The sequence below is a fragment of the Sphingomonas pruni NBRC 15498 genome (assembly GCF_001598455.1).
Classification (GTDB): domain Bacteria; phylum Pseudomonadota; class Alphaproteobacteria; order Sphingomonadales; family Sphingomonadaceae; genus Sphingomonas; species Sphingomonas pruni.
Window position 1 is genome coordinate 1 of record NZ_BCYZ01000026.1, and the last position, 54648, is coordinate 54648.

Genomic DNA, 54648 nt, shown 5'->3' on the forward strand with positions numbered 1-54648 from the left:
CGCAGTCGGCGGGCTTGGCGCGCATGTCCTGACGCTTGCCAGCGACACCGGGCTGATCGATGCGGGCCTCAAGCTCCGCACCATGCGCCTGCCCGACCTCTTCCAGGATCAGGACAAGCCCGAAGCCCAATATGCCCAGGCCGGGCTAGATGCCGACGCCATCGTCGATACCGCGCTCAAGGCCCTGCGCTATAACGATGCAAATGTGGCGGATGGGGCAAGAGCCTGACACGAAAATAGATTTCGGCAAGCTCAACGCTGCCGAACGCACGGCATTGAGTCTGCTCGCCCAAGGACATACGGCCAAGAGCATCGCCAACCTGACAGATCGCAGCGTCGCCGCGGTCAATGAACGCCTGCGCGAGGCACGGCGCAAGACCGGCGTAGGCAGCAGCCGCGAACTCGCTAGATTGTTTGTCGCACAAGAAAATCGTGACGAACTTATCGAGGTGGCGCCGGCGCGTGCCATGGATCCAGACTCCCTTCCACCGGCCGCTTTTGGCCGACGCTGGAAAGGATTTGCCCTGATGTCCGTCTCTCTCGCCGCTGCGATCGCCGCCATCGTCTTGATCGCGCAATCTCCGCCGCAGACTGCGCCAGCCATCAATGACGGCGATCCCGATTCCGCGGCGATGTCCAACGCGCCCACCCCACGTCAGCTTCACGACCGCGTCATGGCTGAGAAGCGTGATGAATCCGGGGCACCTGGCGTCGAGGCTGCGTTGGACAAATGGTTTGTCGAGACGCCCGATGTTACTGGCGTTGCGCGGGTCAGCCGCATTCGCTGCGGCGACACGACCTGCGAGATCGTCGGAACGCTCCCGCGCACGTCGAGCGAAAAACAAATCAACGGTGCGATGCAGCGCATGCAGGGCAAATCGTTTACCGACGCCGTCGCCGCATTGGGACTGAAATCGGAAAGCGCTGCTTTCGGCGCGAGCAGAAGCGGCGAGGGCAGCTTTGCGATGTTCGTCGCGCGTAAATGATTGGAGCTAGGCAGCAACCGAGCTCCGGCGCGACGATCACTTGTGCAGATAATATTCCTGCGCAGCGTCGGTCGCGTTGATCGCCAGGATCGACTTGGCCTCGCCGGGGCGCAAGGGATGGCCTGACCGATCGGCCGACGCAGCGATCACGCGATCAAGCAGGCGGCGCCCTTCTTCCCACCAGCCGATTCCGCTGGCGGCGTTGAGATGTCCTTGCGCTCCGGCATCGACGAAATGGCTGCCCCAGAATGAGGCCATGCCGCGCGCGCGTCCGATATCGATCCACGGATCGTCGGTCGATGCCACCAGGATCGAGGGGAAAGGAAGCGCCTTGCGCGGTGTCGGCGCGAAACCCTTGAGTTCCTGCGCGGTGTCGGGCCGGTCGGGATCAGCTGGGGCGACGAGCAGCGCGCCGGCAACCGGCCAGCCATAAGGTTGCGGACTCATCTCCGCCCACCAGGCAATCGCGAGACAGCCCAGCGAATGCGCGGCGAAGATCACCGGCGCCTTTGCCGCGCGCACCGCCTGGTCGATCTTGGTCACCCAGGCATTGCGATGCGGCTGATCCCACATGCCGAGTTCGATGCGATGCGTGTCGGGGCGCGATGTCTCCCACAGGCTCTGCCAATGCGAGGGCCCTGAGCCGCCCAGCCCGGGAACGGTTAGGATGGTCGGAAGCGTGCCGTCGGGATGCGTAAACAGTCCCATCATTTCTCTCCCACAACGGGTGGGAAGAAGGCGGCGTGGGCGCTCTAGGGGGACGACCGCGCAGCTTGTCTCGCCTTCTTCCCAACGGCCAATCTAATTCCTAGTTTCTTGATGGGAATATATCCTGCGTTCAATTGCCGCCGGATTGCGACAGACAGAAATCGCGGTCATGGGAGGACCATGGCAAAGCTTCGCGCCGACCAGCTCATCACCGACCGCGGCCTCGCGGAGAGCCGAACGCGCGCGCAAGCGCTGATCATGGCGGGACTGGCGTTCGCCGGCGACAAGCGAATCGACAAGCCGGGGCAGATGCTTGCCGAGGATGCCGCGATCGAGGTGAAGGGGCGCGACCACCCTTGGGTGTCACGCGGCGGGATCAAGCTGGCGCATGCGCTCGACCATGCCGGTTGGGACGTCACCGGGGCGGTCGCGATCGACGTCGGCTCGTCGACCGGCGGGTTCACCGACGTGCTGCTGTCGAAGGGCGCAGCGCGGGTCTATGCGGTCGATAGCGGGACCAACCAGCTCGCCTGGAAACTCCGGCAGGACGAGCGCGTCGTCGTCCACGAACAGACCAGCGCACGCATCCTGACCGACGCGCACATTCCCGAGCCGGTCGACCTGATCGTCTGCGATGCAAGCTTCATCGGCCTGGCCAAGGTGCTCGAAGTGCCGCTACGCTTCGCGAAACCGCGCGCGCGGCTGGCGGCGCTGATCAAGCCGCAGTTCGAGGCGGGGCGAGGAGAAGTCGGCAAGGGCGGGGTGGTGCGGGATCCGGCAGTCCATCAACGGGTATGCGACGAGGTCGCGGCATGGCTGACTGCGAGCGGGTGGGTCGTCGAGGATATTGTCCAGAGTCCGATCACCGGGCCCGAGGGGAATATAGAATTCGTGATTCTGGCGCACTCCCCCAAGTTGTAACAGACCCTCACCGTTCCCACCGCCTGGGGCGGCGGGCCCCTTCCCTCTCCCGCATGCGGGAGAGGGAGGGAGGCGCGAAGCGCCGGAAGGGTAAGGGTCTGTTCGTAGTTCGTGCGACCGTCATTTCTTCCCGACGGCAGCCCGCCGCTTGACTCCGTCCCTTTCGAAGACTGGCCATCTGCTACATCGCCGCTTGTCATCATGCTGCGTCGCGGCAACACTGAGCGAACGCGCATGTCAGGCGCGCAAGAGGATTGCTGATGGAAATCGCGACCAAGGAACAATTGCGCGGGGCGTTCCTGCGTTGGGCGGTAGTGACCGTGCCGCTGATCCTGCTGCTGGGCTTCGCCTCCAGCCGGATCGCACCCGCCGGAGCGGAGAATCGCTGGTATGCGGCGCTGGTCCGCCCCGGAATTACGCCGCCGGATTGGGTGTTTCCGGTCGCGTGGAGCGCGCTCTACATCATGATGGGGTTGGCGCTGGCGATGATCATTCACGCGCGCGGATCGCGCTTGCGAGCTCTCGCGATCGTGTTGTTCGCGCTCCAATTGGTGCTCAACCTCGCCTGGTCGCCGTTGTTCTTCGGGATGCATCAAGTCTGGCCCGCGCTGATCTTGCTGGTCGCGATCTTCGTTGCCGCGCTGGCGACGACACTGGCGTTCGGCCGGATTCGCAGCGCGGCGGCGTGGCTGATGGTGCCGTATCTGGCCTGGCTGTGCTTCGCCGGCTTGCTCAATTGGCAGGTCGGGAAGCTCAATCCCAACGCATCGACGCTTGTACCGTCGTCGGCGAGCGCCCAGATGAGCTTCTGATCAAGTATTACGGGATACCAGACATGCAATCCGAGAACCGGATGTTCGACGACCTCGTCAAGTTCGTGAACGGCGCTGCCGGCACGCTGGCGGGCATGGGCCGCGAGGCCGAAGCCGCGACGCGCGAGCGCGCCAAGCAATGGATCGGCGGGCTCGACTTCGTCAGCCGTGACGAATTCGAGGCGGTGAAGGCGATGGCCGCCGCCGCGCGTGATGAGGCGGATGCGCTGAAGGCGCGTCTCGACGCGCTGGAGGCGAAGGCCGCAAAGCCGAAATCCACAAAGCCCTGAACCGATTTTCCACAGCTTTCTCCACGATCTCCCACGATCCCGTTGCGTGTCCCGGCCGCAACGGGCAGATTCGCATGAGATGACCAGCGAGACCCACGATGCTCGATGAGAGCGATTTCCAGCGCGAGGACGCGGCGCCGATCGATATGATCGAGAGCTATTACGCCGCGCATGGCTGGGACCATCAGCGCCACGACGACGAAGTCGTTGCGACGGTCAAGGGCAGCTGGACCGAATATGAACTGCGCGCGCTGTGGCGGGAGGAGGATTGCGTGCTGCAGTTCCTCGCTTTTCCCGACATCCGCGTGCCCGACGACCGCCGCGTCGCGATCTATGAAGCGATCGGATTGATCAACGAGCAATTGTGGATCGGTCATTTCGAATTGTGGTCGTCGAGCGGGATCGTGCTCTATCGCCATGCCGCGATGATCGACGGCACCGATGGTGGGACGCTGACCCTGGAGGGCGCCGAATTGCTGATCGAATCGGCGATTGACGAGTGCGAACGCTTCTATCCGGTTTTCCAGTTCGTCCTGTGGGGCGGCAAGACACCGAAGGAGGCGCTGGCCGCGTCGCTGACGGAGACGCAGGGCGAGGCGTGAGCGTGGCGGTCGCGGTTCCACGTCGGCTGTGGCTGATCGGTTGCGGCAATATGGGCGGCGCGATGCTGTCGCGCTGGATTGAGAGCGGCGTGGTGCGGGGCGACACGGTCGACGTGGTCAACCGTCACGACCGCGATCTTCCCGCTGGCGTGCGCCAGGCGCGCGCTTTGCCCGACGACCCGCCCCCCGACGCAGTCATGCTGGCTATGAAGCCGCAACAACTCGACGAGATCGTCACTGCTTATGGCGAGCGTATCTCCCAAGCGCCGGTGCTGATCTCGATCCTCGCGGGGGTCGAGGAAGCGACGCTCGCCGAACGCTTTCCCGGCCCCGCGATCATTCGCGCGATGCCGAACCTGCCCGTCGCGCTCGGCAAGGGTGTCGTGGCGCTTTATGCCGATGGCGCGCCGCAATCCGCCAGGGATGCTGTCGCGGCGTTGATGGCGCCGCTCGGGCTCGTCGAATGGACCCGGGATGAGGCGATGTTCGGCGCGGTCGGCACGCTCGAAGGCTGCGGGCCGGCGTTCCTGTTCCGCTTCATCGATGCGCTGGCGAAGGCGGGCGAAGCGCTCAATATGCCTGCCGATCAGGCCGCGCGGCTGGCGCTGGCGACGGTCGACGGAGCGGCATCGATGGCAGCCGCCTCGGATGCGACTCCCGCGATCCTAGCCGACCGCGTCGCCAGTCCGGGCGGTTCGACGCGTCAGGGATTGAACGTCCTCGACCGTGACGACGGGTTGATCAAGCTGATGACCGAGACGCTGGAAGCCGCTGAACGCCGCGGTCGAGAGATGGCCGCCGCCGCCAAGCGCTGATTCGGCGCCGGCCTGGTTAGCGGCGTTGCCCCGGCGGCACCGAATTCTCGCGCCAGACATGCACCCGCTCCCGCTCCGCCGGCGGGATCAGCCCTTCGAGTACTGCCCAAAAGCCGGTCACCGCTTGCTGGCCCGCGGCGCTATAGGCGCGCGCGATGATGTCGCGGGCATGGTTGAACAACTCGCTGTCGAGATCGTAGCCCGAGTCGGTCAGCCGCAGCAGCCGCTGCCGCCGGTCGCGATCGCCCACTCGCGTTTCGACTAACTGGCGTTGCTCGAGTTCGGTCAGCACGCGTCCGAGCGATTGCTTTGTGACGCCCAGGATCGACAGCAATTCGCTGACCGAAATGTCGGGATGACGGCCGATGAAATAGAGCGCGCGATGATGCGCGCGGCCCATTCCGCGCTCGCCCAGATTCTGGTCAACCGCCTTGGTCAGCCGGCTATAGGCGAAAAAGAGCATTTCAGATCCTCGGCGAATTTCGGATTCGCGGAGGAATTGGGCCGAAGCGGCTGGTGTTGGGGCAGTCATGTTGACCGGTTTTGCCACCACGATTAAACCACGGCAAGCCTTGGACGCGCACGATTTGTCGCGCTATGGCCAATCGTCATGAATATCGCCGCGCATTTTCCGCTCAACGCCACCGCGTCACCCACCCCGCATGAGGTCCGCGCCGAAAAGCTCGTCAATCCGGGTTTTGGCCGCGTGTTCACCGATCATATGGCGATCGCGCATTATAGCGACGAAAAGGGCTGGCACGATCTCGCCATCGCGCCGCGCCAGCCGCTGACGGTCGATCCCGCCTGCGCCGTGCTCCACTACGCGCAGGAGATTTTCGAAGGTCTCAAGGCCTATCGTGGCGCGGACGGTAGCATCACCATGTTCCGGCCCGAAGCGAATGCCCGCCGCTTCCGCAAGTCGGCCGAGCGCCTGGCGATGCCGTTATTGCCCGAGGAATTGTTCGTCGAATCGTGCCGCGCTTTGGTCAGTGCGGAGCGCGACTGGATCCCGACCAGTGAGGGCGGATCGCTCTATCTGCGCCCGTTCATGATCGCCAGCGAGACCTTCCTGGGGGTCAAGCCGTCGTCCGATTATATCTATATGGTGATCGCCTCGTCGGTCGGCGCCTATTTCAAGGGCGGCGCGCCCGCGGTGTCGATCTGGGCGTCGGAGAATTACACGCGCGCGGCTCCCGGCGGTACCGGCGCGGCCAAGTGCGGCGGCAATTACGCCGCCAGCCTGATCGCGCAGGCCGAGGCGATCAAGCTGGGCTGCGACCAGGTCGTTTTCCTCGACGCGGTCGAGCGCCGCTATGTCGAAGAACTGGGCGGCATGAACGTGTTCTTCGTGTTCGACGACGGATCGCTCGCGACCCCGCCGCTCAGCGACACGATCCTGGCAGGCATCACGCGGGATTCGCTGATCACCCTGGCGCGAGACCGCGGCATCACCGTTCGCGAAGAGAAATATGCGCTCGATCAGTGGCGCGCGGATGCGGCGAGCGGCCGGCTGGTCGAGGCCTTCGCCTGCGGCACCGCGGCGGTGGTCACGCCGATCGGACAGGTCAAGGCAAGCTCGGGCGACTTCACGATGGGCTCGGGCGGCCCGGGCCAGCTGACCATGTCGTTGCGCGAGTCCCTGGTCGCGATCCAGACCAGCGCGGCGCCCGATCCTTACGGCTGGCTGGACCGGATCGCATAAGGGCTTTTTCAGGGCTTTGCAGGATCGCGCGCGCCGCTATAAGCGCGCGCTCCCGCCGGGCCATATCGGTCGGGAGTGTTGGGGCGTCGCCAAGTGGTAAGGCAGCGGCTTTTGGTGCCGCCATTCGCAGGTTCGAATCCTGCCGCCCCAGCCAACCGAATCCTCATGATTCGTTTTGTGCCCACGACTTACGCCCGATTTCGCAAAATTTGAGTTAGACCCAGTTGGACCCAGATCGACCGGGTTTGACGCCTATTCTGCCACGATTTCTGACGGATTATCGCGAGCGCAGGACCGGCCGGAGTCGGACATGGCACGCAAGATTGCGCTCACACCTGCATCGGTTGACGCTCTGCAAAAGGGTTTGCTCGCGGATCTGCTCACACCAGGCCTCACCATCGAAGTGCTCGGATCCAGGTCGCTTGCGGCTAAAGGCAACGGCGCGTGTCTCAAGTAATGGCGTTCGGCGAGAAGCGCGCTTTGATGGTCTGGCAACGCATCATCCTGCCCGACGGCCGTCCCCTGCAAATGGACGATGTACCGGCTACAGACCCGTCGGGCTGTGCAACCGTGCCGATTGCGCGGGCCGACCCGATGGGGACGAATTGATCGCGCGTCCTGCGGTGCGCAGAGGCCCGATCAAGGCGTCGTACTCCGCCCCGCAATATAGCGGCAATGGCCGCGTATGGCATCCAGGTCAGGCCCCTCAGATTGTTCAGATTAAAAAGTATTACTAAAATACTATTAATCCTTGGCAGAGCGCTTAGGATGTCGCTTGGATTCGACGTGTCGGATGGGCGCGTCGCTCGGCTGGAGGGGCGCCGACATACCCGCTGGAATCGACCCTCGATCATTCGTTCAGGAGGCTCGCATTGAACCATAATCTTTCTCGTCGCCAAGTTCTCGCTGGAGGCACGATGGCAGCTGGGTCGGCGCTGATCACTCCATCGGCAGCCCGTGTTGCAACAGCATACGATCCGGTCGCCCCGTTCCGTACGCCTTACAAGCTCAATCGCCTGGTGTTGGGCGGATCTAAAGTGCCTGGCAGCTTCGACGAAAAGGCCGTCGACTGCCCGTTCGTGTTCTTCCATTCCGGTCGCTTCTACCTCACGTATGTCGGCTTTGACGGGGTTGGATATCAGACCGGTATCGCGGTGTCGGACGACCTCGTGAACTGGGAGCGGCAAGGCATCATCCTCGCTCGCGACGCCAGCGACCCAGTCACTCGATACAACGTCGCGGCTGCCTCCATACTGCGAGAGAATGAATTGTATTCTCCGGGCCGCCTCCTCAAGGTCGATGGCCGATATGTATGTGCGTGGCACGCGTATCCCGGTGCCGGGTATGAGGAGGGGCCGGCCGTGATCGGTCTTGCCTATAGTACCGACCTGAAACGATGGGAGCGCCAAGCGCCCATCTTGAGGCCGGAGGACGGCGCCGAATGGGAGCGCGGCGGGCTCTACAAGCCGTATTTGGTGAAGAACGGCGACACATTCTATTTGTTCTACAACGCCAAAACCACCGGCGAGCATTGGCACGAACAAACCGGGGTGGCGATGTCCAAGGATCTCAGGACATGGCGCCGCTATCCGGGCAGTCCGATCATCCGCAACGGACCCGCCGGAGCACCGGATTCGCGATTTGCCAGCGATCCTTTCGTAGTGACCCATGGCGGCAAATGGGCGCTATTCTATTTTGGCCTGTCCTCGGCAGACAACAAGGCGCGGGACTTGATCGCGATCGGCGACGACCCGTTGCGATATGCCAAGGAAAAGGAAGTGCTCATCGACATCGGCCCAGCGGGATCGATCGACGATGGCTATGCTCACAAGCCGGCGCTCATCTACTCGAAGGGCGCGCTGTATCACTTCTATACCGCGGTCGGGGGGCCGTACCCCAACGACGTGCGCGGCATCTCGGTCGCCCGCTCGGTCCCCTGGAACTGATTGCAAACGACGGGCCGGCGGGATCGCCTCCAGGATTCGCGAATCGCCGGTCGTCCGCGCCTCCAACTTCTTCGGCATTTGGCTGAGTAGGGGCTGGAAAACCCTGCCGCAAATCGAACGCGGATGTTTCGCCAGCGGACCGTGCTTTGGCCACGTGCTTGATAACTCTGGCGAACGGACGCACCGCCGTCGCGCCGTCCGGCGTTTGTTGAAAAACTGCTTGTTCATATACAAACAGTATGACAAATAACCCTCAGCTCTCGCAGAGGGGCACGGAAGGATGTCAGGGAAGATTTCGGCGCTCGTTCGCCGGTTGCGTTCATCAGTAATGGCGATAGCGGTTGTGGCCGGCGGGTCCGCATCGGCGCAGGTCGCTGCGCCTGCGCCAATTTCGTCCTCGCCGGCAGCGGTCAGTTCGCAGCTGTCCCGCATCGATCAAGCCGTTGCGCGAGGACCGTTCAGGTCCAATTGGCGGTCGTTGGCTGCATACCGGGTCCCGGACTGGTATCGCGATGCGAAGTTCGGAATTTTCATCCATTGGGGCGTCTATTCGGTGCCGGCTTTCGGGTCGGAATGGTACTCCCGCAACATGTATGTGCCGGGTGAACCGGCTTTCGAGCACCAGCGTTCAGTCTTCGGGCCGCAATCGACGCACGGTTACAAGGACTTCATCTCCCGTTTCAATGGCAGCAAATTCGATCCCGTCGCCTGGGTTGAACTCTTCAAGCGGTCCGGGGCCCGCTACGTCGTGCCGGTCGCGGAACATTGCGACGGTTTTGCGATGTACGATTCGAGCATCACGCGATGGAACGCTGCAAGGATGGGCCCAAAGCGTGACGTCGTTGGAGACGTGGCAAAGGCCGCGCGTGCCGCGGGGATCCACTTTGGGCTGTCGTCGCACAGGGCCGAGCATTGGTGGTGGTATGGCCAGGCACCTGCGGGAAGTGATGTCTGGAATCCGGCTTATGCAGACTTCTACGGCCCGGCAGCCTCGCGCACCCTTGACGGTGTGGCCGCATCGGTCGAGCCTGATCCGAACCATCTCGAACAATGGCTGCCGCCATCCAAAGCGTTTCTTGACGACTGGCTCGCGCGCACCGGTGAAGCCGTAGAACGATACCGTCCAGAATTCGTCTATCTCGACTGGTGGGTGAACCAACCGGCGTTCGCGCCCTATTTGCAGCGGCTGGCGGCTTATTATTACGATAATTCGTCCCACCACGGTATCGCACCGGTCCTTGCTTACAAGGAGGAAGCGTTTCCGGCCGGCGCTGCCTTGTTCGACGTCGAGCGCGGCAGGCTCGACGCGCTCCGCTTGTTACCGTGGCAGACGGATACGTCGATCAGCATCAAGAGCTGGGGCTATGTAGAGAATGATCGGTATCGCACCGCCGATAGCTTAGTCGCGACGCTCGTCGACGTCGTATCGAAAAATGGAAACCTGCTCCTCAATGTCGGTCCGCGCGCCGACGGAACCATTCCGGAGCCGGAAGTCGCCGTCCTAAAGCAAATTGGCGATTGGTTAGCCGTCAATGGAGAGGCCATCTACGACACCCGACCTTGGGCGATGTTCGGAGAGGGTCCTACGCGCAATGCCACGGGCTCGCTGAAGGAAGGCGACGACCCCCGCTACACGCCCGCTGACATACGCTTTACCACCCGGGGCCGAACGCTCTACGCATTAGGCCTCGCCCGGGCTGCGGACGGCAAGATGCTGATCCGAGTCCTTTACCGCGGCACTCCTTATGCGCCGCCGGTTTCGCGGGTACGGCTGCTCGGCAGCGGCGTTCCGGTCGACTGGAATCAACAGGCCGACGGGTTGCATCTCACATTGCCCAAGGCCGCCGCAAATCCGGCCATGCCGTTCGCAATTCGCATCGAATTCGCTGCCCCGAAGCGGGCAGCCAACTACTCGACAAAGTGACCCGGGCAGCGATCGGGCACAATAGGGAGGAAATGACAATGAGGCTGAAGCACTTCTACCTGATTACCGCCGCGACGACCGTCATGTCGGCAGTCGTGATGGCGACCCCGGTTCGCGCCCAAGACACGCCAGCACCGGCCGCGAGCGATACCCCGGACAAAGAGGCGACCAGCGGACAAAGCGAGATTGTCGTGACCGGTGTGCGCGCCAGCCTGATGAGCGCCCAACAGCGCAAGCGGGATGCTTCGCAAATCGTGGATTCGATCGTTGCCGAGGATATCGGCAAGCTGCCCGACCAAAGCACCACCGACGCCCTGCAGCGCGTGACGGGCGTGCAGATCGAACGCGACTACGGCGAGGGATCGACCGTGTACGTGCGCGGGCTGTCGCAGGTCGAGACTACGCTCAACGGCCGCGAGATATTTACCGCCCAGGGCGCGCGTGGTCTCAACCTTCAGGATATTCCTGCCGAATTGCTGTCGGGAATCGACGTTTACAAGTCGCCGTCGGCCAACCTTATCGAAGGCGGCTTAGGCGGCTTGATCGACCTGCGCACGCGCCGTCCGCTCGATTTCAACAAGCTCACCATTTCGGGGACGGTGAAGGGCACCTATGCCGATCTTGCGAAGGAGCTTACCCCCACCGTCTCCGGGCTTATCGCGGACAAGTGGGAAACCGGGGCAGGGGAAATCGGTGCGCTCTTGAGCGTCTCGTACCAGGAACGCAAATTTCGCTCCGATCTGATCTCGACCGGTACTCCGGGCAGTAGCACCACGATCATTCCCGGTCGGACCGTTATTGCCCCGAACGGCGCCTATGACGTGACGCCGATGGGTGACCGGCGACGGCTAGGCATCGACGGGATGCTGCAGTGGAAACCTTCGGCGAATCTCGAACTCTATGTCGAGGGACATTATGCGAAATTCATCAATCTGAACGACAATTATGGGGCCTCGGTCTCGCTCGGTGGACTTACGGCCGAACCCGGAGCGCAGGTTGCGCCCAATGGTGACGTCGTGAAGGCGACGTATCTGAACGCGCCTGTTTCGGTGCTTTCCTACGCGTACGACACGCGCGATCGGATGATCCAATTTGCCGGCGGAGCGAAATGGACCAGCGGCCCGCTAAGCCTCGCGGCTGATGTCAGCTATACGCATGCCACCGGCACAGTTGTGTTCAATAGCGGCTTTACCGGCGCGACGATACCACGCTTTACCGCCGACACGACGACCTTCGTGCCCAGCGCCAATGCCAATGGTTATGACTTGCTCAGTCAAGCCAACACGTCGATCGACTTCCTCCTCTATCAGGGAACCAGGAACAAGGCGGACCAATTCGCCGCTAAGCTCGACGGTAGCTACGATCTCGGCGGCGGTTTCCTGCATTCGATCGACTTCGGGTTGCGTTATGCCGACCGCACCGCTCAGTCGAACCAATATAGCTTCTTCCTGTTCAGCGGCGCCTCGGCGACTACAGCGCCGTCGATCCTAGCGCCAAATCCTGCCAGCGATTTTTTCGCCCGCTCGTCGCAAGGAACCCCGCTACTCGGCAATTATCTGGTCATTCCGGTGCCGTTGCTCCGTGACCATTTGAGCGAAGTTCAGAGTGCGCTCGGCTTCGCCAGCACGCCGCCGGCCAATGGGCCGCTGGCTTATTATCGCGTTAGCGAGAAGACCACGACGCTCTATGGCATGTTGCGCTTCGGCAGTGCCGACAGCATCGTCGATGGCAATATCGGTCTGCGCTACGTGCACACCCAGGAGAATCTCAACGGCAACCGAACGCTCTCGGGTGGGGGCGTGGGGCCGATTTCGGTCAATTCCAGCTATGACGACTTCCTGCCGTCGGTGAACGTTCGGTTCAATTTCACCGACAAGCTGAAGCTCCGCCTGGCGGCATCGAAGGCAGTGACGCGGCCCAATTTCAGCGATCTATCACCCACACTTACGCTCAATTCGGTACAGTTGAACGGATCGGCGGGGAACCCCGATTTGAAGCCGCTCAAGGCGGATCAGCTCGATGCCTCGCTCGAATATTACTTCTCGAGGACCGGATCGATCTACGTTGCTGCCTTTTACAAGAAGGTGCGCAATTTCATTTCGATCGAGCCGTCGGTGGAGACTTATGACGGCATCACCTATACGATCAGCCGGCCGGCCAACAATCAGGGTGGAACGATAAAGGGGCTCGAAGTTGGTTATCAGCAATTCTTCGATTTCCTTCCAGGACCGCTGAGCGGCCTCGGCGCGCAGGCAAACTTCACGCTGGTCGACAGTTCAACGACCTCGTCGATCATCGGCCAGACTACGCCGCTGCAGGGCCTTTCAAAGTACACTTACAACCTTGTCGGCATTTACGAGAAATATGGCGTTTCGGCGCGTGTGGCCTATAATTGGCGGAGCACCTATTTCGACAGCACCTATTTGTTCAACGGCGTCGGTCAGCCGAGCTACCGTCGTGGTTACGGATGGCTGGCGGCCTCGCTCAGCTATGACGTCACCCCTCACGTCACGATAAGCTTGGAAGGCAACAACCTCACCCGGGTTATCCGCCGGTCCTATTATAACGACCTGGATACGCGCCCGCACGAGACGCAGGTTGACGATCGGCAAATCATGTTCGGAGTCCGCTTCAAGCTCTGAGGATAAGTTCACATTCGATGCCCGATAAAATCGATTCTCCTCCATTACTGTCGGGCTCACACCTGGACCGCCGCTCGCTGCTTTTGGGCAGCACGGCGGTCGCTTTTTGCGCTGCCGTCCCGGCGTCCGGAACGCGGCGAGGCGATCCCGAACCGGTGGGCCAATCTGCCGACCGCCTAGCCGAGAGTTTTGATCGTCCGCCGCCCGAGGCGGGCCTGGGAGCGTATTGGTACTGGCTAGACGGCGCTGTCACGGCAGAAGGGATTACGGCGGATCTCACGGCGATGCGCGACAACGGCATCTCCACGGCAATGGTATTCGCAATCGGGGCATCCAAGCAGCCGCCGCTCGTATCGCCGCCCGCGGATGCGTTGAGTCCGCATTGGTGGTCTCTCATAGATCACGCCGTGGCCGAAGCCGATCGGCTCGGCATGACGATTTCGCTCAACATCTGCGACGGCTGGGCGACGGCCAGTGGTCCCTGGATTACCCCCGATCTCTCAATGCAGGTGCTGACCGTCTCAGAGACGCGTGCCGTTGCCAGCGAGAAGGCCATCACGCTTCCGCAACCGCCGTCGCGTCATGATTATTATCGCGACGTCGCTGTGCTGGCGTATCCATGGTCGGCTGAACTTGACCGATCAAGCGTCAAGGAGAAGCCGCGCCTCAAGACGAACCTGCCGCTCGCGCAAGCCCCGCTCGAAAACCTGATCGATCCCGAAAATGCCGTCGAGGTGTTTTCGACCGTGGCCGAGGGGCATGTCGACTTCGAGTTCGACGCGCCGTTCACTCTGCGCTCGGTCACAGTACGTACGCCGTCGCCCTGGGGGTATTCGCCTGGTGTCTATCGCGCCGCAAATTCTCTCGCCGTCGAGGCAAGCGATGATGGGATCATCTTCCGGCCGGTCGGTTGCCTCGAATATCCGCAACATGGGTGGCAGACCGATCTCACCACGCTGACCCACGCCTTGCCGGAAACCACGGCCAAGATATTTCGCTTCATTCACGTGCCGCAGGCTCCAGGGCCCTATCTGGAGAATTACGATTTTGGACAGGACGTTAGATTGCGACTGTTCAGTCTCGAACTGTCCGCGCGACCCGAAATCCATCAGATTGTCGGCAAGACGGCGGCACAATGGTCGATCAGCCGCCGCACCACGTCGCTCGAAGCACCAAATACGGTTTGCGTCGACCCAGACCAGATCATCGACTTGAGTCAGCACCTGCGCCGCGACGGTTCGCTCGATTGGGAGCCGCCCGCGGGGCGTTGGCGCGTCATACGCCTCGGATATACGACAAACGGACGAGAGAACTCCGCAGCGGGCGGTGCCCAAGGGTTGGAGGTGGATCGCTTCAACCGGGAAGCGGTGAAGCTGCAGTTCGACAAGTGGTTTGGCGCGGCGCTGGAACGGGTAGGGCACGATCGCGCCGGGCGCGTGCTCAATACGATCCACGTCGACAGTTGGGAGGCTAGCGGTCAGAATTGGTCGCCAATGTTCGCGACGCAATTCAGGCAACTCCGCGGATACGATCTGAAGCCGTGGCTCGCCGTACTTGCGGGCATACCTGTCGCGAGTGCCGATGCCAGTGAGTGTTTCCTGCATGATTTCCGGCGTACCATCGCCGAGCTGACGCAAAGCGAATTCTTCGAGACCGTGGCTGCGCTGGCGCACATCCGCGGCTGCCGGTTCAGCGGTGAGCCGGCCAGTCCGACCTATGCGGTGGATGGTTTGCGGTGGGCGGAAGCCACCGATCTGCCGATGGGCGAATTCTGGTTTCGAACGCCGCGAAACGACAAGCCGACCGACGTTGCCGATGCCGTGTCCGGAGGGCGAATCTACGGCAAGCGGATCATCGCGACCGAAAGCTTTACCGAAAACGACATCATGTGGGACGAGCATCCGGCGATGCTCAAACCGCTCGGCGACCGACAATATTGCCGCGGCGTGAATCGGTTCATGCTCCACGTTTATACTGCCCAGCCGTTCCTGGATCGTGCGCCGGGAATGACGTTGAACGGTATCGGCACGGTATTCAGTCGTACTCAGACCTGGTGGCGGCAGGCACGCGGCTGGTTCGATTATATGAGGCGTTGCCAAGCGATCCTGCAGCAGGGCGTCCCCGTCGTCGACGTCGCGGTGTTCATTGGCGAGGAAATACCCAGTCGTGCGCTGCTGCCACACCAACTCGATGCGCAGCTTCCGCCCGGCGTTCGCTACGACAGCATCAACCGCGACGCGATCATACGGCGCGCAAGCGTCGAGGGCGGTGACATCGTCATTGACGGCGGGATGCGTTACCGCCTGCTCGTGCTTCCCGCCGGAGCGCGATATTCAAGCGAGTTTCTTCAGGCAATCGAGCGGTTGGCGCGCGCAGGCGCGACACTCCTGGCGCCACCTCCGCTCGGCCCCATCGGACGCGAGCGTGACCCGGGAGAGTTCGCCGCGCGCAGCCGCAGGCTGTGGGCGACGCGAGGCGATAAAGGCATGACCCGCCTCGGCCGGGGGCTAGTGCTATGGGGCGTGACGCCGTCCGAGGCGCTGCGGCGCCTGGGCGTCTCGGCCGATCTTATAGCGCCCGATGCGGCGGAACTGGATTGGACGCATCGCCGTGTCGGGCGGACCCATGTCTACTTCGTCGCCAACCCCGGCAACGAGACGGTCCGAACGAGGCTGTCGCTTCGTGTGGCGGCGGGATCCGTCGATTTTTGGGATCCGCTCAACGGAGAGCGAGCGCCCGCGCCGCAATGGCACTTCGAAGGCGGACGCACATTCTTGCCGGTGAAGATCGAGGCGGGTGGCAGCGCGGTCGTCGTCGTTGGCGAAGGCGAGGCTGTGCCTCATGTCGCGAACGCGTCGCTCGAAGGCGACCAACGCCTGGTTTGGCATGATCAGGGGCCTGCTATCGTCGGTAGCGTTGCCGGCGCGGCTCGTGTCATGTACTCGAACGGGCGCCGCGCGAACCTGATCATCCCCGCCGCGCCTCGCCCTGTCGTCCTTGACCGAATGTGGCAGCTTCGCTTTTCGGGGTGGCGCGCGCCTCCGGATGTGATCTCGCTGGCGGCGCCGGTCGCTTGGTCCACGCTCGACCCGCCGCGCGTGCGCTACCATTCGGGCGCCGGCCATTACTCGACCAGCATAGCTCTGAGCCGGGATCTGTTCCGGCCCGACCTGCGTCTGCTACTCGACATCGGGCAGGTCCGGGAAATCGCGGAATTGGTGGTCAATGGCCGCCGACTGGGTAGCCGGTGGATCGCGCCTTTCCGTATCGACGTGACAGACGCTCTGTGCCCGGGCGAGAACGAGATCGAGATCATCGTCACAAACGTTTGGCACAACCGCTTGGTCGGTGACCGCGCCCTGCCGGAAAGCGAGCGCGTCGCCTGGGTCTATCCCGCATTACGTGGCGGCAAGGAATGGTTGCCGGCGGCAAATGCGACGCTCATCCCGGCCGGCTTGATGGGCCCGGTGAGGATTCTATCCGAAGCAATCGTGCCGCTGCCTCGATCATGACCGTCGATCGACGTTCAGCAATCGGTGGGATGGGTGCCGCGATGTTGTTACCGTCGCTCGCCTCGTCTCGAGGCAGGGCGCTGGCCGGAGGCGCCGATATAGCGGTTACCGGTTTGACCACAGAATGGCGATCGCACGCACTTGGAATCGATACGCTGCGCCCGCGCTTCGGTTGGCGGCTGACGCCGGTCGAACCCGACGCCCGGTCGCTGCGACAGACCGCTTGGGAAGTCGTCGTCGGCAGCGACCCCCATCAAGTGCGCGCAGGGACGGGCGACATTTGGAAGAGTGGTGCCGTTGCCAGTGACGATCAACGCATTCGCCCGCCGGCGCCGCTCAAGCTTAGCAGCCACCGCCGGTATTGGTGGACCGTCCGCGTGGCGGATCGGACCGGTCGCTGGAGCGAATGGAGTGTGCCTGATTCTTTCGTGACAGGCGTCCTTTCCACCAACGACTGGACCGCGCGATGGATCGCAGCTGAGCCCGATCGAGCATTGCCGCCCCACATCGCGGGACAGGCGGCTCCGGCCATGGTCCCGGCACGTCCGCTACCCGTGATGCGACGGAGCTTCGCGTTGATTAGTCGACCGACTCTCGCCGTCGTCTCCGTGTGTGGACTGGGCCAATATCAGCTCGCGATCAACGGCAGGCCCGTCGGACCGGCGGGCCTCGCGGCGGGATGGACGGACTATCGACGCACCGTCCTTTACGACACCTATGACGTCACCGGCTTGCTTCGCGACGGCGATAACATGCTAGCGCTTTCGCTGGGCAACGGCATGTACAATGTCGAGCATCGAGAAGGCCGCTACACGAAGTTTCTCGACAGCTTCGGCCAGCCAAAGGCGATCTTGCAGCTGTCGCTCCGAGCTGCCGACGGTTCGACGCGGCTGATCACTACGGACAGCGAGTGGAGCTGGGCTGAAGGTCCGATCCAGTTTTCATCTATCTATGGAGGTGAGGATTGGGATGCTCGATCCTGGCCCGACGGCTGGGATCGGGGCGGGGCCGATAGGCGCGCCTGGTTACCTGTTATCCCGGTCAATGGACCGGGCGGCGAATTGCACGCAGCGGGTTCGCCGGCAGTAATTGTCGCGGATGCCATGACTCCCCTTAGCATGTCCGAACCGGCACCGGGCGTGGTTCTGGTTGATTTTGGGATGAATTTCGCAGGGCGGCCGGTCATCGAACTTCGGGCCGAGCGAGGTGCCACATTGGTGGCGCTCCCTGGAGAAACGCTTGACGGCAACGGGCGGGTAACCCAACAGAGTTTCAATGCCGGACCCGGCAACAGAGTGGAATTTCGCTACACCGCGGCAGGCGGCGTCGAACGGTTCGAGCCTCAATTCAGTTATCATGGATTTCGCTATCTGGAGCTCAGCGGGGTTCCCCGCAGCGCGATAGTGTCGGTCCGGGGGCACGTGCTCCATGCCGATATCGAGCGAATAGGGACGTTCGATGCGGCGCCGGTTCTGCTTGGACAAATCCATCGACTGATAGATCGGGCAGTGACCAGCAACATGGTTTCGGTGCTCACGGATTGTCCGCATCGCGAGAAGCTGGGTTGGCTGGAGCAGACCTATCTCAACGCTCCGACCGTCCTCTACAATCGCGACGCAATCCCGCTCTATGAGAAAATGGTCCGCGATATTGCTGACGCGCAGCAGCGTGACGGCATGGTACCGGGCATCGCGCCGGAATATGTCGCCTTTATCGACGCTCAAGGGCAGGATCAGATTTGGCGAAATTCTCCGGAATGGGGAGCCGCCGCGATCCTTGCTCCCTGGGCGGCATATCGCTTCTATGGCGATGCCACGATCCTGCACTCGGCATGGCCGGCTGCGGTGCGCTATTGCGACTACCTGGCCGGGCGCAGTCGAGAATGGGACGGGCTCCTCAACTTCGGAATGGGCGATTGGTACGATGTCGGACCCAATCCGCCGGGTGAGGCGCAGTTGACGAGCCGCGCGCTGACCGGAACAGCAATATACATCCAGACGCTCGAAACGATGGCGCAAATGGCACCTGTCGTCGGGCGAAACGCTGAAGCTCGACGCTACGCCGCAAGGGCTCGTTGGGCGACTGCTCGGTTCAACCGGGCATTTCTTGACCGGGGCACCGGTCGCTATGAACGCGGCAGTCAGACCGCCCAGGCGATGCCTCTAGCGCTCGGTTTGGTGCCCGCTGCGTTTCAATCGAAGGCGCAACGCGAGTTGGTCCGATCCATTCGACGAGAAGGCAATGGCGTTACCGCGGGCGATATTGGCTTTCGGTATGTCATCGACGCGCTATCGGCAGCCAATAGGGACGACATTGTCCTGGACATGCTCAACGTCCGCGATCGGCCGAGCTATGCTTGGCAATTGGCACATGGGGCGACGACGTTGACCGAAGCATGGGATGCCAATCCCACCAAATCGCTCGATCACTTCATGCTCGGGCATGCGGAGGGTTGGTTCTATCGACGGCTCGCGGGCTTGGACGTCGATCATTCCCGACAACGCGGTGATGCGATCAGGATTGCGCCTCGCATCTTGCATGGGATCGACCGCGTGAGTGCCAGCTATAGGATGCGCGAAGGCGTGGTCAGCTGCGCGTGGAAGACCGATGGCGCTCTGCTGGAAGTGGCAATAGAGATTCCAGTCGGTCGGCGGGCGACCATCGTACTGCCGACGTCCCATCCGCAGGCACTGCGCGAAGGTGGTCGCCCATTGGCTTTATCGACGGGCATCCGCGTTCGCCGTGTCCTGCCCACCGAGGTCGAACTGGTGGCGGGATCGGGCCGCTACCGGTTCACCGCAGCCGCGGCCGGAGATCGCGCGTAACGCGATCATGCGCCTGCGCGTCGCCGGCGGGATGCGCCTCCGTTGCAAACGTCAGCGTCTGGCTTCGAAGAGGCTTGGCGATATCGCCGCGGCCATCGTCGCGTATCCGCCATCATTCGGATGGAGATGGTCGCCCGGCTCGAGTCTGGGATCAATCCGCGCGGGATCGGCAGGGTCCGCCGCGACCTTCTCGAAATCGATCACCCCGTCGAACAGGCCGCCGGTTCGGATGAACTGGTTCACCTCAAGACGCATTCGTTCGCCTTCGGGCGTGAAATAGACCGCCCCCTTATAGGGAAGGATCGTCGCACCGACGACTTTCACTCCACGCGCATGCGCCCGCGCCACGATTTGACGATAGGCGTCGATTACCTCTGCAGCGGTGACCTCGCTGTCCGGTTTGTTCCACCAGCCGATGTCGTTGATCCCTTCCAGAAGGACGACATGCGTGACGCCCGTCACAGCCAATACGTCGCGATCGAATCTGGCGAGGGCAGGAGGCCCGAAGCCCTCGTGCAGCAGGCGGTTCCCGCTCATCCCCGCATTGACCACGCTCCATCCCCTGTAGCGAGGATCGGCGGCGAGCCGGCCGGCAAATTGTTGTGGCCAGCTCATATCCTTGCCGGGCGTGGAGGCGGCGCCTTCGGTGATCGAATCGCCGAAGGCGACGATCACCGGAGCCGCCACATCGCGCAATACATCCACTTCCGACACCAGTCCGGGGCCACGTTCCCGATGCGCTGCCTGCATCTCGAGCCTGTCTAATTGGTCGCCGGGCGCGACTATCAAATCCGCGTGGTGCGCCGCGGGAACCACTTTATCGCGATAGAAGATCGAGACGGCGATATGCTGCAGCGCTTTGACCGGCACGTTGATGGGATCGCTCAATCGGGGGGCTCCGGCGGGAAGCCACGTCTCCTTTTCACCGTCGAACGTGACTGTGCGATCGCTTCCGGGCACGATCGCTCCGGCAGGATCCGTCAATGCGACGTGCACGCCGGCCACCTTCAACGGAGCGATGCCGAGTTCGTTGGTCAGCTTGAGCCGTATCGACCGTCCTGCGGCATCGATGCGCAGAATTTGACGTGTAGTCTGGTTGGCGAAGATGGCCGGTGTGGTCGCCGGCTGTACCGCGAACGGCGCGAAAGGCGCGCTGAACCAGCCGGCTGCCCACTTGTCCCTTGCTGCCGGACCCGCACCGATCAGACAGGGTGCGACAACCAGCCAATACCATCCGAACCGACGCTTCATTTGTCTTCCTTCATGTCGGCGCTCACGCGAGAAAGACTCGACGTATCGAGATCCAGGCCCGCTGCTCGAGTGATCGCGGCTGCTGTCCTGCTCAGTGGTTCGAGCAGGCGTTCGAGCGGCGCCTCGCCGTTCGCATCGATGAGCGTCGCGATCGTCAACGCCGCATTGAGGGGAGCGCCAGGGCTGCCGATCAGGACCCCAATGTCCGCGCCGCCAAGAAAGCGTTCGCCGATCGATCGGGCATGCCCCTGAGCCTTGACCTCGCCGATCCGCTTGAGCTTCGCTTTGCGCGCCTTGTCGTCCATCGATTGCCAATCGGGCAGGCGCTCCAACATCGCGGCCCGTTCGGCGGGAGTCAGCGCGGCCAGCAATAGACGCCCCGAATTGGTCCGCAGCGGCAAATGAGAAGATCCGACCTCGACAGAGAGGCGGAAAGGATTGGGGCTTTCCTCCTGGGCGAGAACCAGAACTTGGTCGCTTTGCAGAACGGTGAGGTGGCAGCTTTCACGGACTTCGTCTGCTAGGGCCCGCATGAAAGGGCGCGCGGCTGCGACCAATGCTTCATAGGGGGAATGAATGCGTGCGAGTTGAAAGAGCTTAAGCGTGAGCGAATAGCCTCCGCTCGTTATATCGCGCCTGACATAATCGCGGCCCTCAAGACACGCCAGCATCCGAAACAATTCGCCCGGTTGGCGATTGATGGCTCGCGCGAGCTGGGACTGCGTCATCGGTACCGCCTGATCGGCAAGGTGCTCGAGGATGTCCAAGCCCTTCTCCAGCGCGGGTACCGCGTATTTCCGGCGGCGCTCGTCGGTCGAAAGATTCACTTCGGTCATGGCAGCGCAGCTTTTCCCCCATTTTTCTGCCGGATACCACCCGCACCGACATCGTTATTTTGCTCGCCGCGGGCCATGCACGCGAGGCTTCCGATAACGGTGAGCTGCGCATGCAGAGGCCATTTTTCGGACCCTGTTTCGGCATCCCCGTTTTCGGATTGATCGTTCATATATAGACTGTATGTTAGCCAGCAAACAATAATGTAAGGGCGAGGCAAGTGCATTCGATGCGCGCTGGGGAAGCTGCCGAACGTTTGGGCGCGCGCGATTCTGCGCCGCTTGAAGGTCTCCTCGTCCTCGACATGTCACAATTTCTCGCCGGTCCTTCCGCCGCGCTGCAGTTGGGCGATCTCGGCGCTCGGGTTATCAAGATAGAGCGCCCGGGGTCGGGCGACCTTTGCCGAGACCTCTACCTCACCGACACCGACATCGCGGGCGAGTCTACGCTGTTTCACGCGATCAACCGGAACAAGGAGAGCTTCGCGGTCGATCTCAAAAGCAGCGCCGATCTTGCCGGGCTCCGCGCGTTGATCGCCCGAGCCGATGTCGTCATCCAGAATTTCAGGCCAGGTGTCGTCGAGCGTCTCGGTCTCGGCTATGAAGACGTTCGCGCCATCAATCCGCGCCTCGTCTATGCAAGCGTCTCCGGTTTCGGACCGCAAGGGCCATGGGCAAAACTCCCCGGTCAGGATCTCCTGGCGCAGGCGCGGTCGGGGGTCATGTGGCTCACCGGGACCGCCGAATCCGGCCCGATGCCGATTGGTCTTTCGGTTGCAGACATGCTGGCTGGGCACATTCTCGCCAAAGGCATCCTCGCGTTGCTCGTTCGCCGCGGGCGCACGGGGGCTGGCGGTTTGGTCGAAACGAGTTTGCTCGAAGTATTGGTCGATTTCCAGTTCGAGCTGCTCACGACATTTTTGAACGATGGCTGCCGGCCGCCGACGCGCGCCGCCGGCTATGGGGCCAATGCCTATCTCGCGGCGCCATATGGCGTCTATCGAACCGCTGATGGCTATCTCGCGCTGGCAATGACGCCGCTCAGCCGTCTTGAAGAATTGCTCGATTTGCCCGGTCTTGCCGGATCTGGCGACGGCTTTTCGGATCGCGACATGTTGCTCGACCGCATCGCCGCGCGGTTGGTTGAGCGCACGACCGACCAATGGCTGGCGGTGCTCGAGCCGCAGGATATCTGGGCGGCGGCCGTGCTCGATTGGCCCTCGTTGCTGCAGGCCGAAAGTTTTCGCGCCCTTGGAATGCTGCAATCGATCCAGGCTGGGCCGGGTATGATGCGCACGACGGCCAGCCCAATGCGTATCGATCGCGTGCGGCCGACTTCGGACCGGGGAGCTCCGCGACTCGGCGAACATAGTGACGCGATCCGCGCCGAATTCGACCTCGCCTAGGGGGGTACGATGGGAGGTGTCATTTACGTAATCGGAACCTTCGACACCAAAGCAAGAGAATTGATGCACCTTGCCGCCAGCGTCCGGCGGTTGGGATGGCGAGCAATCACCGTCGATGTGGGCACAAGTTTCGCAAGTGCGACAGCCGATATCAGCGCCGCAAGCGTTGCTGCCTCTCATCCCGGCGGGCTGGACGCGGTGAACACCGGTGATCGGGGCACCGCGGTCGCTGCGATGGGTCTGGCCCTCGAAACTTTCCTTGCGGGTCGTGGCGATATCGCCGGCGCGATCGCTCTGGGCGGTTCCGGCGGGACAGCGCTCGTTGCGCCGGCCCTTCGCCAACTGCCGATCGGCACGCCGAAGGTTATCGTATCCACGGTCGCCTCTGGCAACACCGCACCCTATGTCGATGCGAGCGACTTGATCCTGATGCCGTCGGTTACCGACATCGCTGGGCTGAATCGGATTTCGCGGCGCGTTATCGCCAACGCAGCCGCCGCGATCACGGCCATGGCAACGGCGAATTCGAACCAACACGCTGATCGGTTGGACGGAAAACCGACGGTGGGGCTCACGATGTTCGGTGTGACTACGCCATGCGTGGACCGGATAAGCCGGTCGCTCGAAAGGAAGCACGACTGTCTTGTATTCCACGCCACGGGTACGGGCGGCAGAACGATGGAGAAGCTGGTCGATGCAGGCCTTGTCGATGGGGTGATCGATTGCACGCTGACCGAGATCGCCGACTTCATCGCAGGCGGCGTCATGGCAGCGACCGAAGACAGACTTGGGGCGATTGCACGCACCGCCATCCCCTATATCGGCTCAGTTGGCGCATGCGACATGGTCAATTTCGGCGCGCCCGCCACGATACCCGGGCGGTATGCCGGTCGCCTTTTTTACGAGCACAACCCGCAAGTGACCCTCATGCGGACCACGACGGAAGAAAATCGCGCGATAGGCGCCTTCATCGTCGAAAAGCTCAACGCATGTCCCGGAGAGGTCCGATTCTTCCTCCCCGAAGGCGGGGTGTCCGCGATCGACGCTCCTGGGATGCCGTTCTACGATCCCGAAGCAACCGAGGCGCTCTTCTCCGCAATTGAGACGGCTTGGGTCCCCACCAGCAAGCGCCGGCTGATCCGCATGCCGTGTCACATCAACGACCCTGCCTTTGCCGATGCAATGACGGCTGCGTACGAGGAGACGATCGATGCCACGTTATGACCGTGAGGCGATCCTCGCGCGCCTCCGAGCACTCGTTGCTGCCGGCCGCCCGATCATTGGCGGCGGGGCGGGAACGGGGCTGTCCGCTAAATGCGAGGAAGCGGGCGGTATCGACCTGATCGTGATCTACAATTCGGGCCGATATCGCATGGCGGGGCGCGGCTCGCTTGCCGGTCTTCTGGCCTATGGCAATGCCAACGACATTGTCCTGGACATGGCGCGGGAAGTGCTGCCGATCGTGCGGAATACGCCCGTCCTGGCGGGGGTCAACGGTACCGATCCATTCTGCGTATTCGATGATTTTCTAGACCGGCTCCGAGACCTCGGGTTTGCGGGCGTCCAGAACTTTCCGACCGTCGGACTCATCGACGGGCATTTCCGGATGAATCTGGAAGAAACCGGGATGGGCTTCGCCCTGGAGATCAACCTGATCGCGCGAGCGCATGCCAAGAACCTGCTGACCACACCCTATGTGTTCGATCCGGATCAGGCCGCCAAGATGGCGCGCGCGGGCGCCGACATCATTGTCGCCCATATGGGCCTGACCAGCGGCGGTGCTATTGGCGCGGAAAATGTCGCAAGTCTGGAGGATTGCGTCCATCGTATCGACGCTATCGCCGATGCAGCGCGCTCCGTGCGAAACGACATCCTGATATTGTGCCATGGCGGACCGATCGCCGAACCCGATGATGCTGCTTACGTTCTGGCGCGATGCGATCGTCTGCACGGCTTTTTCGGAGCGTCGAGCATGGAGCGCCTGCCGACCGAACGAGCGATCCGCGAGCAGGTCGGGACATTCAAGGCCCTTGGCCACAAGCACTAGAAACTTGAGGGAGACAGGGAACCATGCGCGTCTATGCCAGCCGGGTCATCGCCGCACCGCTCGACAAGGTCTGGTCGGCCATCCGCGCTTTCGACCGCTTGTGCGACTGGCACGACGCAGTGCTTGACGGCGTCATTGTCGACGGCAAGCCAGCGGATGCCGTGGGGGCGATCAGGGCGTTTCATCTGGCCGATGGGGCACTTGTTGAGGAACGGCTGCTGGCTTTGGACGATGGCGGGCACTGCCTGACGTACGCATTCGTCACGCCAGCCTTTCCGGTCGATAATTACACCGCGACGATCCGTGCCGCCCCGGTAACCGCTACCGGGGCGACATTCGTCGAGTGGCACGCGACGTTCGACGAGCCCCAAGGCCGCTCAGGGCGGCATAGCGAAATCATCGCCGATGCTATCTTCGCGGCGGGGCTCTCGGGCTTGGAACGCTTTGTCACGGGAAATGCAAGGTGAGCGGCTGGCGCCGATTACTGGCAGCATCCGTGTGCCTTGCCGTCAGCGGCCACTCGGTCGCTGCTGCGCCACAGCCGTCACTCCCGGCTATCGAATCCGACGCGAAAGGCCGGCACGCGCTGATCGTCGACGGTGCGCCCTTCCTTATGCTTGGCGCCCAAGCCAATAATTCCTCCAACGACGCGTCGGTGCTGCCGCAAGTGTGGGACACGGTCGAGCGGCTTCACGCGAACACGCTCGAAATGCCGGTGTCCTGGGAACAGGTCGAACCTGTCGAGGGCCGGTTCGATTTTACTTTCCTGGATACCTTGCTGGCCCAGGCCCGAACCCGCAACATTCGCTTGGTTCTATTGTGGTTCGGGACGTGGAAGAATGGAGGCGCGGGTTATGTGCCGGAATGGGTCCGGACAAACCTGAAGCGCTTCCCGCGCAAGCTCGATGACACCGGCCAACCACTGTCCGCGCTGTCCCCCTTTTCTCGCGTCACGCTGGAGGCTGATCGCACCGCATTTACCGCGATGATGCGTCATCTGGCGGCGAGAGACGCCCAAAATACCGTGATTATGGTCCAGGTGGAAAATGAAGCCGGCGCATTCGGCATTCCGCGGGATCGCTCGCCTGCGGCGGATAAGCTATTCGACGCTCCGGTGCCAGCTCAACTGGCTGCGAGGACCAAGCGGTCGGGTAAGACCTGGCGCGATCTCTTCGGACCGCTCGCCGAGCCAGCCTTTATGAGTTGGTATACGGCGCGCTACATCGATGAAATTGCGGCTGCCGGAAAAGCGGTGAAGTCTCTCCCAATGTATTGCAACGCCGCGCTGAGCGACCCGTTCGCCGCGGTATCTAATCCCAAATGGATATCCAGCGGCTCGCCTGACTGGAACATGATCGATATCTGGAAGGCAGCAGCGCCGCATATCGATCTGGTCGCGCCCGATATCTACACGCGCGACTGGCGCCGTGTTGACGCCTACCTTGCTGCATATTCGCGCCCCGATAACGCGCTCTTCGTCCCCGAAATCGGCAATGCAGCCGACTATGCGCGGTTCTTCTGGGCCGCGCTGGGACGCGGTGCGATCGGCTATGCGCCGTTTGGCATGGACGCGACGGGCTACGTGAATTACCCGCTCGGGGCAAAGGCGCTCGATCCCGCCACGATCGACGCATTCTCCTCGAAATATGCCGTTATGGCGCCGATGGCACGCGGATGGGCGAGGCTGGCCGCCACCCATGACGGCTGGGGAGTTGCCAAGGATTTTCCTCCCGCCGACCAGTCGCATGATTTCGGCGATTGGCGAGTTACGGCGCAATTCGATCGCTGGTTCATCGGTGACGAAAGCTGGACGTTCGTCAAGACGGATCCGAGCCCGACCGTCGGCCAGCCGGTAGGCGGCGTCGCGATGCTGCACATCAGCGACAATGAGTTCATCGTCATAGGCAGCGATGTCCGGATAAGATTTGCGCGCACCGCGACCGGCCGCGCCGACCGATGGCAGTATCTTTCCGTCGAGGAGGGAAAGCTGGACGATTCCGGGAAGTGGATCGCGAAGAGAATGTGGCATGGCGATCAAACGGATTATGGCATCAATTTGCCGTCCGTACCCGTGATGCTGCGCGTCAGGTTGGGAAGGCTGAATTGAAAAACGGGAACTAATCGAGAGCATCGAGATGCCGTCCTCGTGACCGGGCCGGTTCAAATACTAGCTTCGTTGGTGTGCCTCAAATTCGCCCCGGTGACCTTGACCACGAGCCGATTGACGGCGGCATGTCGAACGATGCGACTTCGGTCGTGGGGACGCATACCTAGCGGCGCGGCACGCGATGCTTTCTTTGCAGATTTTCTATTTCAGTTCCGTTCCGCATTGTCGGATATAGTACAGCTGAACTGACCATGGCCATCACCCAAATCGGCCACATGTCTAACCAGTGCGCCAGCGGACACGGCGAAACACTAATATTATTAGGAGCATTCGGGGCGCGACCGCAGCGCCAATGACACCCGAGAAAATTGGGTTACGCCACATGGCCGTCTCCTCACGGAGTTCTTAGAAAGGAGCGCGTTAACGACCGCTTTCCACGCGACGGCAGCCTCAGATGCTATTTTTGAACGAACGGCAGGTTTCAGGGAGACGCTGGACCGAGCTTGACGACCGCAAAGGGGCGCCAAGCCGCCGATTTCGGTTTCCTGCGCCGTTGATTATTCTTGCCCCGCCTCATTGTGCGTATTACTCTTCTAGTACACCGTTGCGAGAGGGGCCCCGATGCGCGCTTCGTTCAGTCTTGTTGTCGCCACTATGTGTCTGTCGTCCGCTGCGATGGCCTACCCGCAAGCAGCTGGCCCCGCCGCAACCAGTCAAACTCAGATCGTGCCGGACGCAGCGGCGCCCAAAGGTAAACTCTCCGACACGGCGGTTCCCAAAGCCTACCGCCTGGATTTCACCATCTTACCCGAAGCCGCGACGTTTTCCGGGCATGACGAAATCGACATCACGGTAAAGGCGTCCACCTCGTCATTGTACATCCATGGCCGCGATTTGCGCGTGTCGAAGGTCGTTGCAAGGGCCGGCGCCAAAACGATCGCAGCAAAGTGGACGCAGGTCGACAAGACAGGCACCGCGCGGCTGGATTTTGCCTCGCCGTTGCCGGCGGGCGCCGCCACGCTGATCTTCGATTATTCGGGGAACTTCTCCGACAGCGCGTCGGGGCTGTTTCACGTCAAGGTCGGCGATAAATGGTATAGCTGGACGCAGTTCGAGAGCATCGATGCCCGCGCCGCCTATCCCGGTTTCGATCAGCCCGGTTTCAAAACGCCGTTTACGGTGTCGGTCACCACGCATCCCGGTCTGGTGGTCGTCGGCAACGCGCCCCAGGCATCGGTCACTAAAGCGGCGGGGGGATTGGAGAAACATCAACTCGCGCCTACCCGCCCGTTGCCGACCTATCTCGTCGCCATCGATACCGGGCCGTTCGTTCGCAAGGTCGGGATGATCGCTCCGACCGCCGAACGCGGCCAGCCGATGCCCTATGGCGCCGTCGCGACCGACGCGCAAAAGGACAAGATGGCGTACGTCATGGCGGAGACGCCGCGCATAGTCAGCCTCTTGGAAAACTATTTCGGCAAGCCGTTCCCGTTCCCTAAGCTCGACCAGATTGGTACACCGATCATGCCCGGCGCGATGGAGAATGCCGGCGCCGATACCTATGGCGACGGCATCATCTTTCTCGCCCCTGGAGCGACCACCGGTGACAAGCAGGGCTTCGGCATGGTCGTCGCGCACGAGCTATCGCACCAATGGTTCGGCGATCTGGTCACACCGGCCTGGTGGGACGATATCTGGCTTAACGAGAGTTTCGCCAACTGGATGGGTTATCGCATCGGCAACGAGTGGCGGCCCGAACTGAATATCGGCGTCGGCGCGCTCGACGAGGGATTCAGCGCGATGAACACCGACGCGCTCGAGGTCGGCCGCCCGATCCACCAGCCGATCACCGAAAACAGTCAGATCGATTCCGCGTTCGACGGAATCACCTACGGTAAGGGCGGCCAGGTGGTGGCCATGATTGCGGCCTATCTCGGCGACGACAAGTTCAAGGCCGGCGTACGGCTTCACCTCGAACGTCATGCGTATGGCAACGCAACGTCGGAGCAGTTTTTCGAATCGATTGCTGATTCCGCGAAAGATCCCCGCGTGCTGGCCGCCTTCAAATCGTTCGTCGATCAACAGGGCGTGCCGGTGGTGGATATCGCGCGACGCGACGGCAAGCTGACCATCACCCAATCGCGCTACGCATTCTTCGGATCGACGCCCGCACCGCTCCAGTGGACGATTCCATTCTGTGTGCGCGTGGATGCCGCCAAGAAATGCGCGTTGCTCGACCAGCAGACGACGACACTCGAGGCCCCTGCGACCGGGGTGATCATGCCCAATGTCGGGGGCACCGGCTATTACCGGTTCAACCTTGCCCCGGCGGACTGGCAATCGCTGATCGCATCGTCCGCCACCCTTTCGCCGGGCGAAGCGATCGCAACGACCGACAGCCTGTGGGCGGCGTTCCGTGCAGGGAAGGCGCCCGCGTCATGGCTAGTTGCGGAGGCGCGTGCGATGGCGCAGAATCCCGATGCAACGGCCAGCGTCGATGGCGGCGAGCGCATCGCGGGCCTGCGTCGGCGCGGGATGATCGGCTCGGACTCGCTGCCTGCCTATCGCGCGCTGATGGCGTCGATCTACACGCCGCGACTGACGGCGCTCGGGTTCGATCCTGGGGCCGGCGTTTATGCCAAGGAAGATCCGGGCAAGCAGAAACTGCGTCAGCAACTCGTCGGCCTGGTGGCGGAGGACGCGCGCGATCCCGCCGTCCGGGCAAAATTGAAGGGCGCCGGGGAGAAATATCTGGCCGGCGATGAGGCCGCGCTCGATCCGGCCTTCCTCGGAGATGCGCTGGAGGTAGTCGCGGAGGACGGGGGGCTGACCGCAGTCAAGATGCTGCTCGACAAAGCCTTGTCGAGCGAGGACCCGACCTTTCGTCAGAATGCCCTTGGCGCCGCCGCCTTCAGCGGCCATGCCGATGCCGCAAGCTATTTGCTGGCGCTCGACGACAAACGCATGCGGAGCTTCGATAGGATCGGCTTGATCTTTGGGATCGTCGGCAACCCCGACACGCGCGATCTCGGGACCGATTGGATCTTCGCCAACTATGCAAAGCTTTCCGCTGACGGAAACGGCATTTTCATTACGAGCCGCCTGCCGCAAGCGTTTGGCGGTGCGTGCAGCGCCGATCAGGCGGCCCATATCGACGCCAAGATTGGCGCGGCCATTCGCGCGTCCGGCAATGGCGTCCTCAACTACGAACGCACGCTCGAAAGCATTCGCCATTGCAGCGTGCTCAAGCAAGCCAAGAGCGACGAAATCGCCAAAGCCATCGCGGCGGGGTAGAAGGCACGGCCGCGTGGGCTAACGCCACATGGTCTTATCGTCGCGGTTGGAGCGAGGAGTGGCAGTTGCGGCGCGGGGGAACATTCTGCTGACGAAACGGTATTGAGCGACCATGGGTCTTCTTGCTGCCTGGCCTGCTCTTTCCGACGCCCTCGTTAGCCTCGCAGCATGCCTATAAAACCGGCGCGCCGCTCGATGGTGCTGGAACGCAGACGTGCCCTCAAAATGGCCCGGTCGGTTCATGCCTATGTCCGGGGCAATACCGCTCAATTCTATCAATGGCTGGCAGCCTCTCCTGTCGCCGGCGATATCCCGGAGGGGCCGCCGATCTGGATCTGCGGCGATTGTCATCTCGGCAATCTCGGTCCCTTGGCCGACGCCGAGCGTCGCGTCGAAATTCAGATTCGCGACCTGGACCAGACGGTGATCGGCAACCCCGCGCTGGACCTGATAAGGCTGGGCTTGTCGCTCGCAACCGCGGCGCGCAGCTCCGATCTGCCGGGTATCGTCACCGCGCGGATGGTCGAGGGGATGATCGACGGCTATCTGCATGCGATCTCCCCTGAGGCAAATGACTGCCCGGTCGAGCCCGAGGTGGTGAGTTCGGTGCGCGCTCGCGCCATTGGGCGGCGGTGGAAACACCTTGCGAGGGAGAGGATCGGCGACACCGAGCCCGTCATTCCGCTGGGAAAGCGCTTTTGGGAATTGTCAGGCAAGGAGCGCGGCGGAATCGACGCGCTATTTGACGAGCCCGAGGTTCGCGAGCGCGCTCTGGAACTGGCGGGGCTCGGACGCAAGGGGCGGTTGCGCGTCGTGGATGCCGCTTATTGGCGCAAGGGGTGCAGCTCGCTCGGTCGTCTGCGCTATGCGGTGCTGCTGGGCGTGGCCAAGTCGAAATCTTCCGACGAGTTTCTCGCCCTAGTCGACATCAAGGAAGCGGTGACCTCGGTAGCGCCGGCAACGGCCGGCCGGCCAATGCCGCGCGACGCCGCCGAGCGCGTCGTGGCGGGCGCCCGCGCGCTCGCCCCGAACCTTGGGGAGCGCATGATACCGGCGCGGCTTTTCGGCAAACCGGTCGTTCTGCGTGAGCTCGCTCCACAGGACCTCAAGATCGAGGTCGAGCAATTCTCACGCAAGGAGGCGGTCGCCGCCGCAGCATATCTGGCCTTCGTCGTCGGGGTCGGCCACGCCCGGCAGCTCGACGACGGGCAACGTGATGCTTGGGGTAGTGTCCTCAAGAAGCGCCGCGCCGCAAATCTCGATGCGCCCTCCTGGCTCTGGCGAAGCATCGTCGATCTCGCGGCGACGCACGAGGCCGGGTATCTCGAACATTGTCGACGCTTTGCCGCAGGCTGAGATCGATTTTGGCCAAGTCAAATTGAACCCTGATACCTGAGCATTTCGCTGTGACCGCGCGGCGTTCACGCCTCGTGTATCAGCTGATTGCGCAGCTTAGGCTGCCATGCGCGTGGCCCACAAGCGGCAGGACGGCTTTCGGCGGGAGCTTCCGGGCTGCCGACGCCCCCCACCGCCGCCGTTGAGACGCCACAAGAAGGCGCACGAAAGACGATGTGCAGCAATCGAGGCACTCGGCCACCGATTGTCTTGGGATTGCCGGGACATCGGTGCCGGAGCCTCGTAAACGAAAGCGCGATCGCTTCGCAGGGGGAGGAGCCGTTCCAGTCCCGTTATGGCAGGATGCCGATAATCCGCGCGACACCTAATCGATCGCCGACAGGAGGCGGCGCGCTAAAAGCGAAGCTTGACGCCGCCCTCGAGCGTGATGTTGTAGAATTCGCGCTGGATTGGGCGGTTTGGTGAACCTTCATAGAAGCGCAATGGCGCATTGGTGAGATTCTTGGCGTTGACGTAGAATTGCAGGTGCCGGTTCACGTCGTAGCTGCCGTTGAAGTCGAGCGTGAAGCGGTGGTCCTGGAACACATCGGTCGCACGGCTGCCGCCGACGCCGAACAGCACCGAACTTTCATATTGCGACGCCAACCGTAGCTTGACCGCGCCGCGCTCATAAAAGGCAGCCGCGTTCCACGACCATTTGAAGGTACCGGGAAGGGCGACGCTCTCGCCGTCGCGGAGCGCGATCTTCGAATCGACATAGGTCACGTTGGCATCGATACCGAAACCGTTGAGCAGCCCGGGCAGACCAGCGAACTTGTCGACGAAATTGGCTTCGATGCCGCGGGCATGGCCACCAGAGACATTCTCGTAAGTGTCGATCGTCGCGATTCCGACGATGCCGGGATAGGAACCGCGCACCGTGCGCGTCACGATATAGTCGCGCAATTCCTTGTCGAACGCGCCCAGCGAAATGACGCCGCTGCCCGGCAGGTAATATTCGAAGCTCAGGTCGAAATTGTTGCTGTAGGTCGGCTTGAGCGCCGGATTCCCGGTCGAGACGCTGCCGGCTCCCGGGTCGATGCTGGTCGCCTGGATCGTCTGATAGAAGCCGGGGCGCGCCAGCCCCGTCGAATAGGTCGCGCGGGCGACAAGCGACGGCGCCATCTGGTATCGGAGCTGCACTGTGGGAAAGAAATTGTCGTAACTGCGCGTCGTCGAGATCGGGCCGGTAACGACGTTGCCGCCGGCGTCGATGGTGTCGCCGATGCCGCGATAGATCGCCTTGGTATGTTCGTAGCGCACGCCGAGTAGCACACCCAGCGGGCCGAAATCGCCGTGATATTGTGCGAATGCGGCCGACACGTCTTCGTTGTCATCGAAATAGCCGCCACTGTTGAGCGCCAGCGGCGTATTGCCGAACAGCGTGCGCATCGCGCCGCCGCCAATCTCGGGACCGATATCATAGCCGGCGTGATAAAAGTCGGTGACCGGCGCGCCGTTCGCGTCGTTGCTGAGTGCATAAGGTGAGCCAGCATAAGCGAGGCTTCCCTTGAAGGGGCGCGCGATCTTCTCTCGATAGCGCAGCTTGCCGCCAATCTTGAATTCGTCGCCCGAGGCCAGTCCGACCGGGATCGACGCGCTTGCCGCGTAGGACCATTCGGTGTCGCGATCACGCTCGGCCTGGTTGCCGATGCCGTCGAGCAGATAGTTTGACGGATCGGTGATGCTCGCGCCGCTGGTCACATGGTAGCGCGGATAATCGGGATCGGTGATGTTGTCATACGCAACGGTCACGCCGCTTGGCCCGACAAAGGTCGAATTGTAATCGTAATTCTTGGTGTAGGTCGCGCGCGAATAAGCCGCGAACCATTCGAGACGCACCGGTCCCAGGTGGTTGTCGCCGCCGAGCTGACCGACGAAATTGTGATGCGATTCGTCCTCATCGCGCAGCGTCTTCACGGTCGAGGCGTTCGGCGCGACGAAACCCTTCGCATTGCCCGGATCGGCAGAGACCGGATCGCCCAGCCCATCGATCTCGAGCCTGTTGCGATAGACATGCTCATTATAGCCGGCGAGACTTGCACGGATATAGAAACGCTGCTGATCATCCGGCGTCAGATCGAGTTCGCCCGAATAGCCGAAGCGCTTGCGGCGATAGTCGTATTTGCGCAGTTCGAGGGCATCGAACGCCTTGTCCGGCGTCGCCGGCTGGTTGTCGAAATAGGCTGCCTCAATGTCGTCGAAGCTGCGGCGATCGTTGTAGAGGAACTGACTGAGCACGAACGATAGCAGTGCGTTGCCCTGGGCGTTCTTGCCGAGCGGCGCGCCGACCACGATTTCGTCGCGGTAGAGGCCATTGCCCTTGAACGTCTCGATGCCGCCTCCCAGCGTCGCTTCGACGAACGGCTTCGTCGTACCAATCGCGGTACGCGGCGTGAGTTCCACGCTGCCGCCGATGCCCTCGGCGTCGTGGTCGGGCATGCCGGTCTTGGTGACGACGATGCGATCGATAGCGCCGATCGGGATGGTGTCGAATTCGACCGCACGACCCGCGGCATTGAAATAGGTGCCGCCAGGTTGCGTGTTGAGCAGGACCACGCCGCCGAACGTGGCGCCGTTCAGATTGCCGTCGAGGCCCCGGATGTTGACGAAGCGGCCCTCGGACGTGTCGATCGACAGCGAAACGCCGGGGATGCGGCTCAGCGCTTCGGCAGCGTTGACGTCCGGGTATTTGGCGATCGCTTCGGCGGACTGGACGTTGATGACATTGGGCGCGCGCTGTTGTTCCTTGCGCGCGGTCTCGGCCTGGCGCGCGGCGGTGATGACGATGTCGTCGCGTGAAGATGTCGAGGCTGCATCCTGGGCGGCGGCCGGGCACGACATCGCGATCCCCGCGGCGAGCGCCGCGAGGGAGATTGCTTCCGAACGCATCTTTTGATCTCCCAATCTCGGCGGACCGGCGGCCCGTCCGGCACGCCATCCCCGTGGATTGTTTCAGTTCCGCGAAGTTTGAGGCCGAACGGCCATCATTGGGATAATTTAATCAGGTGGCGCCCAGTCGATGATGGGCGGGGTGGTCCCGTCTTCGCACGGCTTTGGGCGGCACGGAGATTGGCCGATAATGCGAGGTGCGAACATTGGGGATTTATAAGCTTTTCGGGGATGGTGGCGGCTCATGGCCCGCCGCATAGGGATCGCCATGTCGATCGGACTTGGGACGCGCCGCAGCATGCCGGGGCTGTCGGCGCTGTCGCTGGCCGCAGCGCTGGCCGGCTGCGCGAGCTATGCGCCGGACGCGCTTCCGACCGCCGGGCAGGCACTGACGTCCAAACCCGGTGATCTGCTCTCGATCGATGCGCAAAAGATCAATCGTCCCTGGCTTAAGCCGCAGCCGATCGACCTGTCGTTGCCCCTGACGCCGAATGCGCTGGCAGTGCTTGCGGTGCTGGAAAATCCCGACCTCAAGGCGCAGCGCGCCAAGCTCGGCGTAACCGATGCTCAGGCGTTCGCGGCGCGCCTGCTGCCGGACCCGAGCTTCCAGGGGAGCTTCGACAAGCTCATCTCCGGGCCTGACGCCTATAACGGCTATGGTGCGCAGATCGGGTTTGACCTCAGCCAGCTGCGTACGGCCCGCGTAACGCGCGAATCGGGAGAAGCCTCGAAGCGCCAGGTGCGGCTCGATCTGGCCTGGGCGGAATGGCAGACGGCGGGACAGGCCCGCCTCCTGGGCGTGCGCGTTCTCTCGTTGACGTCGCAACTCGCACTGGCGCAAGCGAGCGCCGCGTCGTCGGAGCAGTTGTTTGCTGCGACGCAGCGCGCGGCGGCCCGTGGCGACGTCTCTTCGGGCGATCTCGACGCGCGGCGCCAGGCACTGCTCGACGCTAGCGCCAAGGTGCGGACCGCGGAGCAGGACCTCGCGGCGGCGAAGGCGGAGCTGAACACGCAGCTGGGGCTTTCGCCGACCATGGACCTCAAACTGGCGCCGCCGCCGGAGCCGATCCTTCCCCCTTCCGCGGAGGTGCTGTTTGCACAGGCGGTCGATCGTCGCCTCGACCTCCAGGCGCTGCGCGCAGGTTATCAGGTCGCCGAGGCCGAGCTGCACAAGGCGGTGCTTCAGCAATTTCCCAACCTGTCGCTGACGATCGCCGCGGCGCGCGACACTGCCGACAACCGGACGATCGGACCGCAGATCGGCTTCACGCTGCCGTTATGGAACCGCAATCGCGGGGGTATCGCGATCGCCAGCGCGACACGCGAACAGCTTCGCGCCGAATATACCGCTCGGCTGTTCCAGACCCGCGCGGAAATCGAGACGGCAGTCGCCGCACTTGCCGCTTTGCGGCGGCAACACGATGTGCTGCGCGGCCAGTTACCCGAGATCGAGCGCTATGCCGCCGCGACCCGGCGTGCAGCCGCCCGCGGCGACTTGGCCCGAGCTACCGCGGATACTGCGCTACAGGGCGCACGCGATCGTCAGCTCGCGCTGCTGCAACTCGACCAGCAGATCGCCGAACAGACGATCGCGCTCGAGCTGCTGTCCGGCGGCCCCAGCGAAGGATGGACACAATGAAATATTGGACGCTTGGGGTCGCGCTCCTCCTCGCCGGGTGCAGCGCGGGTGGCGATGATGCATCGAACAGCGACGCAACCCCGCCGCCGGTCGCACGGGTGCGCACCGCCGCCGCCGTCGCCGACACCGCCAACGGCGCAATCAGCGTCTACGGCGCGGCCGAGCCAGGTCCGGCCAGCATGCACACGCTCACGGTTCCGGCGGAAGCGATCGTCTCGGCGATCGCCGCGCCAACCGGGACGGCGGTTTCGGCAGGGCAGGCCGTGGCGACCCTTCGCCCAAGCCTCGCCACGCGCGCCGCGATCGCCAAGGCGGCAAGCGACGCGCGTGCGGCCGATGCTGCCTATGCTCGCGCGCGGCGCATGCGTGCCGACGGTCTGATGAGCGATGCCGATGTCGAAACGGCGCGCGCGGCCGCGGCCAGCGCGGATGCGACGCGCGCCAATCTGGGCATCAGCGGCGCGGCATTGACACTGCGCGCACCGGTCGCCGGGACGGTGCAGGGATTGACCGCCAAGGCTGGCGATCAGCTCGCTGCCGGGACGGCGCTCGCAACGATAGGTGCCCGGGGCGATGTCCGCGCGCGGTTCGGGATCGATCCGTCGCTTGCGACGCGCGTGCATGCCGGCGAGACGATCCATGTCGAGCTGCTCGATGGCAGCCACGGCACGTCGGTGTCGGTTATCGGGGTCGACCCATTGCTCGACCCGACAACGCGCCTGGCATCGGTCTATGTGCAATTGCCGGCCGGATTTGGCGCCAGCGCCGGGACGCCTCTGCAGGCGACGATCGCCACCGGTCCGGCCCAGGCAGGTGTCAGTATTCCCTATGCCGCACTGCTCGACGATGGCGGGCGCAGCTATGTATTCGTGGTTCGCGGAGGCGTCGCCAAATCGGTGGACGTTTCTCCTGGAAGCTCCACCGCGGACCGCATCCAGATTCTCAAGGGTATCCAGCCCGGCGACCGCGTCGTGGTCGAAGGAGGCACCGCGCTCGAGGACGGGATGAAGGTGACCGAACGAGCCGGCGCGACGCGATGAAGGACGTTCTGCAGCGCCATCGCCGCTCGATCTGGCTGAGCCTGTTCCTCGTCACGCTTGCCGGTCTGTTCGCGGCGACACGGCTTCCGGTCTCGCTGTTCCCGCACATCGATTATCCCCGCGTGGTCGTGTCGATCGATGCCGGCGAGCGCGACGCCGGGCAGATGGCGGCCGACATCACGCGCCCCGCCGAAATAGCGCTGCGCCAGATACCCGGCGTCACCAAGATTCGATCGACCACCAGCCGGGGCTCGGCCGAAGTCGAGCTGGGCTTCAATTGGGGCGACGACATGGTCGCGGCGACGCTGGCGACGCAGGGCGCGCTCGCGACGATCCTGCCCGATCTGCCGGCGGGCACGCGTTTTGAAGTGCGGCGTTCCGACCCGACGATCTTCCCCGTGCTGGGCATTTCGCTCACCTCGACCAAGCGCGACGGCGTTGCGCTCGCTCAGCTAGCGCAACTGAAGCTGCGGCCGGTACTGTCGAGCGTCGCCGGCGTGGCGGGCGTCGATGTGCTCGGCGGCGGCACGCCCGAGGTCGAAGTCGAAGTCGATCCGGCCAAACTCCAGCTGTTCGGCCTGACCATGACAGATGTCGCGACCGCGCTTGGCAATGCCAACAGCGTCGCGGCGGTCGGGCGGATCGAGGATCGCCATCGCTTGTATCTTGCGCTGGTTGAGGATCGCCTCTCCAGCGAGAGCGACATCGCCGCCGTGCCGGTCAAGTCTGGTGCGTTCGCGAGCGCGGGCGTCGCTACGCTCGGCGAGATCGCGACGATTCGCCGCGCGCCGGCGCCGGTATGGACGCGGGTGACGTCGAACGGCACCGATGCCGTGCTGGTCAATGTGCGCCAGACGCCGGCCGCCGACGCCGTGGGGCTCGTCAAGGAGGTCGACACGCGGCTCAAGGCGCTGGCGCTTCCGGCGGACGTACGTGTCAGCTATTTCTACGACCAGTCGGAGCTGGTGACTGGCGCCGCCGATGCGGTGCGCGATGCCATTCTGCTCGGGGCGGTGCTCGCTGGGCTGGTGCTGTTCCTGTTCCTGCGCAGCTGGCGCCTGATGGTGATCACGGCGGGGTTGCTGCCGGCGGTGCTCGCGGCGACTTGCCTCGTGTTGTTCGCGCTCAGGATGAGCTTCAACATGATGACGCTGGGCGGCATGGCGGCGGCCGTCGGTCTGGTCGTCGACGATGCCGTGGTGATGCTTGAGCATCTGATGCGGCGGCTTCAGGAGGCGGAGGACAAATCCGAGCGACCCTCGATGCTCGCCGCCGCGCGCGAAATGGCCAAGCCGCTGTTCGGATCGACCGCCGCGACGATCGTGGTGTTCGTGCCGCTCGCGTTCATCTCGGGCGTGACCGGCGGTTTCTTCAAGGCGCTCGCGGTGACCATGGTCGCGGCGCTGGCGGTATCGCTGCTCTATGCGCGCTTCGTGCTGCCGATCATCGCCGACCGTTGGCTGACACTCAAGGATGCCAAATCGGCCGACAAAGCCGAACGGTTCACCGGACCGCTTGGCCGCGGCTATCAGCGGATCGTGGGCCGCGCGTTCGCGCGTCCCGCGCTGATCTCGGGATTGGCAGCGGCCGTGCTCGTCGTGATAGGCGCGCTCGCTTGGTCGCATCTCCAATCGGGGTTCATGCCGGTCATGGACGAAGGCGGCTTCATCCTCGACTATAAGGCCAAGCCCGGCGCCGCGCTCAGCGACACCGACCGGCTGCTCCGCCAGGTCGAGCAGATCATCCGCGAGACGCCCGAAGTCTCCAGTTATTCGCGGCGGACCGGGCTTCAACTCGGCGGCGGCCTGACCGAAGCCGACGAAGGCGATTTCTTCATCCGCCTGAAGGGCGGTTCGCGCCGTGGCATCGACGCGGTGATGTCCGAGATTCGCAATAAGGTAGAAACGACCGTGCCCGGGCTCGAAATCGAGACCGCGCAGCTCATGGAAGACCTTATCGGCGACCTGACCGCTGTGCCGCAGCCGATCGAAGTCAAATTGTTCAGCGACGATCCCAAGGCGCTCGAGGATTCCGCCGGCAAGGTGGTCGATGCCCTCACCAAGATTCAGGGCGTGGTTGAAGTCGCGAGCGGGTTGCGCGTCGCCGGCGACGCGATCCTGATCAAGGTCGACCGTCCCGCCGCGGCACTCGCCGGGCTCGACCCCGACGCCGTCGCGAAACAGGTTGAGGCGCAGGTGGGCGGGACGGTCGCCACGCAGATCCTGTCGGGTGAGCAGGTGATCGACGTTCGCGTACGGCTGCCGCAGGACCTTCGCCGCCGAGCTGACGCGCTGCGTGCGCTGATCGTTCGTTCCGCCGACGGGCGGTCGGTGTTGCTGCACTCCATCGCAGACATCAGCATCGCTGCCGGACAGCGCCAGATCATGCGCGAGGACCTGGCACCGTTCATCCCGGTGACCGCGCGCCTCGAGGGCAAGGATCTCGGCACGGGCATGAAGGATGTCCGCGCGGCCGTCGCCGCCCTGCATCTGCCGTCGGAAGTTCGCGTTGACTATGGCGGGCTCTATGCACAGCAGCAGCAATCGTTCCGCGACCTTGCCACGGTCTTCGCCGCCGCGCTCCTGCTTTCGGCGCTGCTGTTAACATTATTATTCGAGACTTGGGCATTCACCGCCGCGGTGATCGCGACCGTGCTGCTGTCGACAGCGGCGGTGTTCGCCGGCTTATGGGTCACCGGGACCGAACTCGACATATCGGCGCTGATGGGGCTGACGATGGTGGTCGGCATGCTCACCGAACTCGCGATCTTCCTTCTCGCCGAACTGCCGCCCGACGTTCCGGTTACGCGCGAATCGCTGCTTGAGGCGGGGCGCGCGCGGTTGCGGCCGATCCTGATGTCGGCGCTGATCGCGATCCTGACGCTCGCACCGCTTGCGCTCGGGCTCAGCCGGGGTTCGGGATTGCAGAAGCCGCTCGCGACCGCGATCATCTTCGGGCTCGGGGTCGGGGCGCCGCTGGTGCTGGCGATCCTGCCGATGCTGGTCCTCCTGCTGGGGAGGATCGGCCGCCAGGCTCCCAACGCACAACCGGCCGAGGCGAGCGCCTGATCAGCCGCCAGCGACCGGCAGGATTAGCGTGACGCGCAGCCCGGGCGCGTTGTCGGCCAGCACAACCTGCCCGCCATGCGCCTTCGCGACCGCCGCGACGAGACTGAGGCCGAGCCCTGCACCCGGCGTGCTCCGGCTGGCCTCGCCACGCGTGAACCGGTGCAGCATGCGCTCATAGTCTTGAGCCGGAACACCGGGGCCTTGATCAGAGACGGTGAGTTCCGCGGCCGCTGCCCGCGCAACCAGCGTCACGGCAATCTGCGTGCCGGGCGGTGTGTGGAGACGCGCGTTGTCGAGCAGATTGCCGATCGCCTGCGCGAGCAACTCGCGGTTGCCGAGCACGCGGATGCCAGGGGCAATCGCCCAGTCGAGCGCGCGCTTGCTGTCGGCAATCGCCGGCTGGAACGTCTCGCACACGTCTTCGGCGAGCGCGCTCAAGTCGAGCGCTTCGAACGACGCCGCCAGTTTGCCGCCTTCCACTTCGGAAATGCGCAGGATCGCTGCGAACAGAGCAAGCAGCGCATCGCCTTGCTGGATCGCCTTTTCGGCGGCGTCATCGACCGAACCGACCAGTTCGAGCTGGTTGCGCAGCCGTACCAGCGGTGTGCGCAGATCATGCGCGATGTCGCTCGAAACCTGCCGCAGATTCTCCATCAGCTGATCGATGCGGTCGAGCATCGCATTGAGCGCCGACCCGACCTGATCGAACTCGTCGCCTCGCGGACTGACCGGAACGCGGTGCGCGAAATCGCCTTCGACGATCGCGCGCGCGGTGCTACTGATCGTGCCAAGCCGCAGGCGCAAATAGCGGCCGAGCAACAGCGCGCTCACGCCGCCCACCAGGAGCAGCGCTACGAACGCCACGCCGAACAGCGCGAGGATCGTCGCGTCGATGTTCTCGATCGTCTCGGAATCGAGCGCCACGACGAGGCGCGATCCGTCGGGCAAATCGATGGCATCGGCGCGCGCTATGTCTGGCCCCTCCTTGGGGTCATGGAAGACGATATCGCCAAGGCCCGCTGGCGGCCGCTCTGCCGCGAGCGTACCGGCAACCCGCCGGCCCGAACGATCGAACAGCGCAATACCGAACCCTTCGGGCGAACTCAGTCGCGCTCGCTCGTCTATTTCCTGCCGAAGCTCGCGCGGGTCGTTCGCCTCGCGCGCCAGCTCGACCGCTTCTTCGACGATGGCCTTGTCACGCTGGCGGCGGAATTCCGCATCGGCGGCGAAATAGACCGCTGTCCCCAGCAGAAGCATCGCCAGCGCGAACGCCGTCGCGTAGGTGAAGGCGATGCGATAGGCGGCGCTCGTGCGCAAGCTAACCACTGGCGCGCATCCGATATCCGGCGCCGCGCACGGTCTCGATCGGATCGTCGCCGCCCGCGTCGCGCAGCTTGGAGCGCAGCCGGCTCAAATGGCTTTCGACGATGTTGGTCTGCGGATCGAAATGATAGCCCCAGACCAGTTCGAGCAGCATCGTCCGCGTGACCACCCGCCCGGCGTGGCGCATGAGCTGCTCCAACAGCGCGAATTCGCGCGGCTGGAGGTGGACGGCCTTGCCGCCGCGCGTGACATCACGGCGCAACAGGTCGAGCGTCACATCGCCCACTTCGAACCGCGTCACCACATCGCTGAGCGGCGGCCGCCGCAGCAGCGCGTTGAGCCTCGCGGTCAGCTCGGCGAACGCGAACGGCTTGACCAGATAATCGTCGGCGCCCGCCTCGAGCCCTTCGACGCGGTCGGTGATTCCACCCAGCGCCGTCAGCAGCAGCACGGGCGCCCGCACTTTCGCGGCGCGCAGCCGCCGCAGCACGTCGAGCCCGCTCAGCCCCGGTAGCATACGATCGAGCACGATCGCGTCGAACTCGCAGGTCGCGGCGGCGTGGAGCGCGTCTTCGCCTTCACTGACCAGAGTCGCGGTGTGGCCAAGCTCCTCGAGCCCGCGCTCGAGGAACCTGGCCGTTTCGATATCGTCCTCGGCGATCAGGACCCGCATGGGTCCGCGCCATCAATCGCTGGATTTTGGATTTTCATAGCTGTCCTCGACGATCCTACCGGTATCGCCATCCACACCGATCTCGTGGATGCGTTTGCCCTGACGGATATCGAACGAATAGCGCCATGCGCCCTTTTCGCGCTCATATTCGGCGTCGGCAACCGTGCCTGGCGCGCGCTTGAGCGCGATCTCCCGCGCCTGGGCCATGGTCAGGCGGGGCTTGTGCTGCGGGGTCGTCGCGAACGCAGGGGCCGTAAGCGCGGCAATCATCGTCGCCGCAATCATTAAACGCGTCATCGTCACTCCTTGCCGCCGGCGAACTTTGAGCCGGCGCGACCATTATCGCGGGGTACGCCTTGCGGGGCGGTGGCGGCGACTGTGGCTTTTCCCCAACATGGGTTGCGTCCGCCTGCGCATCGCATTGTATTTTCCCAATGTGGAGACCTGGCACTAGTCAGTCATCACCCAGGATGCGCAAAGGCCTGACCATCCAGCCGGAGGGAATCACACCATGCGCAACTGGGCATTGTTGACGTCGATCATGTTCGTGGGAGTCGCCGCCGCACCGTCATCCGGCTATCATGTGGCACAGTCGGTCGCACTTCCCGATGGGGGCTGGGACTATGCGAGCTTCGATGCGAAATCGGGCCAGGTGCTGGTCGCGCGCGGCACTTCGGTCGACGTGATCGACGTGGCGCATGGCAATGCGGTCCGCACCATTGGCTCGATCCAGCACGGCCATGCCGTCCTGCCGCTGCCCGACGGCAAGCGCGTGCTGGTCACCAGCGGCAACGATGCCAGCGTGCGCATCCTAGATATCGCCAGCGGCTCGGAACTGGCACGGATCGCCGTCGGCAAAAAGCCCGACGCCGCGACGCTCGATCCCATCACGGGGCATGCGCTGGTGATGAATGCGGCGGAGGGTTCGGTCGCCGTGATCGACACCAATGCAGCCAAGCTGGTCAAGACGATCCCGTCAAAGGCCGGGCTCGAAGCCGCCGTGGTAGCCGGCAATCGCAAGCTCTACGTCAATGACGAAGACGCCAATGAGGTGGAAGTGATCGACCTCGACAAGGGGGTGGCCGGGACGCCGATCGCTCTTGCCGGCTGCGAGGGACCGAGCGGCATCGGCTACGACGCCAAGACCGACCGTATCGTTAGCGCCTGCGCCAACGGCAAAGCGGCCATCATCGACCCGTCGCACGGCACATTGGTTGGCCTGGTTGATATCGGCCGGGGACCGGATACGGTGCTGATAGACGCAGCCCACAACCTCGCCCTCATCCCGTGCGGGCGCGACGGCGTGCTCGACGTGATTGCGCTTAATGCTCTTGGCGGCGCGCGGCATGTCGCGCGCTTCACCACCGAAGTGGGGGCTAGGACCGGCGCAATCGATCCGGCGAGCGGCACCGTCTATTTGCCGACGGCACGCTTCAACCTGCCCGCGCAGCCTGGCGCGCGTCCGACGATGGTGCCTGGCTCGGTGCATCTTCTCGTCGTTCGACGCTCTTAAGCCGTAGCCGAGGGGGCAGGTCGAGGATGCCGGCCGGACTGTCGCCTATCGCCCGAAACCAGTCAGTCCACACACGGCCCAACACCTGCGGTGGGCGTCATCTGCTGGTTTATGTTTGCTTTGACGCCAGCGTTTCTGGAAGCGGACAGACGGCTCACGACCCACTAGCCGACGCTATGACCGGCTTTGCAATCGTCCCTGACGTCAGTGGAGGAAGTCTGCCACGATTTCTGACGGATTTTCTCTTGGCCATCTCGATCCCACGGAATTAAGGTGCAAAACCCGCAGACTTCTGCGGGTTTCGGCGAGGCTGAGGCACGGCGAACCTCCACGATAGGCGGTTTTGGTGCCGCCATTCGCAATTCTGCCGCCCCCAAGCCCTTAGTTTGCAACTCCCGTCCGACCGTCGGCCGAGGCGGGAGCGCAAAAAGCGAGCCTCAGTCCGCCGCCTCCAGCTTGTCGGCGGTGCGCAGCTCGAAATCGCTCGCGTCGTGGCGTTCGTGGAGTTGCTCCGACGGCTCGCCGGTCACTTTATTGACCATGCGGCCGCGCTTCACCGCGGGGCGATCGAAGATCTGGTTGGTCCAGCGGATGACGTTCTTGTACTCCTGCACCTGCAGGAACTCGCCGGCGTCATAGGCCAGCCCCTTGACCAGCGCGCCGTACCAGGGCGCGGTCGCCATATCGGCGATCGAATAATCCTTGCCGCCGAGATACTCGCTCTCGTCCAGCCGGCGATCGAGCACGTCGAGCTGACGCTTCACTTCCATCGCATAGCGGTTGATCGGATATTCCTGCTTGAACGGCGCATAGGCGTAGAAATGCCCGAACCCGCCGCCGAGGAACGGCGCGCTGCCCATCTGCCACATCAGCCAGGACAGGACTTCGGCGCGCGCAGGATAGTCGGTGGGCAGGAACGCGCCGAACTTCTCGGCCAGATAGATCAGGATCGCGCCGGATTCGAACACGCGCACCGGGGCGGTCGGGTCGGTGTGATCCATCAGCGCAGGAATCTTGGAATTGGGATTGGCGGCGACGAAGCCGCTGCCGAACTGGTCGCCCTGGTTGATGCGGATCAGCCAGGCGTCATATTCGGCACCTTTATGGCCGAGGGCGAGCAACTCCTCGAGCATGATCGTCACTTTCACGCCGTTGGGCGTGGCGAGCGAGTAGAGTTGCAGCGAGTGCTTGCCGACCGGCAGATCCTTGTCGTGGGTCGGTCCGGCGATCGGCCTATTGATATTGGCGAACGCGCCGCCGTTTTCCTTGTCCCAGGTCCAGATTTTCGGCGGGGTATAATCGGTCGGCTCGCTCATCGATGCAGCTCCACGGTTTCGCGCCCGGAAGGGCCCCGGCCGCGCCGTGGCTAGCTAGGAAGCCCGACCGGGTTTCGCCAGCTTGAAGACGAGCCCGCAACGGCAATCGATCGCAGGGTCGTCATCCCTCCAATATAGCATGAGCGCGGACCGGGAACGTGCCCATCTTGCTGACCTTTGGCGGTACTGCCCAGAAGCGGAACCCGTCGATCGGGAGCGGATCCAGGTTGGTCATATGCTCGCAGATCGGAATCCCCGCGCCGAGCAGGATCGTATGCACCGGTCGCTCTCCGCCGGAAACGTCGTCGATATTGTAGGAATCGATGCCGACCACCAGCGCGCCATGATCGCGCAGATAGGTGGCCGCATCGGCGGTAAGGAATGGATGATCCTCGAAATATTGGTCGGTCCGCCAATGGCGATCCCATCCGGTATGGACCAGCACCGCGCGGCCGCCGACATCGGTCGCGGCAAAGGCGGTCCAGTCGATCGCGCGCCCGACTTGCCCTGCCACCCGCACCACGACCGCCGGTACACCGCTGATGCGGTCGAGATCGAGCCCGGACAGGTCATAGCCGTCGGCGTAACGATGGAACGGCGTGTCGAGATAGGTACCGGTATTTCCGACCATCTCGATCTTGCCGATCTGGAACTCGGTGCCTTCAGCATAGGTCGCGCGCGATTGCTCGCGCGATAGGTGATCGCACATCAGGGGAGCGGGCAATCCCTTATAGGTGATCATTCCGTCTTTGATCGTGTGGCTGAGGTCGATGCGGCGGCTCGCGTCGGTCGTCGTCGGCCGAGCGGCCATGGCGGTGCGTTTGTGGCGCTCCTCGATGATCCGCTTGTTGTGGATCCGCACCTTGCCGACCATGAGCAGCCGCAGATCGGCGATGATATGAGCGGCGAGCATGTCGTCGGTGATGTCGTCGTCGTCGATATCGAGCCGGAAATCCTGACCCTGGATGCCGCCCCCGTTCGAAAACTCGACCTCGAAATCGAAACACACCCGCTTGTCGCTCACCATTCTTGCCTCTCCAGCCGCGCTCGGTCGTAGCGGCGATCTAGTGTCTAATCGTGCCGTTACGCCAGCGCGAACGCGGTGCGATGAACTATCCGATGCGGGCCCGGCACAAACGCGGTATCGTGGAAGCGGCGGCGGGTGATGAAAGGTAAGGTCGGTTTGGTAGCGGTGCGCGAGCGCGGGCGCGGCGGCGGATCGGACACGGAGATGGTGCTGTTCGCTCGCGTCGTGGGCGGCGACCGCGCGGCGTTCGAGGAATTGTACCGCCTCTATCATCCTCGGCTGACACGGTTCCTGCTCAACCTGATCCGGCGTCCGACATTGGTCGAGGAAGTGCTAGACGACACGATGATGGTCGTTTGGAACCGCGCCGACAGCTTCAATGGCGCAAGCAAGCTGTCGACCTGGGTCTTCGCCATCGCCTATCGCAAGGCGATGAAGGGCCTGAAGCGGCAGGACGAGGCGGTCGAGGACAAGGACGCCGAGAACCGGGTCAGCGACGCGGCGAGCCCCGAGGACGTATCGGCGCGCCAGCGCATCAATGCGTTGCTGATGCGCGCGATGGACGAATTGTCGCCGGCGCATCGCGCGGTGGTCGACCTGACCTATTTTCACGACCTGGGCTATCGCGAGATCGCGACGATTCTCGAATGCCCGGTCGACACGGTGAAGACTCGCATGTTCCACGCCCGCCGGCACTTGCGGCGTCGCCTCTCGGGCGCGTTGACTGACTGGATCTAGGGAATTGTTCGATGGCTGAGATCATCCGGCTGCGCGGCAGCCCTCATGAACAGACGCAGCAATTGCTACCCTGGTATGCCAACGGCACGCTGGAGGCTGATGAAGCCGCGATGGTCGAGGCGCATCTCGCCGAATGCGCCGAGTGCCGCAACGATCTGGCGGCGGAGCGGGTTCTGGCGCGTGAGGTCGCTGCACTGCCACTCGACGTCGAACACGCCTGGTCGACGCTGAGTGACCGGATCGACGCCGCTGGGCCCCCGCGCCGGCTGGCGGAGCCGGTGCCGTTCTTGCGCCGCAAGGTGGCGATGGGATGGGTGCTTGGCGGGCCGCTCGCGGCGGCGGCTGCCGTGGCGTTCGCTGTTGCCATTGTCCCCGGCGCGCCATCGCCTGCCGGAGAAACCTATCGCGCGCTGGGATCGGCACCGACAGCGGCGCCGGGCAATGCGCTGGTGATGTTCAAGCCCGATGCGCGCGACAGCGACCTGCGCGCGGCATTGACCAAGGCGGGCGCGCGCATCGTCGACGGCCCCACCGCGAGCGGCGCCTATGTCGTGCGGATCGCGCCCGCGAGCCGGGCACAAGCGCTCGACGGCTTGCGTACGACGCCCGAAATCGTCCTGGCCGAGCCGATCGACCCCGGATCGCAGCCATGACCTGGCGCCGATGGTTGCGGCTTTGCCTGGCCTTGTGCGGCCTCGCCACGTTGGCCGTGGGGACGCCGGCCTATGCGCAGGAGCGGTCCGCGGCCGACGCCCATCGCCAGATCCTGGTGATGCTGAAGATGGCGCCGCCGCATTATCGTCCCGGCGCGGCCTATAGCGGCAGCTATGGCGATGGCGCGGCAATGGCCGCGCGGCGGCGGCTCGCCGCAGGGATCGCGCGGCGTAACCGGCTGAAGTTGGTCGACGGCTGGCCGATGCCGCTGATCGGGGTCGATTGCTACGTCATGCGCGTGCCGGACGGCATGGCGATGGACGCGGCGATCGCCCAGGTGTCGAAGGATTCAGCGGTCGCCTGGTCGCAACCGCTGCAAACGTACCAGGCGCGCGGCTCGCCCGTGGGGGCCGCGCCCAACGACCCGCTCTTTCGAGCACAGCCGGCTGCCATGGCCTGGCGGCTCGCCGATCTCCACCGCATCGCCACTGGTCGCAACGTTTCCATCGCCATTATCGACAGCAAGATCGACGTCGCGCATCCCGATCTGGCCGGCCAGTTCACCGCCAATCTCGATTTCGTCGCCAATTCCGATCTCGATCGCCGCTCGGCCTCGGGTGAAGCGCATGGTACGGGCGTTGCCGGTATCGTCGGCGCCAAGGCGGGGAATGGTATCGGTATCGCCGGGATCGCGCCCGACGCGCGGATGATGGCGTTGCGGGCGTGCTGGCAGACCGCCGCCGGTCCTACGCTCTGCAACAGCCTCAGCCTGGCGCGAGCGCTGCAATTCGCGATCGAGCATAAGGCCGAAGTGATCAACCTCAGTCTCGCCGGTCCGGCCGATCCGCTGCTGGCGCGGCTGATCGACCTTGCCGTTGCGCGCAATCTCTCGGTGGTCGCGGCATTCGATCCTTCTCTGCCCCAGGGCGGATTTCCCGCTTCCATGCCCGGCGTCGTTGCCGTCGCCGACGAATCTTTGCGGTCCTTACCAGCGCGCGTGTACATTGCGCCCGGCCGCGACGTGCCGACCACACAACCGGGGGGTAAATGGTACCTCGTCAACGGCAGTTCCTACGCGGTCGCGCATGTCACCGGGTTGATCGCTCTGATGCGCCAGGCCGGTGGCCGCGCAACCCACATCACCCTGGACCGCATGGCGAGCGGCGCAATCGACGCCTGCGCCTCCTTGGTCGGGACGTCGCCGGGTTGTGATTGTTCGTGCGCGATCGACCGGCGGCTGGCGACGAGGCCGCGCTGACCTGCGGCCTATGGGTGCGCTGGCCGCGCTCCTGATCCTGTGCTTCGCCGGGGCTCCGGCAAATGCCCAGGTCAGCGGCAGCATCGATGTCGAGAGCGACTATCGCCTGCGCGGCTATTCGTTGAGCGCGGGACGCCCCGTCGCGACCGCGCAAATCGGCTATGACGACGATAACGGCGTTTATCTCAACCTGTCGGCCACCGGGGAGATCGGCCGTGAAGATCCGCTGTTCCTGGGAGTCCAGGGCAATATCGGCTACGCTCGCCGCCTGAACGCGGCACTGTCGATCGATGGCGGCATAGCCCGCAGCCAATATCGCTCCGCCGACCGCGGGAGCCGGTCGCACAATTATACCGAAATCTATCTCGGCCTCGCGTCCGGTCCGTTTTCAGCGCGAGTCTATTACTCGCCCGATTATTTCCGCGCCGATGCATCGTCGCTTTATGCGGAAGTCGAGGCCACGTTTCGGCCGGCGACCCACTGGCGGGTAAACGGCCATCTCGGATCGCAGGTCTATCTGGCGACCCCGGCGCAATATCAGCCTGGCTATGCCGCTCGCTATGACTGGCGGCTAAGCGTGGCGCGCGAGCTGGGGAGTTTCGATCTTCACGCCGCGCTGTCGGGCGGCGGGCCGGCCAAGGATTATTATTCGGGCAGCTTCCACGGCAAGGCCGCGCTGACGGCAGGTGCGAGTTGGAGCTTCTGACGCGCCGCTAAACCCTTGGGGACGGGCATTGTCTCCATCCCCCGGCTGGGTTCTAACTACTTCCCCGAACCACCAATTGCACGGGAACGAACGCCTTTCCGGTGCTGTCTATCGCTTCTGCCGGTCCGAACAGCGCTTCGACCAGCATCTCGCCCGCGCTGGCCACATCCTGTTCGATCGTCGTCAGCGCCGGGGTGGATTGCCGCGCGCCGAAACCGCCGTCGAAGCCGACGATCGCGACGTCCGCGGGAATGCGGAGGCCCGCTTCCTGCAGCCCGCGCATGATGCCCGACGCGAGCGTATCGGATGCCGCGAACACGGCGTCGATCGCAGGGCTGATTGCCAGCAATTGCGCGGCCGCGGCTTCTCCCTGCGCGTGGCGATCGTCGATCGGCGGTGCCGTGACCTCGATCGCGGTCAGGCCGTGTTTTGCGAGCACATCGAGATAGCCCTGCCGCCGCAAGCGAAACGCTTGGTGTGCCTCCCAGCCGGGCCCGACAAACGCGATCCGCCGACGGCCGGCCCCTATCAAATGCTCGACCGCCAGCACGCCCGCCGCATGATTGTCGGCGCGGACGATCGGTAGCGAATCATCCGGCGCTCCCCAGGCGACAAGGTTGCTGCCGGCCTGCCGCGCGCGGGCGAAATAGTCCCAGGCAAAGCGGTTCGCCGCGGTGCCGATCACGATCAATCCGTCGGCTTCGCGTCGTTGTTCGAAGTCGCTGCGCAGTGACTCCGGCGTGCTCTGATACGATAGCAGGATGCCCATGCCGCGCCGCGCCGCCGCCGCCTCGACCGCGCCCATTATGTCGAAATAGAAGGGGTTGAGCGCGCGCCGCTCAAGTTCCGATGAGGTCAGCAGAACCACCGCCACCGTCCCGACCGCGCCGCCGCGGAGCCTGACCGCGCGGCTGTCGGGGCGATAGCCGAGCTCGGCTGCCGCGCGGGCGACGCGGTCGCGCGTCTCGGGGGTGATCGAGGGATCGCCGCGCAGCGCGCGCGACACGGTCGATTGCGACACTTGGGCTAAAGACGCGACATCGAACGAGGTCGGTCGATGTGCCCGCTCGCTGGTCCTCTCCTCGTCGAATTCGGTCTGCATCGGACCGCGATTATCGACATTGCCGGGTGATCTGTCTCTAAAATTCGACCCCGGCGCGATAAGAGGCGCAAGTAGCGTTGGTCAGGAGTGAGCGCGCCGGTAGTCGCATCCGCTAGCGGACGCCGGTCAGCCGATAACCCACGCCAGGCTCGTTGGTGATCAGCCGCGGCCGAGCCGGGTCGGTTTCCAGTTTCTGGCGTATATTGCGGACGACGATTCGCAGATAATCGACATGATCCTCATGAGCCGGTCCCCAGACCGTGCGCAGCAGCTGGCGATGGCCGATCACGCGGTCGGGGCGTTTGGCGAGCTCGGCGAGCACCTCATATTCCTTGGGCGAGAGATGGACCTCCTCGCCGATGCGGCGGACGCGGCGGCGCTCCAGGTCGATCTCGATATCCCCCGCCAAGACCATTGTTTGCCCTGTCTCGCCGGCGATGCGGTGGCGCAGCGCGGTGCGGACGCGGGCGAGCAATTCCTCGGTATCGAACGGCTTGGTCAGATAATCGTCGGCACCCAGGTCGAGCGCGGCGACCTTTTCCGACGTGTCCTCGCGCGCCGACACGACGATGACCGTCGCACCGGCGCGGCCGCGAAACAATTGGATCAATTCGAGCCCGTCACGGTCGGGCAGGCCGAGGTCGAGCAGGACGAGTTCGGGCTTGTCGATGTCTGCCGCCGACAGTGCGTCCCGGGCCGTCGCCGCCTCTGTCGCCGCATAGCCGGCGCGCTCGACAGCTACACGGAGCAGGCGGCGGATATGCGCATCGTCCTCGACGATCAGGATACGGGGCTGGACGGCCATGGCCGAGACGTTACGGCCGCGGCGCGATCCGGTCGAGGGCAAGGTTGAGCGCGAGCACATTCACCCGTGGTTCGCCGAGAAATCCAAGCAATGGATAGGCGGTGTTGTCGCTGACGACTTGGCGCAGCTTGGCGGGGTCGATCCCGCGCGCCTTGGCGACGCGCGGCACCTGGAACAAAGCCGCCTCGGGGCTGATATCGGGATCGAGCCCCGAGGCGGAGGCCGTCACCAGATCGGCGGGTACATTGGAACCTGGTGCGGGAGCGGATGCCTTGGCCGAGGCGAGGTCGGTCTTGACGCGGTCGACGAGCGCTTGGCTGGTCGGGGCGAGATTGGAGCCCGACGAGGCAGTGGCGTCGTAACCGTTCTTGCCCGCGGCCGAGGGGCGGCCGTGGAAATAGCGGTTCGAGGTGAATCCCTGGCCGATCAGCGATGAGCCGATGACTTGGCCCTTGGCATCGCGGATCAGGCTACCGTTAGCGGCGCTCGGGGCGACCAGTTGACCAACTCCTGTGATCGCGGCGGGGTAGGCGAGGCCAAGCAGGGCGGCGAATAGCAAAGTCAGCACGAGGGCCGGGCGGAGGGCAGTGGTGAAATCCTTGAGCATCTTTCTTCCTTTCTAGCCCCTCCCCTTCAGGGGAGGGGTTGGGGTGGGGCCTATCCACAGGCGACCAGCTTGCGGCACTGCCCCACCCCCCAACCCGTCCCCTGAAGGGGAGGGGCGATATCTCGACTAGGCCAGCCCTAGTCCGCCCACGGCCAGATCGATCAGCTTGATCCCGACGAACGGCGCGATCAGTCCGCCGAGGCCGTAGATCGCCAGATTGCGGGCGAGCAGTGGCCCGGCGCCGATCGCGCGGTAGGTCACGCCCTTGAGCGCCAGCGGGACCAGGCAGGGGATGATCAGCGCGTTGAAGATGATCGCCGACAGGATCGCCGAGCGCGGGCTGCCGAGCCCCATCACGTTGAGCACGCCGAGGCCTGGATAGAGCACCACGAACATCGCCGGGATGATCGCGAAATATTTGGCGACGTCGTTGGCGACCGAGAAGGTGGTCAGCGCGCCGCGCGTCATCAGCAATTGTTTGCCCAACCCCACGATCTCGATCAGCTTGGTCGGGTCGCTGTCGAGGTCGACCATGTTGCCGGCTTCGCGCGCGGCCTGCGTGCCCGTGTTCATCGCCACGCCGACATCGGCCTGGGCGAGCGCAGGGGCGTCGTTGGTGCCGTCGCCGCACATCGCGACCAGCTTGCCGCCGGTCTGTTCGGTGCGGATCAGCGCCAATTTGTCCTCCGGCGTCGCCTCGGCCAGGAAGTCGTCGACTCCCGCTTCGGCGGCGATAGCGGCGGCGGTCAGCGGGTTGTCGCCGGTGATCATCACGGTACGGATTCCCATCCGGCGCAGCTCGGCGAAGCGGTCGCGCACGCCCGCCTTGACCACGTCCTTGAGCGCCACGGCGCCAAGCAGTCGGCCGTTCCGCTCGACCGCGAGCGGAGTCATTCCGCCCCGCGCGATCTCATCGGTGGTGCGCTTGAGTTCCGCGGCACCCGGCGTGTCGGCGCCGATCGTCTTGAGGATCGAGTCGACGGCGCCCTTCAGCACCTTGGTGTCGCCGACGCGGACGCCGGAGCTACGCGTTTGCGCGGTGAAGGGGATGATCTCGGCATCGGTCGGCAGCGCGGTGGCGAGCGCGAATTTGTCGCGTGCCAGGGTCACGATCGAGCGGCCCTCGGGCGTCTCGTCGGCCAGGCTCGCGAGCATCGCCGCTTCGGCGAGCGTCTTGGCGTCGACTCCGGTCAGCGGGCGGAACTCGCTCGCCTGACGGTCGCCGATCGTGATCGTGCCGGTCTTGTCGAGCAGCAAGGTGTCGACGTCGCCGGCGGCTTCCACCGCGCGCCCCGATTTGGCGAGCACGTTGAAGCGGATCAGGCGGTCCATTCCAGCGATACCGATCGCCGACAGCAAGGCGGCGATGGTGGTGGGGATGAGCGTGATCAGCAGCGCCGCCAGGATCGCGACGGGCACGCTGCCGCCGGCATAATGCGCGAATCCCGGAATCGTGCCGACCGCGATCAGGAAGATGATCGTCAGCCCGACGAGCAGAATGGTCAGCGCGATCTCGTTGGGCGTCTTCTGCCGCTCGGCGCCTTCCACCAAAGCGATCATGCGGTCGAGGAAGCCCTGGCCGGGTTCCTGCGTGACACGCACCTTGATCCGGTCGGAGATGACGCGGGTACCCGCCGTCACCGCCGAGCGGTCGCCGCCGGCCTCACGGATTACCGGCGCGGACTCGCCAGTGATCGCGGCTTCGTTGACGGATGCGACGCCCTCGACCACTTCGCCGTCGACGGGGATCAGGTCGCCGGTTTCGACCAGCACCATCTCGCCCTTCTGGAGACGCCACGCCTCCACCATGCCCCAGGTGTCGCCGACCCCGGTCAGGCGCTTGGCCTGGAGCTCGGACTTGGTGGTGCGCAAGCTTGCCGCCTGGGCGCGGCCGCGCCCTTCGGCCAGCGCTTCGGCGAACGTGCCGAACAGGACCGTCAGCCACAGCCAGACGATCAGCTGGAGCTGGAAACCGATAGGCAGGTTTTCGCCGCCCACCATCAGCAATACGGTCAGCAGCAGCGCCACCACCGCGGTGGTGAACAGCACCGGGTTCTTGATCAGTTCACGCGGATCGAGCTTCTTGAAGGAGTCGCCGATCGCGGGAACGACCAGCTTCGCCGAGAACATGGAGGATGCGGTTGTCATTGGACGTCTCGCTGTGTTCCCTCTCCCATTGGGAGAGGGAGGGGCCCGCTCGGCGCAGCCGAGTGGGAAGGTGAGGGTGACGAGGGGCGCGGCGCGGAGGGGACACCCCCCCCCCCCCCCC

43 protein-coding genes, 1 tRNA gene and 1 pseudogene are annotated in these 54648 nt (G+C 63.9%); 30 read left to right on the forward strand and 15 right to left on the reverse strand.

Features of this window, described 5'->3' with window-relative positions; genetic code table 11:
- Both SPR01S_RS09675 and SPR01S_RS21900 read left to right on the forward strand, forming a co-directional pair.
- Window positions 1-229 (forward strand): annotated as a pseudogene (locus SPR01S_RS09675) (1-deoxy-D-xylulose-5-phosphate synthase); the annotation flags it as partial.
- On the forward strand, window positions 198-986 hold the full coding sequence (locus SPR01S_RS21900; RefSeq protein ID WP_157082129.1) for a helix-turn-helix transcriptional regulator: 789 nt from the start codon (window positions 198-200) through the stop codon (window positions 984-986). The pseudogene SPR01S_RS09675 and the gene SPR01S_RS21900, both read left to right, overlap by 32 nt.
- Window positions 987-1022: 36 nt before the next feature.
- Here the strand turns inward: SPR01S_RS21900 and SPR01S_RS09685 are convergent, their stop codons facing one another.
- Window positions 1023-1694: an RBBP9/YdeN family alpha/beta hydrolase gene (locus SPR01S_RS09685; protein ID WP_066588741.1), complete on the reverse strand. Its 672-nt coding sequence runs from the start codon at window positions 1692-1694 to the stop codon at window positions 1023-1025.
- A 180-nt stretch (window positions 1695-1874) separates the two neighbouring features.
- On the opposite strand from SPR01S_RS09685, the gene SPR01S_RS09690 reads away from it, so the two are divergent.
- From SPR01S_RS09690 to SPR01S_RS09710, 5 genes are all read left to right on the forward strand, one after another.
- Window positions 1875-2615 carry a TlyA family RNA methyltransferase gene (locus tag SPR01S_RS09690; RefSeq protein ID WP_066588646.1) on the forward strand — a complete coding sequence of 247 codons (741 nt, stop codon included), beginning with the start codon at window positions 1875-1877 and terminating at the stop codon, window positions 2613-2615.
- A gap of 260 nt (window positions 2616-2875) precedes the next feature.
- A complete protein-coding gene (locus SPR01S_RS09695; protein WP_066588647.1) occupies window positions 2876-3427 on the forward strand; it encodes a TspO/MBR family protein in 552 nt (183 codons plus the stop codon).
- Between the two features lie 23 nt (window positions 3428-3450).
- Window positions 3451-3717 (forward strand): accessory factor UbiK family protein, encoded by a 267-nt coding sequence (locus SPR01S_RS09700; RefSeq protein WP_066588649.1) that lies wholly within the window; start codon window positions 3451-3453, stop codon window positions 3715-3717.
- 98 nt (window positions 3718-3815) lie between these two features.
- Window positions 3816-4319, forward strand: coding sequence for a type III secretion system chaperone family protein (locus SPR01S_RS09705; protein WP_066588651.1), 504 nt, complete (start codon window positions 3816-3818; stop codon window positions 4317-4319).
- Window positions 4316-5134 (forward strand): pyrroline-5-carboxylate reductase family protein, encoded by an 819-nt coding sequence (locus SPR01S_RS09710; RefSeq protein WP_084251078.1) that lies wholly within the window; start codon window positions 4316-4318, stop codon window positions 5132-5134. Before SPR01S_RS09705 ends, SPR01S_RS09710 begins: the two co-directional genes overlap by 4 nt.
- Window positions 5135-5150: 16 nt before the next feature.
- On the opposite strand, the gene SPR01S_RS09715 is transcribed toward SPR01S_RS09710, so the two are convergent.
- Entirely contained in the window at window positions 5151-5666 is a 516-nt protein-coding gene (locus SPR01S_RS09715) for a MarR family transcriptional regulator (RefSeq protein WP_066588652.1), read from the reverse strand.
- A 78-nt stretch (window positions 5667-5744) separates the two neighbouring features.
- Here SPR01S_RS09715 and SPR01S_RS09720 point away from each other — a divergent pair, with 78 nt between their 5' ends.
- The 8 genes from SPR01S_RS09720 to SPR01S_RS21540 all read left to right on the forward strand — a co-directional run bounded on the left by SPR01S_RS09720 (window position 5745) and on the right by SPR01S_RS21540 (window position 19685).
- Window positions 5745-6836 carry a branched-chain amino acid aminotransferase gene (locus SPR01S_RS09720; protein WP_066588655.1) on the forward strand — a complete coding sequence of 364 codons (1092 nt, stop codon included), beginning with the start codon at window positions 5745-5747 and terminating at the stop codon, window positions 6834-6836.
- A 79-nt stretch (window positions 6837-6915) separates the two neighbouring features.
- A tRNA-Gln gene (locus SPR01S_RS09725) sits at window positions 6916-6990 on the forward strand.
- Between the two features lie 156 nt (window positions 6991-7146).
- Window positions 7147-7293 (forward strand): hypothetical protein, encoded by a 147-nt coding sequence (locus SPR01S_RS21535; protein WP_157082131.1) that lies wholly within the window; start codon window positions 7147-7149, stop codon window positions 7291-7293.
- A 460-nt stretch (window positions 7294-7753) separates the two neighbouring features.
- A complete protein-coding gene (locus SPR01S_RS09730; RefSeq protein WP_066588657.1) occupies window positions 7754-8782 on the forward strand; it encodes a glycoside hydrolase family 130 protein in 1029 nt (342 codons plus the stop codon).
- A gap of 280 nt (window positions 8783-9062) precedes the next feature.
- The gene (locus SPR01S_RS09735; RefSeq protein WP_066588660.1) at window positions 9063-10706 is read left to right on the forward strand and encodes an alpha-L-fucosidase; all 1644 of its coding nucleotides are present in this window, start codon (window positions 9063-9065) and stop codon (window positions 10704-10706) included.
- Window positions 10707-10744: 38 nt separating this feature from the next.
- Window positions 10745-13348: a TonB-dependent receptor gene (locus SPR01S_RS09740; RefSeq protein ID WP_066588664.1), complete on the forward strand. Its 2604-nt coding sequence runs from the start codon at window positions 10745-10747 to the stop codon at window positions 13346-13348.
- A gap of 17 nt (window positions 13349-13365) precedes the next feature.
- Window positions 13366-16860, forward strand: a complete 3495-nt coding sequence (locus tag SPR01S_RS09745; RefSeq protein WP_084251081.1) for a glycosyl hydrolase — start codon at window positions 13366-13368, stop codon at window positions 16858-16860.
- A complete protein-coding gene (locus SPR01S_RS21540) occupies window positions 16857-19685 on the forward strand; it encodes an alpha-L-rhamnosidase (protein ID WP_169803414.1) in 2829 nt (942 codons plus the stop codon). The genes SPR01S_RS09745 and SPR01S_RS21540 overlap by 4 nt, the downstream gene beginning before the upstream one ends.
- A gap of 51 nt (window positions 19686-19736) precedes the next feature.
- Here the strand turns inward: SPR01S_RS21540 and SPR01S_RS09755 are convergent, their stop codons facing one another.
- The 3 genes from SPR01S_RS09755 to SPR01S_RS21545 form a co-directional block, all read right to left on the reverse strand.
- Window positions 19737-20681 carry an SGNH/GDSL hydrolase family protein gene (locus tag SPR01S_RS09755; RefSeq protein WP_245661934.1) on the reverse strand — a complete coding sequence of 315 codons (945 nt, stop codon included), beginning with the start codon at window positions 20679-20681 and terminating at the stop codon, window positions 19737-19739.
- 251 nt (window positions 20682-20932) lie between these two features.
- A complete protein-coding gene (locus SPR01S_RS09760) occupies window positions 20933-21772 on the reverse strand; it encodes an IclR family transcriptional regulator (protein ID WP_066588676.1) in 840 nt (279 codons plus the stop codon).
- Window positions 21769-21942 carry a hypothetical protein gene (locus tag SPR01S_RS21545; RefSeq protein ID WP_157082135.1) on the reverse strand — a complete coding sequence of 58 codons (174 nt, stop codon included), beginning with the start codon at window positions 21940-21942 and terminating at the stop codon, window positions 21769-21771. The genes SPR01S_RS09760 and SPR01S_RS21545 overlap by 4 nt, the downstream gene beginning before the upstream one ends.
- Before the next feature lie 57 nt (window positions 21943-21999).
- On the opposite strand from SPR01S_RS21545, the gene SPR01S_RS09765 reads away from it, so the two are divergent.
- The 7 genes from SPR01S_RS09765 (at window position 22000) to SPR01S_RS09795 (ending at window position 31979) form a co-directional block, all read left to right on the forward strand.
- Window positions 22000-23175: a CaiB/BaiF CoA transferase family protein gene (locus tag SPR01S_RS09765; protein ID WP_066588746.1), complete on the forward strand. Its 1176-nt coding sequence runs from the start codon at window positions 22000-22002 to the stop codon at window positions 23173-23175.
- Between the two features lie 9 nt (window positions 23176-23184).
- On the forward strand, window positions 23185-24399 hold the full coding sequence (locus SPR01S_RS09770; RefSeq protein WP_066588678.1) for a Tm-1-like ATP-binding domain-containing protein: 1215 nt from the start codon (window positions 23185-23187) through the stop codon (window positions 24397-24399).
- Window positions 24386-25222 carry a phosphoenolpyruvate hydrolase family protein gene (locus SPR01S_RS09775; RefSeq protein ID WP_066588680.1) on the forward strand — a complete coding sequence of 279 codons (837 nt, stop codon included), beginning with the start codon at window positions 24386-24388 and terminating at the stop codon, window positions 25220-25222. Before SPR01S_RS09770 ends, SPR01S_RS09775 begins: the two co-directional genes overlap by 14 nt.
- 23 nt (window positions 25223-25245) lie before the next feature.
- Window positions 25246-25689: an SRPBCC family protein gene (locus SPR01S_RS09780; protein WP_066588684.1), complete on the forward strand. Its 444-nt coding sequence runs from the start codon at window positions 25246-25248 to the stop codon at window positions 25687-25689.
- A complete protein-coding gene (locus SPR01S_RS09785) occupies window positions 25686-27329 on the forward strand; it encodes a DUF5597 domain-containing protein (RefSeq protein ID WP_066588687.1) in 1644 nt (547 codons plus the stop codon). Before SPR01S_RS09780 ends, SPR01S_RS09785 begins: the two co-directional genes overlap by 4 nt.
- 726 nt (window positions 27330-28055) lie before the next feature.
- Window positions 28056-30623, forward strand: a complete 2568-nt coding sequence (locus tag SPR01S_RS09790) for a M1 family metallopeptidase (protein ID WP_245661936.1) — start codon at window positions 28056-28058, stop codon at window positions 30621-30623.
- A 195-nt stretch (window positions 30624-30818) separates the two neighbouring features.
- Window positions 30819-31979 carry a DUF2252 family protein gene (locus SPR01S_RS09795; RefSeq protein ID WP_369405266.1) on the forward strand — a complete coding sequence of 387 codons (1161 nt, stop codon included), beginning with the start codon at window positions 30819-30821 and terminating at the stop codon, window positions 31977-31979.
- 393 nt (window positions 31980-32372) lie between these two features.
- On the opposite strand, the gene SPR01S_RS09800 is transcribed toward SPR01S_RS09795, so the two are convergent.
- Window positions 32373-34910 carry a TonB-dependent receptor gene (locus SPR01S_RS09800; protein WP_066588696.1) on the reverse strand — a complete coding sequence of 846 codons (2538 nt, stop codon included), beginning with the start codon at window positions 34908-34910 and terminating at the stop codon, window positions 32373-32375.
- 244 nt (window positions 34911-35154) lie between these two features.
- On the opposite strand from SPR01S_RS09800, the gene SPR01S_RS09805 reads away from it, so the two are divergent.
- Genes SPR01S_RS09805 through SPR01S_RS09815 form a run of 3 tightly spaced genes read left to right on the forward strand, consistent with a single transcriptional unit; the run spans window position 35155 to window position 40657 of the window.
- Window positions 35155-36549 (forward strand): TolC family protein, encoded by a 1395-nt coding sequence (locus SPR01S_RS09805; protein ID WP_245661937.1) that lies wholly within the window; start codon window positions 35155-35157, stop codon window positions 36547-36549.
- Complete coding sequence (locus SPR01S_RS09810; protein ID WP_169803415.1) at window positions 36546-37589, forward strand: efflux RND transporter periplasmic adaptor subunit; 1044 nt, start codon at window positions 36546-36548, stop codon at window positions 37587-37589. Before SPR01S_RS09805 ends, SPR01S_RS09810 begins: the two co-directional genes overlap by 4 nt.
- Complete coding sequence (locus SPR01S_RS09815) at window positions 37586-40657, forward strand: efflux RND transporter permease subunit (protein ID WP_066588701.1); 3072 nt, start codon at window positions 37586-37588, stop codon at window positions 40655-40657. Before SPR01S_RS09810 ends, SPR01S_RS09815 begins: the two co-directional genes overlap by 4 nt.
- Here the strand turns inward: SPR01S_RS09815 and SPR01S_RS09820 are convergent, their stop codons facing one another.
- From SPR01S_RS09820 to SPR01S_RS09830, 3 genes are read right to left on the reverse strand one after another with little or no spacing between them, the layout of a single operon-like run.
- A complete protein-coding gene (locus SPR01S_RS09820; protein ID WP_066588705.1) occupies window positions 40658-41983 on the reverse strand; it encodes a sensor histidine kinase in 1326 nt (441 codons plus the stop codon).
- Window positions 41976-42653 (reverse strand): response regulator transcription factor, encoded by a 678-nt coding sequence (locus tag SPR01S_RS09825; RefSeq protein WP_066588708.1) that lies wholly within the window; start codon window positions 42651-42653, stop codon window positions 41976-41978. Before SPR01S_RS09825 ends, SPR01S_RS09820 begins: the two co-directional genes overlap by 8 nt.
- Window positions 42654-42665: 12 nt before the next feature.
- The gene (locus tag SPR01S_RS09830) at window positions 42666-42950 is read right to left on the reverse strand and encodes a PepSY domain-containing protein (protein WP_066588711.1); all 285 of its coding nucleotides are present in this window, start codon (window positions 42948-42950) and stop codon (window positions 42666-42668) included.
- 214 nt (window positions 42951-43164) lie between these two features.
- Here SPR01S_RS09830 and SPR01S_RS09835 point away from each other — a divergent pair, with 214 nt between their 5' ends.
- Window positions 43165-44166 (forward strand): YncE family protein, encoded by a 1002-nt coding sequence (locus SPR01S_RS09835; RefSeq protein WP_066588714.1) that lies wholly within the window; start codon window positions 43165-43167, stop codon window positions 44164-44166.
- A gap of 437 nt (window positions 44167-44603) precedes the next feature.
- Here SPR01S_RS09835 and yghU read toward each other — a convergent pair whose 3' ends face one another.
- Both yghU and SPR01S_RS09845 read right to left on the reverse strand, forming a co-directional pair.
- Complete coding sequence (yghU, locus tag SPR01S_RS09840) at window positions 44604-45482, reverse strand: glutathione-dependent disulfide-bond oxidoreductase (protein WP_066588717.1); 879 nt, start codon at window positions 45480-45482, stop codon at window positions 44604-44606.
- 121 nt (window positions 45483-45603) lie between these two features.
- Window positions 45604-46509: a cyclase family protein gene (locus SPR01S_RS09845; RefSeq protein ID WP_066588719.1), complete on the reverse strand. Its 906-nt coding sequence runs from the start codon at window positions 46507-46509 to the stop codon at window positions 45604-45606.
- Window positions 46510-46647: 138 nt separating this feature from the next.
- Between SPR01S_RS09845 and SPR01S_RS09850 the strand changes: the two genes are divergently transcribed.
- Genes SPR01S_RS09850 through SPR01S_RS09865 form a run of 4 tightly spaced genes read left to right on the forward strand, consistent with a single transcriptional unit; the run spans window position 46648 to window position 49865 of the window.
- Complete coding sequence (locus SPR01S_RS09850) at window positions 46648-47247, forward strand: RNA polymerase sigma factor (protein ID WP_066588721.1); 600 nt, start codon at window positions 46648-46650, stop codon at window positions 47245-47247.
- A gap of 11 nt (window positions 47248-47258) precedes the next feature.
- The gene (locus SPR01S_RS09855; protein ID WP_066588723.1) at window positions 47259-47900 is read left to right on the forward strand and encodes a zf-HC2 domain-containing protein; all 642 of its coding nucleotides are present in this window, start codon (window positions 47259-47261) and stop codon (window positions 47898-47900) included.
- Window positions 47897-49159 carry a S8 family peptidase gene (locus SPR01S_RS09860; RefSeq protein WP_066588725.1) on the forward strand — a complete coding sequence of 421 codons (1263 nt, stop codon included), beginning with the start codon at window positions 47897-47899 and terminating at the stop codon, window positions 49157-49159. Before SPR01S_RS09855 ends, SPR01S_RS09860 begins: the two co-directional genes overlap by 4 nt.
- Before the next feature lie 10 nt (window positions 49160-49169).
- On the forward strand, window positions 49170-49865 hold the full coding sequence (locus SPR01S_RS09865; protein WP_066588728.1) for a TorF family putative porin: 696 nt from the start codon (window positions 49170-49172) through the stop codon (window positions 49863-49865).
- Between the two features lie 52 nt (window positions 49866-49917).
- Here SPR01S_RS09865 and SPR01S_RS09870 read toward each other — a convergent pair whose 3' ends face one another.
- The 4 genes from SPR01S_RS09870 to kdpB all read right to left on the reverse strand — a co-directional run bounded on the left by SPR01S_RS09870 (window position 49918) and on the right by kdpB (window position 54527).
- A complete protein-coding gene (locus SPR01S_RS09870; RefSeq protein ID WP_066588731.1) occupies window positions 49918-50967 on the reverse strand; it encodes a LacI family DNA-binding transcriptional regulator in 1050 nt (349 codons plus the stop codon).
- A 112-nt stretch (window positions 50968-51079) separates the two neighbouring features.
- Complete coding sequence (locus SPR01S_RS09875; RefSeq protein WP_066588733.1) at window positions 51080-51772, reverse strand: response regulator; 693 nt, start codon at window positions 51770-51772, stop codon at window positions 51080-51082.
- A gap of 10 nt (window positions 51773-51782) precedes the next feature.
- Window positions 51783-52379 (reverse strand): potassium-transporting ATPase subunit KdpC, encoded by a 597-nt coding sequence (gene kdpC / locus SPR01S_RS09880; RefSeq protein WP_066588735.1) that lies wholly within the window; start codon window positions 52377-52379, stop codon window positions 51783-51785.
- Window positions 52380-52505: 126 nt separating this feature from the next.
- A complete protein-coding gene (kdpB, locus tag SPR01S_RS09885; protein WP_066588738.1) occupies window positions 52506-54527 on the reverse strand; it encodes a potassium-transporting ATPase subunit KdpB in 2022 nt (673 codons plus the stop codon).
- Window positions 54528-54648 lie beyond the last annotated feature (121 nt).

Coding starts and splice junctions, on each gene's coding strand:
- SPR01S_RS09870 (WP_066588731.1), bottom strand. CDS start 50,967: ATGCAGACCGAATTCGACGAGGAGAGGACCAGCGAGCGGGCACATCGA.
- SPR01S_RS09700 (WP_066588649.1), top strand. CDS start 3,451: ATGCAATCCGAGAACCGGATGTTCGACGACCTCGTCAAGTTCGTGAAC.
- SPR01S_RS21545 (WP_157082135.1), bottom strand. CDS start 21,942: ATGAACGATCAATCCGAAAACGGGGATGCCGAAACAGGGTCCGAAAAA.
- SPR01S_RS09835 (WP_066588714.1), top strand. CDS start 43,165: ATGCGCAACTGGGCATTGTTGACGTCGATCATGTTCGTGGGAGTCGCC.
- kdpB (WP_066588738.1), bottom strand. CDS start 54,527: ATGACAACCGCATCCTCCATGTTCTCGGCGAAGCTGGTCGTTCCCGCG.
- SPR01S_RS09845 (WP_066588719.1), bottom strand. CDS start 46,509: ATGGTGAGCGACAAGCGGGTGTGTTTCGATTTCGAGGTCGAGTTTTCG.
- SPR01S_RS09695 (WP_066588647.1), top strand. CDS start 2,876: ATGGAAATCGCGACCAAGGAACAATTGCGCGGGGCGTTCCTGCGTTGG.
- SPR01S_RS21535 (WP_157082131.1), top strand. CDS start 7,147: ATGGCACGCAAGATTGCGCTCACACCTGCATCGGTTGACGCTCTGCAA.
- SPR01S_RS09690 (WP_066588646.1), top strand. CDS start 1,875: ATGGCAAAGCTTCGCGCCGACCAGCTCATCACCGACCGCGGCCTCGCG.
- SPR01S_RS09735 (WP_066588660.1), top strand. CDS start 9,063: ATGTCAGGGAAGATTTCGGCGCTCGTTCGCCGGTTGCGTTCATCAGTA.
- SPR01S_RS09855 (WP_066588723.1), top strand. CDS start 47,259: ATGGCTGAGATCATCCGGCTGCGCGGCAGCCCTCATGAACAGACGCAG.
- SPR01S_RS09720 (WP_066588655.1), top strand. CDS start 5,745: ATGAATATCGCCGCGCATTTTCCGCTCAACGCCACCGCGTCACCCACC.
- SPR01S_RS09715 (WP_066588652.1), bottom strand. CDS start 5,666: ATGACTGCCCCAACACCAGCCGCTTCGGCCCAATTCCTCCGCGAATCC.
- SPR01S_RS09830 (WP_066588711.1), bottom strand. CDS start 42,950: ATGACGCGTTTAATGATTGCGGCGACGATGATTGCCGCGCTTACGGCC.
- SPR01S_RS09860 (WP_066588725.1), top strand. CDS start 47,897: ATGACCTGGCGCCGATGGTTGCGGCTTTGCCTGGCCTTGTGCGGCCTC.
- SPR01S_RS09800 (WP_066588696.1), bottom strand. CDS start 34,910: ATGCGTTCGGAAGCAATCTCCCTCGCGGCGCTCGCCGCGGGGATCGCG.
- kdpC (WP_066588735.1), bottom strand. CDS start 52,379: ATGCTCAAGGATTTCACCACTGCCCTCCGCCCGGCCCTCGTGCTGACT.
- SPR01S_RS09705 (WP_066588651.1), top strand. CDS start 3,816: ATGCTCGATGAGAGCGATTTCCAGCGCGAGGACGCGGCGCCGATCGAT.
- SPR01S_RS09765 (WP_066588746.1), top strand. CDS start 22,000: ATGCGCGCTGGGGAAGCTGCCGAACGTTTGGGCGCGCGCGATTCTGCG.
- SPR01S_RS09810 (WP_169803415.1), top strand. CDS start 36,546: ATGAAATATTGGACGCTTGGGGTCGCGCTCCTCCTCGCCGGGTGCAGC.
- SPR01S_RS09770 (WP_066588678.1), top strand. CDS start 23,185: ATGGGAGGTGTCATTTACGTAATCGGAACCTTCGACACCAAAGCAAGA.
- yghU (WP_066588717.1), bottom strand. CDS start 45,482: ATGAGCGAGCCGACCGATTATACCCCGCCGAAAATCTGGACCTGGGAC.
- SPR01S_RS09740 (WP_066588664.1), top strand. CDS start 10,745: ATGAGGCTGAAGCACTTCTACCTGATTACCGCCGCGACGACCGTCATG.
- SPR01S_RS09825 (WP_066588708.1), bottom strand. CDS start 42,653: ATGCGGGTCCTGATCGCCGAGGACGATATCGAAACGGCCAGGTTCCTC.
- SPR01S_RS09805 (WP_245661937.1), top strand. CDS start 35,155: ATGGCCCGCCGCATAGGGATCGCCATGTCGATCGGACTTGGGACGCGC.
- SPR01S_RS09780 (WP_066588684.1), top strand. CDS start 25,246: ATGCGCGTCTATGCCAGCCGGGTCATCGCCGCACCGCTCGACAAGGTC.
- SPR01S_RS09850 (WP_066588721.1), top strand. CDS start 46,648: ATGAAAGGTAAGGTCGGTTTGGTAGCGGTGCGCGAGCGCGGGCGCGGC.
- SPR01S_RS09865 (WP_066588728.1), top strand. CDS start 49,170: ATGGGTGCGCTGGCCGCGCTCCTGATCCTGTGCTTCGCCGGGGCTCCG.
- SPR01S_RS21540 (WP_169803414.1), top strand. CDS start 16,857: ATGACCGTCGATCGACGTTCAGCAATCGGTGGGATGGGTGCCGCGATG.
- SPR01S_RS09815 (WP_066588701.1), top strand. CDS start 37,586: ATGAAGGACGTTCTGCAGCGCCATCGCCGCTCGATCTGGCTGAGCCTG.
- SPR01S_RS09875 (WP_066588733.1), bottom strand. CDS start 51,772: ATGGCCGTCCAGCCCCGTATCCTGATCGTCGAGGACGATGCGCATATC.
- SPR01S_RS09730 (WP_066588657.1), top strand. CDS start 7,754: ATGGCAGCTGGGTCGGCGCTGATCACTCCATCGGCAGCCCGTGTTGCA.
- SPR01S_RS09760 (WP_066588676.1), bottom strand. CDS start 21,772: ATGACCGAAGTGAATCTTTCGACCGACGAGCGCCGCCGGAAATACGCG.
- SPR01S_RS21900 (WP_157082129.1), top strand. CDS start 198: ATGCAAATGTGGCGGATGGGGCAAGAGCCTGACACGAAAATAGATTTC.
- SPR01S_RS09795 (WP_369405266.1), top strand. CDS start 30,819: ATGGTGCTGGAACGCAGACGTGCCCTCAAAATGGCCCGGTCGGTTCAT.
- SPR01S_RS09745 (WP_084251081.1), top strand. CDS start 13,366: ATGCCCGATAAAATCGATTCTCCTCCATTACTGTCGGGCTCACACCTG.
- SPR01S_RS09685 (WP_066588741.1), bottom strand. CDS start 1,694: ATGGGACTGTTTACGCATCCCGACGGCACGCTTCCGACCATCCTAACC.
- SPR01S_RS09775 (WP_066588680.1), top strand. CDS start 24,386: ATGCCACGTTATGACCGTGAGGCGATCCTCGCGCGCCTCCGAGCACTC.